Raw genomic sequence first — 54448 nt, 5'->3', positions numbered from 1 at the left:
CCGCAGGCCGGGCGGCTGGCCGCCCTCGCGCCGCGGCATCACAACCGTGTCGCCGGTATAGGCGTCGCCGGCCGGCGGCACGCGCCGGCGCTCCGGGGCTGGCGCTGCTGGCCGTGGCCGCTCGCCGGCGCCATACGCAGGCTCGCCTGGCCGGCGCGGCCGATTGGTATCGCTCATAGTCTGTTGCCCGTTCTGAGAGCTTCGCGTGAGCAGTATAGCACACTGCCCAGGCTGGCGAATGATGCCCGGCTCGTGGGCCGCTGAGGCGTGCCTGGCGGCGCGCGCCGCTGTGTATGCCGCCGCCGGGGCAAGCGGCGAACCATGGCACGTCGCTTGCATATGACTCTATCAAAAGCGATTGGAGCTGCGTAACGGCCCAACGCTACCATCGTGCGAACGTTTGGAATAGGCTTCATACCACGTATCAAGGAGAGGAACACCATGATCAACTTCATCCTGTGGCTGCTGTTTGGCGCGCTCGTCGGCTGGCTGGCAAGCATTGTGATGCGCACCGACGCGCAGCAGGGCGCCCTGCTGAACATCGTCGTCGGCATCGTCGGCGCGTTTCTTGGCGGCTTTCTGTTCAACCTGCTCGGCGGGGGCAGCTCGAATATCAACAACAGCGATTTCAGCCTGAGCGCGCTGATTGTGTCGTTTATCGGCGCGGTGGTGCTGCTAGGCATCGTCAACCTGGTGCGCCGCGGCTCGGTGCGTTAGCGCGCCGGCAGCTCTGCCGTAGGCAGAAACGCCGGCCACCTAATACTACACCGGCTAATCACTTGCTGTATGGTGGGGTTCGGGGCGGCAAAGCCGCCCCGAATTTCTTTTTGGTAAGCCCTGCGCGGCTTCACTGGGCAGGGCTTACCAAAAAGGCTCGAACGGAGTTCGTATACTATCTGCCCGACTCTCGCGCGTAGCGATGGGCCAACCGCCTGTCGTTACGCGCGAAAATGTTGGTTTGTTCGCGCTTGTATGCCATTTCGCTCATTTCTTTGTCATCTCGCTATACTATACTAGGTTCGGTTAGCCGCACCGCACTAGCCCGTTTCTGCTTGCGGCAAGGAGCCTGGGAAATGACATCGACACTCTCTTCGCAGCGCGTATCGCCGGCGCCCGATCTGATCAGCGCCGACGATTTTCCGGCCGGCGAGTTCGATCCGTCTGGCATGCTGGCTGGCCTGATTTCTCTGCCGACCCACCGCCCGAAGCGTAACCCGCTCGATCCGGCCCGCCTGATCAATACGCCTGGCTGGTATGGCGCCGGTGCGCTGGCAGCGGGCCTGGGCCTGCTTGGCTTGCGCGCGCTTGGCTGGCCCGGCGCTGCTGCCCTGGGGGCGCTGGGCGGCGCTGGGCTGGCCTATGCGTCGCGCTACGAGCCCTCGCACCCGCTGCTTGAGCGCCGCGAGCTGCGCTTCCCGCAGCTGCCGGCCGCGCTCGACGGCTTGCGGATCGGCCAGATCGCCGATACGCACCTGGGGCTGCGCTATACCGAGCGCAATTTGGCCTGGGCGGTCGAGCAGATGCGCCGCGAGCAGCCCGACCTGATCGCGCTGACCGGCGACCTTGCCGGGCACAAGGCCGCCATCCCGAGCATCACGCCGCTGCTGCGTCCGCTGCGCGCGCCGCTGGGCGTGTACGCCGTGCCTGGCAACCACGATTACTGGGAGGGCCTTGCCGACGTCCGTGCGGCGCTGGCGCTGGCCGGCATCCCGCTGCTGATCAACCAGGGGCTGCGCATGTCCTGGCGCGGCGCCGAGTTCTGGCTGGCGGGCGTCGACGATGCGTTCGACGGGCGGCCGGATTTTGCGGCGGCGCGCGCCGGTATGCCCGAGGGCGCGTTCGGCGTGCTGCTCGCCCACGCTCCCGATCTGGCCGACGACGCGGCCGATCACGGGTTTGCATTCCAGCTTTCGGGCCACTCGCACGGCGGTCACCTGCGCCTGCCGGGCCTGGGCGCCTACACCCACCCGCGCTTCGGCGTGCGCTATGTGATCGGCCACCACCACGTCGGCGCGCTGCAGCTGTATGTGTCGCGCGGGCTCGGTGGCGCGCCGCTGCGGCTGCTGTGCCAGCCCGAAGCGACGATCTTCACCCTCCGGCGCGGCTAGGCTTACACATGCCCATGTGGATAAGCAGGAATCATGGCAGCCACAAGCCATGATTCCTACTTGCCATTGCATGAGTTTTTCGGTATGATACGTGCATCGCGATTACAACAAGGGAATCGTCATGCACGAGTTACTTGCGCGCGCGGCGCTGGCCGACGACGAAGCGTTTGTAGGCCAGCCCGAACCGATTTCGCTCGACCGCGCCCGGCTGCTCGATGCGCTGCGTGCCGTCGCCAGCCTCGCGGCCCTGCCCGAGATCCGGCGCGGCGTGGCCGAGCTGAAACGCCAGATCGCCGATGGCGACGCGTACCTGCACGCCGGCGCTGGCGCCGACAGCGTATGCTTCGCGCCCGAGTTCTTGGCTGGCGAGCTCGACCAGATTCGCGCGGCCTACACCGCCGAGCGCGCACGCTACTATGTTGGCCGGCTGATCAAGAGCATCAGCGAGGTGCGCACCGGCGCGATCAACGACATCAACCTCAATCGCTGGAAAGAGTACGAAGATATCTACACCGATAGCCTGTGGCTGGTGAACCGCCGCGATGGATCGGGCGCTCACAACGCCGGCTACTGGGGCAATTTCATCCCGCAGATTCCCCACCAGATGATGCGGCGCTACACTCGCCCCGGCGACTGGGTGATCGACCCGTTCGCCGGCTCGGGCACCACGCTGATCGAGGCGCGCCGGCTCGGCCGCAATTGCCTGGGCGTCGAGCTGCAGCCCGCCGTGGCCGAGCGCGCCCGCGCCCTGCTCGACACCGAGCCGAACGAGCACCAGGTGGTCGGCGCGGTTGCTACTGGCGATAGCCTCGCAACCGATTACCGCGCGCTGCTGCGCCAGCAGGGCCGGGAATCGGCTCAGCTGGTGATCCTCCACCCCCCCTACTACGATATCATCAGGTTCAGCGACGACCCGCGCGACCTATCCAATGCCGACTCTGTCGAGGCGTTTCAGGCCATGCTCGGCGCGCTGGTCGATCGGGTTGGCGCGGTGCTCGACTCTGGCCGCTATCTGGCGCTGGTGATCGGCGACAAATACGCTCGCTGTGAGTGGATCCCGCTGGGATTCCAGGCCATGAATGAGGTGCTCAAGCGCGATTTCTCGCTTAAGAGCATTATCGTGAAGAACTTCGAGCAGACGGCTGGCAAGCGCAGCCAGCGCGAGCTGTGGAAGTATCGCGCGCTGGTTGGCGGCTTCTACATCTTCAAGCACGAGTACATTTTTGTGTTCCGAAAGCGCTAATGCCGTGCCTCACTCGGTCTCTGTCGCCTTTCAGACGAACCACCCGATCGGCGCGTATGGCCCAATGGCCGCCGCAGCCGAGCGCTACGGCTTCGACGGCGTGAGCGTCTACAACGACATGCTCTACCAGCCGGCGTGGCTGCCGCTGCTGGAGATCGCGCGCGCCACCCGGCGGGTGCGGCTCGGGCCGGCTGCGGTGAACCCGTTCACCTGCCACCCGATCAATATCGCCGGCAATATCGCGCTGCTCGACGAGGCCTCGGCTGGCCGGGCCTACTTGGGGCTGGCGCGCGGCGCCTGGCTCGGCTTTGTCGGCCTCGCGCCCGAGCGGCCGGTGGCGGCGCTGCGCGAGGCTTTCGCGTGTGTGCGCCACCTGCTGGCCCGCTCGAAAGAGCCGTTTCACGGCGAGGTGTTCCAGCTGGCTGGCGGCGACGCGCTGCGCTGGGATGTGCCGCGCGCCGACATTCCGCTGTTGCTGGGCAGCTGGGGTGGCGCGGCCATTCGAGCCTGCGCGGGCATGGTTTCCGAGGTGAAGATAGGCGGCACCGCCAACCCGGCGCTGATCGCGCATATGCTCCCGGCGATCGCCGACGCGGCGCTCGCGGCCGGGCGCCCGGCGCATGCGATCAGCCTGTGCGCGGGGGCGGTCACTGTGGTCGATCGCGATGGCGCTGCGGCGCGCGCGCAGGCACGCCGCGAGGTAGCGCTGTACCTGCCGGTGGTCGCGCCGCTCGACCCGACGCTGGCTCTCGATCCCGAGCTGCTGGCGCGGGTCGCCCACGCGGCCGCCGAGTACGACTTCGAGCGCGCTGCGCGCGATATCTCCGACGCTCTGCTGGCGCGGATGGCGTTTGCTGGCACGCCCGCGCAGGTGGCCGAGCAGGCGCTGGCGCTGTTCCAGGCCGGCTGCGGACGCGTGGAGTTTGGCACGCCACACGGGCTCAGCGCCGAGGCGGGGCTGCGCCTGCTGGGTGAGGAAGTGCTGCCGATGCTGCGGGCCGCGCTAGGAGGCTAGCCGTAGCCGGGGCTGGAGAGCACACGTGAGACGCGACGACGAGTTTGAGCTATACGATCTTCAGGTGGTGGTCGAGGCGATCGAAGGCCACTGCACCTGCGCAATGAGCGTGGGCGATAGCTTCTTCGTGCGCGGCGGCAAGCTTTCGCTGCCGGAAGGCCGTGAATTCTGCCTCTACGCGCTGCAGGCCGCCATCCCGCTGCTGCCCGCCAAGCAGCGCCGCAACCACCCCGCCGACTGGATGGAGACCGACGCGCGCGTGACCTGCCCCGACCCGGCCTGCCGCCTGATCATGCGCGTTGACCGTGTAGGCAGCCGCACCCTGCGCCACGACGACGTCAGCCCGATCGCCTGGGAAGGTGGCTCGTAGGCTTGTAGAAACGTACAGGGGTGTGGCTCGAAGAGCCCCCCCCCCCCCACCCCTGTACTTATGGAGCGGGAGACGGGATGATGTCCCGCCTCCCATCCCGTCTACGCCCCTTCTACTGCCCAATAAACGAATCCGGCAGCAGTGCAATCGCCTTTTGCTTGTCGCGTAAATCCAGCGCGAGATACATTTGCGTGGTTGCCAATGAGGCATGGCCGAGCAGGAGCTGAATACTGCGCAGATCGGCCCCATTGCGCAGCAGTGTGACCGCAAAGGTGTGGCGCAGCATATGCGCCGAGATCGTCAGTCCACCCTCGCGCACCCATCCGCCAGCCTCAAACATTTTTGCCAGCGTTTTCCCGGCCACGCGCCGCCCCTGGCTGCCGCCGGCCACGCGCCCGACGCGCGCGGCCTCGGGCACCAGCTCCAGCGCCGCGCGGACCCGCGCGTGCAACGGCACCAGGCGCGACTTCCCGCCCTTGCCTTTGTGCACGGCCAGCGTGCCAGCTCCAAAATCCACGTCCCCCCACAGCAGCGCCGCTGCCTCGCTGAGTCGCAGGCCGGCGTAGAGCATCAGCAGCACCGCCCGCCGGTCGCGCTGTAGCATCCAGCGGGCTTTCTTGTCGAGCACAGGCAAGGGCCGCGCGAGCAGCGCCTCCAGCTCGCGCAGCTCCCCGCTGGACAGGTGGCGCGGCAGGGGCTGCTGCCGCTTGGGCCACACCAGATCCAGGCTGGGATCGTCGGCGCGCAGCTTGGCGCGCACGCACCAGCGGCAATACGCGCGGATGGCCGACAACGCCTTGCTAATCGTTGCCGCCTCACAGTGGCGCAGGCCGGCCTGGTACCCCAGGATGCTCAGGTGTGTGATCTGATCGAGCGTTGACTCGCTGCCGAGATGCGCGGCGAACGCCACCATGCAGCGCCGGTAGGTGTCGATGGTGTTCGCGCTGTACTTGCGGCCCGCCAACGCGGCTACGAATGAGTCGAGCGTGCTGGCGATGGTGGGGGCGGTTGCCAACGTCGTGGGGGCCGTTGGGGTGTGGGTTTGCGGTCGGGTCTCCATAATCGCTGTCCTTCTCCAGTGGGTACATCCTTCGTGTGTACCCCGCTGGTGAACGGAGCTGGTACACGAATTCGTACACAACGCGACACGGCGCGCATCTGCGGCGATCTGACAGGGATCGCACTAGATGCGCGGAGTGCCGGTCACACTGCGAGAAAGTGAGGGATACCGGGAGAATGTTCGACATTGACGCCCGGCTCAGTCGTTCGCGCGGCTGAGCCAGTCACCGAGGAGACGCGCCATGTATTGTATCACCGATCCGATTGAAGCGCACCGCGAATTACAGCGCCAGCTGCAATCCGGCGCCATCACGCCGGCGGAATACCGCGCGGCGTTCCGCACCACCGATGCCGCGCACAGCGACCCCTGGTGCTGCGAGTCGCCCAGCTGTCGGCAGCCTGCGACCGCGCGCCAGAACGGCTTGGCCTACTGTGCCACACACTGGATGGAGGCCCGCAATGCCCCCCGACCTTGATGTGCATCAACTGCTCCTCGAGCACGACGCGCTCGGCAGCTTCGACGGCGCCGACTATGTGCGCCTGGATGCCGTGTGGCGCGTACCGCACGACGGCAGCGCGCCGCGCCTGCTCGGCCCGTGGCGGGCGTGGGCCACATCGACCCTGGCCCGCGTGATTGCGGCCGAGCGGCAACTCCTGGAGCAAGCGCAGATGATCAGCGACCGCGATGCGCTGATTGTGCACTTGCAGCAGCAGCTGGCCGACGCAACCCGCGTGCCGCCCGCCGTGGCCGCATCGGCCACGGGGATGGACACAGATCGGGCGGTGGGGCGCATCCCACCGCCCGTACCCGCGCCCGATCTGCTGCCCTGCTCGATATGCGGAGCCAGCTACCCCGGCCGGCGGTCGCTCAGCATGTGTGGCGCCGGCATCACATCACGCTCCGCGACTATGAGACGCAGCCGCCGCCCGTGCTGGCCGCGCGCGTGGCCGAGCCGGTGGCGCCCTTCGACCTCGCTGTCGCCATGCACGCCAGCCCCAACGACAAGCGGCGGCGGGCCCACCAGGGGCCAGCTGCGCCGCCGCTGGAGCTCCCCCCGGGCACTGCGCACGAATACGAGCACGAGCCGGCGCGCTGGCGGTGCCCGAAGTGCGGCCGCGATGCGTTCACCAAACACCCCTCGCGCGACTGGTGTCTCGACTGCGCGGCCAAGCTGCCGCGGGCGGCCTAGCATGCCCCCCGAGCTTGTGGCCCTCTGGCTCGAAACGCTCTACACCCAGCTGCGCCAGGCGGAAGACCGCGCGGCTGATACCGCCCTGCCGCCGCCCGCGCGCCGTGCGGCGATTGCGACGGCGCAGTATATCGCCCGCCAAATTATGACCCAGCAGGCCGCCCTGGCGCGGCCGTAACACCGAACGCACGAAACCCGACCGCGCTCCCTGCCGAGCATATGCGATCGGGTTCCGTGCCCCTGTATCCCTAGAGGTGAGCACAGTGTACACGACATCTCCAAAAACGCAAGCGACGATTCCCGCGCCATTTGCGGTGGATCGGTTGCGTGACACGCTCCGACAGCTCGCGCACGAGCACGCACGCACACGGATCAGCATCGGGCATCGCGCACTGGCACAGCTCGTGGGCGTCGCCGCCAGTCGCATCTGCCAGCTCATGCAGCGCCTGGAGGCGGCTGGCGAGATCACCCGTGTCGCCTACAAAAACCGCTACCAGATTGATGTCTCACCCCTGATCGATCAGCCCTCTTCCTCTGATCGATCAGGGCTGATCGATCAGCCCCCTTCCCCTGATCGATCAGGGCTGATCGATCAGCCCCACGAAACGAGCGCACCGCATTCCACTGCGCTCGAAGCCGCAGCGATTCGAAAGCGTGTAAAAAACGACTGCATGGTAGATCATGATCTAGATCAGGAGTCAGATCAGGAGGAGGAGGCGCGCGGGTCGCAATTGCTTGCACGGCTGCTGGCTGAACCGGGAATGAATGCCGCGCTTGCGCGCCGGATCGTCGCGCAGAATCTTGGCACGTTGGCGGAATTTGAGCAGGATGTACAGCGTGCCACCACACTGCCCAGTGTTCGCCTGCCCTTCTATCTGACTGCGAAGCGCTGGGCGAACGGCCAGCGCGTAACCGTGCCTGAGGAGACGCCCCATGCAGCCCGACAAGTCGCTGTTTCGACGCATCACGCCCGACGATCTGCCGCCCGCCCTCCAGCCCGCCGGCAGCTCCCCGTCTACGACCCCGCTGCCATTGCCGCCCGCATCACCCCCGCGCGGCGCGATTGGTAAACCGCCGATGCCGCGCCCGACCGGTCCGGATGAGCAGACCGAGTGCCCGTGCTGCGGGGAGGTTTTGGATGTGGTGACGATCCCCGACGGACGCAAGGGCGAGCCGTACTACGTGTGGCGCTTGTGCGAGAAGTTGCGCATGGCATGGTTTGCGCGTGATGCGGCAACGGCGCGCCGGGATGCGGAGACGCGCCAGGCCGACGCCGAGCGGGCGCTGGGCGATCCGGGGCTGGCGCGCATCGCACATCTGAAATTGGAGACCTACAACCCCGATTTGTTGCGTGTGCGGTTCGGGCACGAAAACCCGCATGGGCTCGTGTGCGACTGGCTGGAGAAGATTCGCGCCAGTGCCGAGGGCGACTATCACCGCGGGCCGCCCGTCGCGCTGTACCTGTATTTCCCTGGCAAAGGCACCGGCAAAACACACCTCGCAGCCGGCGCGGTGAACCGGGCGCGCGGCTGGGGGCGGCTTTCGGTGTTTGTCGAAGAAGCCAGCTATATCTCGCATGCCTGGTCAGCCCCGCTGAAAGACCGCGAGCAGCTGGCCGCGCTGCCGGGTGATCTGGCCTGGCTGACTGCGTTCGACGATATGGGGCAACTGCCGCCGCGCGCGGGCGACGACACCAACGGCATCGAAAAGCTGTGGTACGACGTGATCAACCGCCGCTGGCTGCGCCGCCGCTGGACGATCCTCACGAGCAATCGCACGCCCGAGGAGCTGTACGAGCAGGCCACGATCAACGATGCCACGCTGTCGCGCCTGCTGCAAATGACGCGCGGCGAGGTGGTACTGGTCGAGGGCGATGATCAGCGCCGACGGAGGCCGCAATGACCTTCAACACGAGCACACCGCGTGTGTATCTCGACGTGGGGCCGGGGCTGACGGGCGGCTACCGCGTCGCGCGGGTGCGCGGCGCGTTGTGTGACGGACAGCTGCTGTTCGACACCGCGCGCGACGTGGCCGCCGCCGCGCGCTTGTGCGGCCTGGCGGTGCTGACGACCGATACTGATGTGCTCGCCGCGTGTGCCGCGCTGGGCGTGGCCTGCCCCCCCCCCCGATGCACCGGCAAGAATATCTACCTCTCTGAGGAGACGCAATGAGCATTGCCGAACCACCCTATGCCGCGCTGCACACCGCCATCGTGGCCGAGCGGCTCGCCACTATTCCGATCGATGATGCTGCGCACGAGGACTATGCGGTCGCACGTACGCTGTACCGCCAGAACGCCAATCACTCCTTGCACCTGGACCAGGTTGTGGCACTTTGCGAGCGCCGCGCCGTGCTGGCCGATCTGCCGCTCGACCTGGTTGCCGCCTATATCACGCTGGCCGCGCTCGCCCGCTGGCGCATCCGGCAATTACAGGCCGGCCCGCTGGTGCAGTCGTGATTGTCACGCTGAGCCCGCCGCTGCGCTGCTCGCAGCGCGTCGCTGCGCTGCGTCGCTGTACGAATGTGGCGACGATCGGGCGCGTGGCCGAGCAGACCGACGGCTGCTACCAGCTCCAAACGTTCTGCCCGGCCTGCGCAGCGGCCCAGGGCATTGTCAAGAAAGAGACCGCCCATGAGTAATCACACCCCGCCGATTGTGCCGCACGTGCTCTACGTGGCCGATCAGAGCCACCCCTGGAAGCTCGCGCCGATCGAGCGGCTCCAAACCAAGTATCACACCCCGACGACGGTGGCACTGGAGTTCGGCACGATCGGCGACGTAAAGCCAATTAAAGGGAAATCCGGCGTCACGAAGCAGCAGTATCACGTCTGGTGTGTGCCGGACGAGGCGGCCTGGCAGCGCATCGAGCGCGCCCGCGCGGATCTCCAGCTGGCGATCGATCGCTTCGCCGGCGAGCTGCGCCGGCTTGGCAGCTACGCCACGCGGCTGGCCGAGGCCGGCGGCGTCAAGACCGCGCCGAACCCACTCAGCCCGACGGTGATCAGCGTCGACGATCCCGACAGCACGGATACGCATTACTTTATCGGCAACCCCGTGCCGCGTATCTCCCGCAGTGAGATCAGTGCGCACACGCCCAAAATGCTCAATACGGTGCGCGACGGTAAGCCCTGGTCGACCACGCACCAGCGCGATCACTTCGTCTGCCCAAGCGATGATCACTGGCGGATGATCGAGACGCGCCAGCAGGACGCACAAACCGCCTACGAAGCCTGGCAGAAGCTACTGCGCGAGCTGGGCACCTACCAGGCCGCGCTTGGCGATGGGCGCTACGCGGCCCTGCAGGCGCCCCAGCCGGCCGCACCGGCGAAGTTCCCCGAGCTGGTTGGCCCCTGGTTTTACGGTTTCCACCGCAACAATACCTCGAAGACGCTGGCCCACACGTGGCGCTCAGATCCCAGCAGAAGCGCCAAGATTCGCTTTGTGAGCGCCTGTGGAATGGCGATGCAGCACGAAGAGCCGCAGCGGATCGAGGATCTCAGCACGCCAGGCCTTGCGTTGTGCGCGCAATGTCATCAATTCCGCACGGTCACACGTGCCAAGCCAGCAGCGCTCTCGCCGGCCGCGATCAAGCGCGGCCTGGTTGTCACGCGCGATCGGCAGGCCACCGACCTCGACGACGCGCTGCACGCGCAGCTCGTCGCGGCGCGCTACACCTGGCAGACGGCCACCTTCACGCCCGACGGCCGCTGGCATCACCTGATCGGCTGGCACGATGCGGCGCTCGCGCGCGTCGAGCAGATCCGGCTACGCCGCGAGCGGATCGTGGCGCTGCTCGCGACAGCCGCGCTCGCGCCGGCCGCGCCGGTGGCGGTTGGCGTGGCGATGATGGATGCGGCCGAGGCGCGCGAGACGCTCGACGCCATGCGCCAGGATCTCGGCCAGGCCGAGATCTCACTCGGCAGCTTTCGCCAGCGCGCGCTCGAATTTGCCGAGCTGGGCGAGCAGTACAGCAAGAGCTATGTCTCGCGCTTGCTCAACGCGGCGAAGATCGAGCGGCTCTTGGAGTTGCCCGTGGGCAACTCGGAGGTGCCCGAGCGCACGCTGCGGCCGCTGGGCCAGCTCGACACCCCCGAGCAGCAGCGGCAGGCCTGGCAGGTCGCAAGCACGGCCGCAGGTGGCGCGACGCCGACCGCTGGCCAGGTGCAGGCCGCCGTCGATGCGCGCAAGGCTGAGCAGCTCGCGCAGGCCGACGCGCAGCATCTGCAGGCGATCGAGAAGATCATCGCCACGCTCGACCAGTGGGCCGACAGCGCACGGCCGGCGCAGATCCAAGAGGCGTACAGCCACGCCCGCGAGATCCGCGATACGGCGCTGCACGCGCGGGCATTTGCCACAATCGATCGGGCGCTCGATAACACGGCCGCCCCCGCGCCTGAGCAGCGTGGCCAGCCGAAGGCGCCAGTGCCTGAGCAGCTGCCCTGGCCACTACCCAAAGAGTTAGCCGATCGCGCGACGCGGACGGGCCTGCTGGTCTACAAGGAGACGAGGAGCTATCGCACGATGAATGCGAAGGGTGCGGCCAACTACGCCTATCACAAGTCGGTCGGCGAACTGGAAGGCTATATTAGATCTCAGGAGATCCGTAGCTATGCAGACCAGCAGGCCAAGCGCGAGCCGCCAGCGGCGGCGCCGGTCGTGTCGCTGCCGGCCGACTTCGCCGACGCGCAGCGCCGCGCGCGGGCGATTGGCCTCAATCTCGCTATGAACATGTATGGCAAGTTTAGCTGCAAGAACGAGCGTGGCAGCGGTGTTGATCAGTACGATTGGCCGGATATGCTGCAACATCTGGTCTATGCGGAGCGGTCGCACGCCGAGCGAGAGGCAGAGCGCGCGCGGCGCCAGCAGCCGGCCGCCGCGCTCACCGCTGTACCAGATATGGTACAGCCCGCGATCGGCGTGCGCCGGCCGCAGCGGCCCGCCTCGGCCGATGTGAGCGCCACGCTGCGCTACCTCGACCAGATCGAGTCGTACGCCGACCAGCAAGAGCAGCGCGTCGCCGAGCTGGAGCGCCGGCTGGCCGCGCCGATCCGGTGGATTCGCGTGCAGCTGGCCACCTGCCGGCTGCGGATCGCCGACGGTACCGCCGACGACATCACGGCAGCCGAGCTGGAAACGCTCGCTGACGAGCTTGAGCAGCTCGTCAGCGACGGCAGCGTGGCGGTGGACATAGCCGAGTCGCTCGCGCGCCAGATCGGCGAGGCCCAGCAGGATCTGCGCGGGAAAGTGAAGTCGGCATGAGCGAAGAAATCGCGCTGGCCATTGCCGATCGGCCGCTGATCGCGCAGCAGGCCGACGAGATCGATCAGCTGCGAGAACGGTTGGCGCAAGCCGAAGCTGACCGCGCATGGCTGGCCAAAGAGCGCGCGACCGCCGAGGCGCTGATGGAGGGCTGGCAGCAGCGCAACCACGAGGCGTGGGTGCTTGTGGGGGAGCTGTCGTATCGCCTCGAGTATCAGATCGGCCAGGCTAAGACGCTACCAGCTGCCAAGAAGTTCGCAACAGCTCTGCGCAAACGGATCGATGCGCGAATCGGCAAGGAGGGCCGATGATCACCGAAACCTACCCGCTGAAATGGCTGCTCGAGCAGCTGCCCGACTATATTCCGCCAGCAGCGCTGGCCGAGCTGCTGACACGTTTCGAGGCGCAAAAGCAGCGCTACAGCCACAATGTGAAGGTCAACGACCTCGAGCGGCGCATCCGCTACGCGAAAGGCCGGCCATGGCCGGCGGATACTGAGCAGCTCGCGCGGCTGGAGGCCAAGCTCGCCAAGCTAAAAGAGAGCGACCAAGTGGCCAACGGCGCGAAGACGCTGCCGCCGCCGCCATTCGACGAGGAGGAGGCCCGGACGCAGGAGCGCGACAGCCCTGAGTATCGGCAGGCAATGGGCATCGAGGACGATCTGCTGTAGACACACGGCGGGGTGCGGACGTGCTGAAACCACGCCGCACCCCAGTGGCCCGCATTGAGGTAGCAACGCGGGCTGTGCGCGAGTATAGCACAGCCTGCCCCATCGAAAGGATGTGCTATGTCCCCCAAACAGATCGGCATCAGCATCGCCGTTGGCGCGGGACTGCTGGTGGTTGGCAGCGTCGCGTGGGCGATCAGCCAGGCCGTGGCCGCGCTGATCGCGGACCACACCACGATCTTTGGCATGCTGGCCCTGAGCACCACTGTGGTGCTACTCATCGGCGGCGCGCGGATCGTCTTCGCCTTCGGCGCGCAGCAGCGCGCACGCGCCTGGCAGGCCGAGCTGACCCACCTGCAAAACGGCATGCCCATCCACGTGCGCGATGTGCCCGAGCTGGCCGAGCAGCTGGCCCATACCACGCTCGATCAGCACTACGCGGTCGAATACATGCGCGCCGGCGTCAGCCCGACCCTCACCCACTACCACAATGAGACGCACCCGATCGCATCGCCCGAGCTGCTGGGCAACCTGCTGAGCATCAGCCCGCCGCCCGCGCCGGCGCTGCCGGCGATCACCAGCGGCAGCGGCCCCCAGCTGGCGCAGCTCCAGCAGATCGGGCACGTCTGCCGATCGGGGAACTCGCTGCTGGTGGGATATGCGGACGGCCAGCCGCAGTACATCGAGCTGGCCGAGTGCGGCTTCATCGGCATCGGCGGCCAGCCGCGCGTCGGCAAGAGCGTGACTGCAAGCCTGCTGATTGATCAGGCCGTGCTGAGCGGCTGGCATGTGCTGATTGGCGATCCGCATATTCAGAAGACGGATGGCCTGCTCAATCGCCTGCGGCCGCTCTCGGGGCGGCTCGCACGGCAGGCCGTGACGCCCGAGGAGATCGCGCAGATGGTGCGCCTGGCCGACAAGATCGGCAAGCGGCGCGTCGCGGGCGACCCCGACCGCACGCCGGTGATTTTGGTGATTGACGAATTTAGTAACCTGGTGTGGCGCGAGCTGCTGCCGGACGATGTGCTGGCGATCCTGCCGAGCATGGCAGCTGAGTACGCCGGCGTCGGCGTACACGGGGTGCTGATCGCGCACGACTGGAGCAAGGCCAGTCTGGGCGGCGATTTGGGGGCAGCGCTGCGCCGCGCGTTCACGCACCGCATTATCCACCGGATGGATCCGGGCAACGTTGAGTTTCTGCTCCCGCGCGGATCGAGCGCACAGGCGCGGGCGGTGCAGGGCCTGGACAAAGGCCGCGCGCTCTACGCCGGCCCCGACGGGACGGTGACAGTGACGGTGCCACTGGTCGGTGACGACGATGCGGCGTACGCGGCGCAGGACGCGCCCCCCGCCCCACATGCCGCGGCGCGCCCAGATTGCCGGCGCGCCAGCCGCGCCGCCCTCCGCGCCGATCGCCCCCACCGAGCGCGTGGCCGCGCCGCCGGCCCGCGTCGTGCCGCCCACCGCGCAGCTGCCTGAGCCGACCGTCAAAGATCAGATCGTGATGCTGCTCGAGGCGCGGGCCGGCCAGTGGCTCACGCATTCCGAGATGGCGGCCGCGCTCGGCATCGATGGGAAGGTGATCGGCACCGAGGCCAAGGATCTCTACGACAACGGCGTGATCACGCGGCGGCCCACGCGCCGCAACAATGAGCGGGTGGAGTATGCAACCAACCCACCAACCAACCCGCTCGGCCCGCCTCGCACGGTGCTAAGCGCCTAGGAATGCCACGCGGCGGGGTTGGTTGGCTGGCTGGCTGGCTTTCACACACAGATAAAGGAGCAGAACGAATGATGATCCATCCCTCGGCGGCGATCGGCAAGACGACCCGCCTGATCATGACCACCCGCCAGCGCGCGGCGCTCTGGCTGCGGCAGTTCGACCCGATGATGGTGCTGGCGGTTGCCCTGCTCATCGGCGGCGCGCTCGGCGGCCTGCTGCTCGAGCGCGCCGGCCGCGCGGTGCACGAGCGCCAGATCCTTATTCTGGTGGCGACGACGACGCCCGCCCCCGCCCCCACCGCCGCGCTGCCCACCGTGCGGCCCACCGCGGCGCCCGTGCCCACGGCCGCGCCAATTGCGGCGCCCGCGGCGCCCACCGCACCGCCCGAGGGCTACACCGCGCACACGACCGAAGGCGATATCGTCATTCCGGCCGACGCCACGCCGGTGCCCGCCGGCGCGACGTACACCGGGCCGTTCCTAGCCCCGGCCGCCACGGAGGCGCCGCCGGCGAACGCGCCGCGCCTGTGCACCGGATTTGGCGACTGGCGCGACTATGATGCGATGTACGCGGCGTCGCCGCAGTGCCATGAGGTGCAACCATGACCCACTGGCGTGGCGTGCTCGCACGCCTCCCGCTGCCGATGCTGGCGCTGGCTGCCAGCTACGGCGTGTACAGCTTCGCGGCGCTGTTTGTGCCAGGCCCGTGGCAATCGCGCAGGCAGCCGCCTTCGAGCTGACCTATATTGGCCTGGCGGTTACGCGCGATCTGGCGGCGCCGCAGCGCCGGCGCGCGACGGCGATCAGTATTGGTGCGGTTATCGCGAGCATTGTCTATAACACGCTGGCGGGCTGGTTCCATCGCCAGCCCGGCCTTTTGATGCCGCGAGCCCGCTGGCGTGGCTGATGTTCGCGATCTTGCACGGCGCGCCACTGGCCTGGGTGGCCTACCTGGTGGCGGATCTGCTGCTCCACAGCGACCATGCCGCGCCGAGCCGCCACCCCGCGCAGCGCCGCGCACTCATCCGCCGGCTCGCGCGCGCGCTGCTGCGCCACCCGCGCGGAACTCGCGCCGCTGGGGGCGATGCTCGCGCAGGCCCGCGCAGAACTCGCGCAGTCTCGCGCGGAGCTGACCGAGGCACTGCGCGACGCGGCGCGGGGTGGCGCGGAACTCGCGCAGGCGCGCGCGGATCTCGCGCAGGCCCGCGCGGATCAGACCGAGGCGCAGCACGCGACCGCGCAGCACCACGCACGCCTCGCGCAGTGCGAGCGCGAGGCCGAGCAGGGGGCGCGCGAACATCGCGCGGCGGTGCGCGAGCTGGAGCAGGTGGTCGCGCAGCTACGCGCGGAGCGGGATGAGGCGCGCGCGAGCGCCACGCTGGATCTGCGCGCGCTCGCGCGGCGCCTCGGGGATGCGGGGGTTAGCTCGCGCGAGATCGCGGCGCTGCTGGTGGTGCCTGAGTCGACGCTGCGCGGCTGGCGCAAGGCGGCGACTAACGGCCACGCGCTCGAGGGGGCCTAGATGCTCCCCCTGATCGTCGCCGGCCTGCTGCTCGCCACGCTCGCGGGCCTGGCCGCGCTGGCCTGGCGCGATCTGCGGCGGCCGGCGTGCCACTGGTGCGGCTATCCGTGCGCGCCCCAGGCGCGGCAGTGCCCGAGCTGCGGCGCGCGGTTCGGGTGAGCGTTCAAGAAAGGACATGATAATTGTCACGTATGAACCTGGACGACGCGCGCGAGTTGATTGAGCGTCACGAGGTGTACGGGTGGATCGCCGTTGGCATCGTGGATGACTACTGCAACGGCGCGCCGCTTGATGTGGCGCGTGTTGAGGACTATGAAGCCGAGGTAAATGCGCGTATTGTCGTTGATGGGCAAAACGCCGTCGAGGGGTTGCCGGGTGACGACGGCATGCTATTTATACTACTGCACAGCAGCGCGAGGCCGTGATGTTTTCGCCCCAGGCGCCGCGCACCACGCCCCGCGCTGCGCCGGCCTCCCCCTGGCTGCCCCACGAGCACACAAACGCCCCGATCTGTGAAGATCGGGGCGTTCGTGCGTTTTCGCCTTTGAGGAAGCTTCACTCTAATAAACGCAGCTCGATGCGTTTTTCGTGCATGCTGCCCTACGAGCCCCGCGACACCCACCCCTGGCACCGTCCGCGCCAGGATCGGCGCACTCTCACCTGGCGCACGGAACACCACCGCCACCAGGCGGCCGTCGGGCTGGGGGCAAAGATTGCCCTGCCCGCCGACGTGCTGCCAGGCGATCGTCGGGATCGTCGCACCGGGCGCCTGGCGGTAGACGACGTACTGGTACACGGTGCCATTGTTTATTTTGGTTTGCACGCCCCAGAATTGTGCGCCAGTCGCATCCACGTAATAGCTCGGTTGGATGCCGCCCTGGTTCACCCCGCCGATTGATTGCCCAGGAAACTCGGCCATTGTATCCTCCAAACCGGGCGTTGCCGCCCGCTCTCATAAAACGTACAGCGCAGGCGCCAGCCCGAGCGCGCCCGGCGCGCCCGTTTTCGCGATGGTGAGGTATGCGAGCGAGATCGCGCTCGCGAGCCAGCGCGCAGTCGCAAACGTCGTCAGGCCGAGCGGGAGCCACAGGTTCGGCCCCAGCGCGGCTGTTGTCACACTCCCCTGCGCGACGATCGCCCCGGCCGGGCTGATCGTCGAGAGCGTGATCGTCCAGTAGTTACTGCCGTTGTTGGTTGTGAGCACCGACACCCCGAGCGCGAGGCGCGCAGGCGTGCAGTCGCGCCAGATGGGCGTGATGTACGGGTTCGCGTTCGTGGTGTAGGGCGAGATCACGCCCTCGTGCGGCACGAGCGCAGCAGGTGTCAGCGGCCGCTCGCGCGTCGCCAACCGCCCGACTGCTCTTGACGCGCGCCAGTTCGCGCAGCATATCCCCGCTCATAGGCTCCTCAGCGCGGCCTGCGAGCGCCGCTGCCCGCCGCCGACCGACACGCGCACGACATCCAGTCGCGCGTCGAACTGTTGCTGCGTGCGCGCGTGCTCGACCGTGAGCACGTCCCCCAGATCGTAGTGCAGCCCACGCGTTGCGCCGTCGGTCTCGCGCAGATCGGCGGTCAGCACGCGCGTCTCGCGCGCCTGCCGCAGCGCCGCATCGGCGACACCTTGCAGCACCGCTGGGGTATCGGTGTCGCTGCTCTCGACAAAGCGCTCGACGCGCCCGAACGGGCTGGCAGCCGCACGCACCGCATCAAAGGCAGTCGCTATCAGGCGGTCACTGCTTTCGCCGGCGCCGCCGGCAATCACGAACGTGGCCGCCTGGCGCCACGCGCGGATGACCTTCACGTTTTCGACTGTGCCGGTGGCCTCAGACAGCACGATCGGCCGCACCGCCACGCCCGCGCGCCGATCGAGACCGCGCTGCCCGGCGTAGGTGCGCAGCTCGAGCAGCGCCGGCGTGATCGCCTCCACCATCGCCGTCAGGTAGGTGCCGGCCGTGGCCGACTGCGCGCACAGATCGCGGATGACCTCGCCGAGCGTGCGCTGCGCGATGTCCGCGACGGGCACACTGGCGCCCTGCGCGAGATCTGGCGCAATCTGGAGATAGGCCGACAGGTCGGCCTGGGTTTCGACGCCGTAGCGCAGGCCAGTATTGATCAGGCTGCCGAGATTTTCACGCGCAAGCGCCTTGATCTGGTCATCGGCCGGCGCGGCCGCGCGCTGCACATACGCGCTATCGGCGGGGTAGTTGATAGTCCGCGTGTGCAGCAGGCAGTTGGTGTGCGCGGCGCGGACAATCGTACTCGTCGCCGAGTCCTCGATCTCCTTGATCAAGAAAATCGCCTGCATATCGATCACCGGCGCGCGGCCGTTGATGCTGCGGCCGATCGCAATCCGGCCATCCTGAACAAACAGCGACGGGTCGGTGCCGAGCGGCGGGGTCAGCACACACTCGCCGACCGCGCCCGGCACGCACGACACCGTATAGTCTAGCGCGGCGCCATCGGCATCGATAAACTGGCTGATGGTGGTGCGATAGCGGCCGAAGGGATCGAATAGGTAGGCAACATAGTCGATCATCGGAAGCTCAGCTGATTCAGGCTCTGAAAGGTCGGTCGCCAACGGATGGTCGCCGACGCCGAGGGGTCGAAGGTCATCAGGCTGAAGACATTCGGCCCTGGTTGCACAAAGAAGTCGCCCTCCTGGCTGCCCGCCACCAGGTAGCTCAGCACATCCCCACGAAAATCACTCACCGCCGAGAGATGCAGCGGGTCGAAATTGATCGTGACGGTCTCGCGCGCGTTCAGGTTCAGGTTGAAGTACACGGTACGCCCGGTGGTGAGGTTGGCGAGCGCATAGACCGGATACGCTCCACTCGGCCCGCCGAACAGCGTGACGATGGGATAGGCCCGGCCCGCTCCCGTGTTCGTGAGGGTCGTGATCTGCCCCGCCAGCGCCGTGCCGCCGGCGTCGTAGCCGAGGTAGATCGCCCCCGACGGCGCGACGGTGATCGCGTTCACCGCATTGGTGCCGGCCGTGCCGGGAATGTCGACCTCCAGCGCCACAAACGTGCTGCCATTCCACAGCGCCAGCTCGGGCAGGATCGGCGGCGGGTTCGTGCCGGCCAGCGCGCCAAAGGTGCCGCCGACGAGGATGGCCCCATCCGCACGCTGCGCCAGCGCGGTCACCGCCGTGCTCGGCCCGGCCACGCCATTGCCCAGCCCGGCCCACGCCACGCCATTCCAGACCGCGATCCGGCTGATGCCCGTGCCCGTAAAATCCCCGCCCGCCAGCAGCCGACCGTCGCGCATCACCAGCAGTGCGTACACCGCCTTGCCCGCCGCGTACGGGTCGCTGCTCGCGCTCGTGCCTACGGTCGTCCAGGCGGCGCCCGTCCAGGCCGCAATCGCGTTCGTGGCCGTGCCGCCGATCGTGGTGAACACCCCACCGGCATACACCCGCCCGTCGCTGCCGGTCACGATCGCGTAGACCGTGTTGTTTGCGCCGGTGCCGAGCGCGCTCCAGGCGCTGCCATTCCATTTGGCCACGCGCGTGGTGTTCGCCACGCCGCCTGCCAGGGTGAACGCGCCGCCGGCATAGACGGTGCCGTCGGGCGCGACATGCAGCGCGTAGACGGAGCCATTCATGCCGGTGCCAAGCGCGCCCCAGCTGCTGCCATCCCAGGTGGCAAGCGCGTCCGCATTCGCGTTCCCGCCGGCGTTGGTGAAATCGCCGCCGACGTACAGCTTCCCCGTGCTATCAAACGCCAGCGTTCGCACCGGGGCGTTGAGCGCCGTGGCGCTGCCCACCACCGACCAGGTGCTGCCGTCCCAGCGCGCCAGGTAGTCGGCGCCACTCGTGCCGGCGTTGGTGAAATCACCGCCGACGTACACCGATCCATCTGGCCCGATCGCAATCGCATTGACGTTGTTGCCCGTGATACCGACGCCGAGCGCCTGCCACTGCCCGCCCGCCGTGCGCATGAGGATGCGGTTGGCATTCGCGATCGACTGCTGCACCGCCAGCGGCCCGCCCTCCTCGCGCACGGCGGTCACATACGGCGCGAACAGTGTAAACTGGAGCGGCACGGCGGCGCCGCTGCGGCTGTCGATCGCGCCCTCGAGGCCTGCGGTGTACAGCGCATCGATTTGCGCGATCTCGCTCGTCGGCGTCAGGCCGTCGTACCGCTCATAGCGCAGGCGCAGCGGCTGCTGGGTGGCGACGCGGTCGCGCGACAGCCAGTCCTCGAGCATGGCCAGCGCGCGGCTCCGCGCGCCGTCGGTGGCCGCGTCGATCCGGCCGACGAGCGAAAACGTGCGCTCGGTCAGCCGCGTGCGCTCATAGTGCGCGCCGTCCAGCTGGGCGTAGGGGCTGGCCACGTGCGCGACGGGGGCGAGCCCCAGGCCGATCACGGCGGTCAGCACGAGCTGGGCAAGGTCAAAGTTCATCAGCATGCCTCCGGCGCGAGTCTGCGCGCTGCGATAGCTGGTGCTGGCGTGCGGCGCGCCATTCCAGCCGTAGGCCGGCGTGGCCGGCTGCGCAATCAGGCCCAGCTGGTCACCGTCGATGTAGGTGGAGCCGGTCTCGCCCGGCTGTATGATCTCGGATTGCACCGCGTCCAGATAGAGCACATCGGCGCCGGCGGCCAGGGCGCCGACAAACAGATAGTAGGTCGCGGTCGCCTGACACGACGCATACCACCGCACCTCCTGCCAGCGCCCGGTTGCGGTGATCGTCGCGCGCGCGAGCGTGCCGCCGCCGCCGTCCTCGAGCTGGCAGCGATAGCGCCGCCCGGCCGTCCCGCGCACGAAGCAGGAAAAGGCGCGCAGCTCGCCCACCACCATGGGGAGGCCCACGTGGCGCACGCCGTCGTTTGCGCCACTCATCGTGATCTGCAGGCTCGCAATGCCCACGGCCTGCTGCGTGGTGACCCGCGCGATGCTCCCGCCCACCGCCGTCCAGCTGGTGGTGCCGGTCTCGAAGCTCGGGTTCGTGATCTCATTGGTGCGCGCGATCGGGATAAGCACACTCACCCAGCCACGCGCGGCGTTGAGCGCCAGGCCGCTCGTGGGGGTGGGTGGGGTGGCGTAGGTCGGCATCATAGGATCTGCGCTCGCATCGTGTAGTAGCCCTGCTGGAGCACGCCGGGGCTGTTATTCGTGTACACCGGCATGGTGTACTGCCGGTTATCCTGGTAGGTCGTCGTGACCGGCCCACCCATCGCCGGCGTTGTCCAGGGCATCGCGTAGCCTGGCCCGCCACCAAACCGCGCGGGCATCCCCAGCATCGTGGCAGCGCTCATGGCGTGGCCCTGGACGGCGCCGCCGTCGGCGCGCACGCCCCGCAGCTGGTGGTTGGGGATGATGTAGCCATTGGAGTTGGGAACAAAGACCTCGGGGCCTTTTTCGCCAACCAGGTACGCTTTGGCGAGTGCGACCGGCCCGCCCGAGGCGCGCGTACCGGAGATGCCGCCGCCCTCGACATGGTCGCCCGCGCCGCTGGTGTAGCGCTTCTCGGTGATGATCACCTCCGAGTACACACGGGCGGGAATATCGGCCAGCTTTTTGCGGATGGCGTCGATGTTCGCGCCGGGCTTGTCCATATCCGCGACAAGCTCCATCGTGTACTTTGCGATCAACGCATCGGCTTTTTGCTTGAGCGAGACGGCCTTATCTTCAGCGTTGCCCCACGCATTCGCCACTTCGCCAACAGAACCAATTGCTCCACTGCCGAAATCCCGTACTGACCGTGCCATATCGCTGAACAGCACCGCCGTGCTATCGCGCGCAACGCCAAAGTGCTGAATGGTCGTTTCTGTGAGTGCCGACGCCTGCTCGTCCGTAATGGCGTGCATCTGGCGCTGGTTTTCGATATAGGCAATGAGTTGCTCCCCGAGCGCCTGGCGTTGTGCAGCAGCTTGCATGGCGTAGGCTTGTGCGGCGGCCTGTTGTTGTTGGTTATAGCCTTCCTGCTCAGCCGTGATGCGCTCTTGGATACCTTGTCGCTGCGCTTCGGTACGCGCCCCTTCTAGCTCCTGCTGCAATGCCTGCATGCGTTGGTTGTGTGTTTGCTGGTTCGCTTCGGTAGTGGCCATGAAGGTCGTTGCGCTGGCAACGAACGCGCTCAGTGCTTCGACGCCTTTTTGGAATACCTTGCCAGCCTCATCCGCCAGGCGGATTTGATCTTCCGTAGAGACGGCTGCTGCTTGGCCAAGTTGGCTGACCCCATCGCGCAGCAGACGCGCATCCTCGATCGCATCCGTCGAACGGAGATGCACCTCATCGTAGCTGGTAATCGCCGCGTCCAGCTTGTTGGCCTGGTCGGTAATCGCGCCGCCCAGCCGGGCAATCTCGGCCTGCTCCACGCGCACCGCTTCCGCGTGCTGCTGGCGGAGTGCCAGTGTGTTCCGGCTGGAGCCCTGGTAATTGATTTCCTTGGCCTGCAACTCCGCCAGCTTCTGGATATGCCCCTGCTGTTCATCGCGCAGCTTCTGGAGCGCATCGACCTGCCCCTGTGTGGCCTGTTTTGCGTAGCCTTGCGCCTGGTTGTACCGCTCCAGCACGGTCTGGGTATTTTGGTACTCCTGCCGCTGCACCGTGATTTGCTCGGCAATTTGGCTGATCTGCTGCTGGAGTGCACGGTAGTTGGCCACCATCGCGCCGACGGCGATCCCAAGCAGGGCAAACGGTCCGAGTGCGGCGGCGACGGCGGCGGCTTGCGCGAGAAAGGCCGTGGTAGCAGCAACGACTTGGGCAATCAGGCCGGGAATGGCGGCAATCGCGGCGGGGATCGAGGTGGCTGCATAGGCGAGCAGGGCCGTCGACAGTCCACTGACCGCCGGAACGCCGACATCGACAAAGATGCGCGCCATGGCCGTCGCGCCCGAAATAACCCCGCGCATCGCCGGCCCGGCCAAATCCGACAGTTGCCCGGCCAGATCGGCGGCGCTCTGCACTACGCCCGTCATCAGGGGGGAGAGTGGCTCCAGCGCGTTCAAGCCCAGCGTTTCGAGCTGGGAGCCTAAGCCCTTGACTGCCCCGCCCAGCCCGGCCATTTGTGCCGATGCCTGGTTGGCGGCCGCGCCCTGCTTCGTGACGGCGGCCAGCATCTTGTCGTAGGCGTCCACGCCGCCGGCCAGCACGATATTGGCGGCGCGTTGCGCATCGCTACCGAAAATCGTATTAATGGCGTTGGCGCGATTAAGCTGGCTCAGACCCGAAAGTGCCTGCGAGAATTGGCCGATAATATCCCGCATCGGCCGCATCGCGCCCTGGCTGTCGTAGATTTCAATGCCCAGCTGCTGCATGGTTGCGGCCGCGTCACTGGTCGGCGACTGGAGCCGCGTGAGCATCGTTTTGAGCGACGTGCCGGCATCGCTGCCTTTGATGCCCGCCTTGGCCATGAGGTCGATCGAGGTGATCAGGACTTCAATCGGGATGTGCGCCGCCGCAAACGACGCACCCGCCTGCTGCACGGCCTGGCCAGTCTGCTGCACTTTGGAGCCGGCCGCGCCGACGCTGGCCGCCATGAGGTCGGCCACGCGCACGGCCTGATCGCCCGAGAGCTTGAACTGATTGAGCGCAGCGGCGGTGTACTCGGCCGCCTCTGCGTCCGCAATCTGGCCAGCGGCGGCAAGCTGAAGCGCGCCCTTGGCCCCGGCCATGGCATCTTCGACGTTGAGGCCCGCTTGCACCAGCGTGTTCATGGCCGCGGCGGCTGAGCCGGCGCTGGTGCTCGGGAGGGTCAGATCGCGGCCCAAGTCTTTCGCGGTCGACGCCACGCGCGCCATTTGGTCAGCCGACGCGCCGCTGTTGGCTTGCAGCACCGCCATGGCCGTCTCATAATCGGCCAGGCCATGCAGGCTTTCACTCACGAACTGCTTGGCCGCGTTCAGTAGCTTGCCGAAGGCCTCCACGCCCAGCGCCCCGATCTTATGCAGCGCGCCGGTGGCGATGCGCTGCAAGGCACTCTCCGCCTGGCCGGCGCCTGCCTCGACATCACCCAGGCTCTGCCCAAGCTGGTGATTGGTGCGCGTGCCCTCGCCGGCGGCGTCCGCCTCGGCGGCCATCTGCTGGGCCAGCAGCGCGATCTTCTGCTCGGTGATGCTGACTTGCCCGCCGAGCCGAGCGACGGCCGCGGCTTTGGCCTGGGCCTGGGTGGAGGCCTCGCCATACTTGGCGGCCGTCTCGGCCAGCTGCTGCTTGAGGATGCCCAGCCGGGTCTGCTGGTCGCGCAGCTGGTTGTTCAGGGTGTCGAGCTTGATCTGCTGGGTGGCACGCGCAAAGGCCGCAGCATCGGCGGATGCCCGGCCCGTGGCCTGCGCAAACGACGCCATCGCGGCATCGCCCCGGCGCATCGTGGCGAAAAATTCTGCGGCGTTTTCGGCGACGAGCCGGACGCCAGAAAGCTCGAGCGTCATACGTCTTTAGGTGTGCGTGATGTGCGCCCCACGGCGCCAGGCGGCGCGCTTCGTTTGTGCCTGAGCGTCGGCCAGCACGGCGGCCATCTGGCGGTCGGTCAGGTAGGCCGCGACGATCAGCGCCTGGTCGTCATCCGGCAGTGCGCGAAAGCTCGTCAGCGTCTCGTTCGCCCACACGGCCGCCAGCATCCAGGTCAGCTCCGGCGTCTCGATCCGCAGCCCCGACTGCGGCGGGTGCAGCGTCCAGATGTTGGTTCCGTGGAAGGTCACCCGAAAACATCTCGGCGGCATCGGCCACCGCCTCCGCGCTCACCCCGCCACCGTACAGCGCGAACATCCACTCGGTCAGCGCCATGGTGTCGCCGCCGGCCGCGACGAGCAGCAGCCAGCGCACCGGATCGCTCGCGCCGTCCAGAAACCGATCGAGCTCGGTCGGCTCGGGCGCCGCATCCTCGGGCGGCAGCTCGGCCAGAAACGCGGCCAGCGCGTCGGCGTCGGCAGCGTGCGCAGCCAGCCCATCGGCGACGGTAGCCGGCTCGACGACGAGCGCCAGCTGCGCGGCCCACTGGAAGGTGCGGATCGCGATGCGCGCCTGGTGGTCGGCGAGCGCGGCCAGGTAGGCCGGGTCGCTCGGGTTGGGCGTGGGCGGCCCGCCAAAGTCGTCCTGAAACGTCGGCGGCTGGGGCTGCGCGTGGCGCAGGCTGCGCGTGGCGCGCTGCGCGAGCTGGATGCGCTGCCAGCTCGAGATCGGGCGATAGGTGATCCCAATGCCCGTGCCAAACCGGTGCTGCCTGGTGGCGGGCGGCGGCGGCGTGCGTGCCATCGATGTGGCTCCTGTGTTCGAGCCGGGCAGGATGGGCCTGCCCAGCTCGTGCGAATCTTAGGCGACGGGCGCGCGGCCGAGCTGCACGCTGCCGAGCGTGCCGCCGGCGGCCGTGCCGACGATGGCCAGCGTGTTGGCGCGCACCCCGCGCGAGCCATTGCGCGGCACTGCGGCGCGGGTCATGCCGCCGTTGGTGACAAAGTTGTTGACGCGGTTGGTGGTGTTGGTCGATTTGGCGAAGCCGTGCCAGGTGCTCACCACGCGCCCGACGCTGCTGGCGGTCACCACCAGGTGGATCACCTCAGGGGTCACCACGGCGATATCGTTCACGGCATCGCCCGAGGCGGTGCCGAGGTAGGCGACGGTCGACCAGGTCTTGCCGCCGTTGTCGGTGTACTTCAGCACGCCCGACGCTGCGCCGACGTAGAACCGGCGCGCATCGACGACGCCGATCGCGAGCGGCGAGGCCACGCTGATGGTGGCCCCCGCGCCCCAGGTCGCGCCGTCGTCGAGCGAGATCAGCAGCGTGCCATCGGCCATGACCGCGCCCAGCACGCCGTTGCGGCCGCGAATGCGGGTGATGTTCGAACTGCCGGCCGAGCCGGTGCGCATCGTGGTAACGCCGGTCAGCGGGGTCTGGGTCTTGTAGATCCAGCCCTTCTGGGCCACGAGATACAGCGCGTTGCCCTCAACCCAGGCATCGGTGAGCAGGTCGGTGGCGGCGATACCTGCGGTCACTTTCGTCCAGCTTGCGCTAGGGATGCCGGTGTCCTGGTCGATATCGGTCACATAGTAGCCCGACTGGGTGGCGCTCCCGGCCTTGTCGGTGACGACGATCAGCTGCTGGCCGAGGGCGCACACCGCCAGGATAGCCTCGGTGTTCGTGATGCCCGTAATCGCCAGGTCGGCCCAGGAGCCGCCATCCACCGAGTAGCGCAGCTTGGGCACGGTCGCGCCGGCTGCCGCGATGCCGACATAGAGATCTTTGGTCTCCACGCCCGCCACGCCACAGAGGTTCGATACGCGGTTGCCGAAGGTCACCTGGCTGGCGACGGCTGAGGGCTGCTGCTCGCCAAACACGAGCGGGCCGACCGGGTACAGGCCATCGAGCGCCTTGACCGTCAGCTTGTCGATCAGCACGCCATCGTCGGCGCGCATCTTGCGGTCGCCGCCGTCGTTGCCGCTGATCAGGCAGTTGGCGGCGATCTCGACATAGGCGGTGAACGCCAGCGGGTTGGTGGGATCCACGCAGGTGCCGGCGTTCATATACACATTGAACGGCACATTGTCGCGGATGAGCGCGGCCGGCACCTTGCCCGACAGCTCGCCGGCCGAGATCTCGAACCCGTCGTAATCGCTGGGCGCGCTCGTAATCGCCGCGCGGGCCTCGTACTGGCCGGGCCGCAGCGGATCGTACCCGAAGTCCGGCTTGATGTCGGCGATGGCACGCGTCACCCCGCCGATCGCGATGTGCTGCCCGTCCATGCCGGCGAGCTTGAGCGCGTTCCCTGGCGCCGCGCCGCCGGGCTGGGTGAAGATGGAAATATCTTTGGATGTGAGATCTTGCCCAGGCATGGTGTGTCTCCTTACACGCGAAAGCCGCGCGGCTGGATGCGCTCGCGGATGGCCAGCCAGGCACGCACGTGCCCGCGCCGGGTGCCAAACGGATTGTTCATGGCCGCGTCTTTGAAGGCGAACTCTTCCTCGCCGCCCTTGACCCGGCTGATGTCAAATTGCCAATGATAGAGCCAGTGGTTGGCCGCCTGGCAGGCGCACGGCTGGCCGCTGATCTCGGCGGCCGCGAGCTGCGCCACGATCGGCTGCCAATCGCGGGCCAGATCGCCGTCGGCGCCGAGCGGCTCGCCCGCGATGCCCGCGACCGTCGCACGCGGGCGGACGGGCGCGCACCAGGGCAGGTACCCCGCGCACGGGTCAATGTGGATAATGCCCAACCGCGCGTCGATCGCGCTGGCGGTGTACTGCGTGTCGCCAATGGTGAGCGCTGCTGCGGCGTCCACCGTCTGCTGCCACATGGCGATGCTGCCGACATAGTTGGCGGCGTCCTGGCTGGCGAACGTGGCAAGGGTCGCGCCCATGTCGTATTGCGCCGGCTTGACCAGCATGGCGCTCGGCCCGCGCACGCTGATGTCGTAGGTGCCGCCGTTCAGCACGGTCGTGATGCGCACGGGCCAGATGCGCCAGTCGTCGCGCTGCCCGGTCACCTGGTCGCTCTCCGCGAACCGTACCACCAGGCTGCCGGCCGGGTCGGTGGTGAGCGCGCTGGCGAGCGTGGCGGTGAAGGTGTCATACAGCCCGTCGCCATTCGCGTCACTGAGCACAATCGCGGGCGTGCCCAGGAGCGTCTCACTGACCGCGCCCAGCGCCTGCAGCCGGCCCTCGGGCAGACGGATCGTCCCATCGGCGGCAATCGGCAGATCGGGCCAGGTGGCGGCCCGCGCGCCCACGGCGTAGCCCAGATAGTCGGCCAGCTTGGCCTCGGCCGCGTCGATCGCGCGCCGGATCTCGTCGCGGCCCACGGCGCCCAGCGACTGCCAGCTGTACTCGCGCACGATGCTCATGCAGCCGTCGGTCACCGGCGCCTTGGCCGGGTCGTGCAGCTGCCAGAAGTGCAGCGGGTGGTACGCCACGATGCGGCGCCAGGTTTCAAGACTGAGAACCATCACACCATCGCATCCACTCGCTGGCCAGCCCCGCCGCCGCCAGCCCCAGGCGCAGCCGCCGCGGCGCGAGCGCGAGCGCGAGCGCGAGCCAGAAGCTGACGCAGTGCGGGCAGCTGATGCCGGTAAATTGCCAGCTGCTGCCGCCGTAGCGGTCGTACACGGCCGTGCGCAGCCGCTCGGCCAGCCGGTACGGGCCGGTCTCGGCGGTGATCAGGCGCGCCAGGCGCAGGGCGGCCAGCGCGGTCAGCAGCAGGTCGATCACGGCTCCGCGTCCACGATGGGCGCATGCGCCGGCGCCGCATCGGGGGGCGCCGCGCCGTCCTCGGGCACGCCGTCGGCGGCGTCGCGCGGCTTGGTGGCCTTCTTGCCGCGCGCCGACGCGGGCTTCGCGGCCGGCGCGTCGCCCGCGTCGGTGGCCACCTCCAGCGGCGCGGCCTGGAACGCCTCGGGCTGGGCCTGCGCCCAGGCCAGATCCTCGGGCGCGATCCACACGAAGCGGTCGTCCATATTGAAGCCCACGCGGTAGTTGTTGCCGGTGTCGGGGTTGGTGCGCGTGATGCTGCCCAGGTTGCGGCCGAGCCACTCGTAACGCTCGGCGCCGGCGGGCGGATTCTGATCGGTCATCCATGCACTCCTTGCGGCGGTGCCGCTGCTGCAGTTGCAGGCCATTGCGCGATCCTCGGGCGGGGCAGATGCGCCTGCCCCGCCGCACAGCGGGCGCTGCCGCCCGCGCTAGATGGGGGTCTGGTAGGTCGGCGCCGCGTAGGTGCTGACGCCGCCGGCCGCGTAGTTCGCATCGCCTGGGATGCCCGAGCGCGCCGGCACGCCATCGGTGTAGCGGATGCCGGTGAACCGGGCGCCCAGAAACGGCGCCTTGCAGATCAGGCGGGGCTCGGTTACCGCGCCCCACTGCAGACAGATGCCGGTCTGCTCGATCTCGTACAGCAGGAAGCGGCCGTCGCCGATGATCATGAAGCGGCTGTTCGGGTAGCCCTCCAGCACGCTCTGCGCGGCCGTCCCGAGCGTCTGGTTGTAGTCGAGATACTCGTAGTAGGTGATCCACCCCTGCGTATCGACGAAGCGCGGGCTGCGCAGCGGCAGGAAGTAGATGTCGGAGGCGTACACGCCGGCCGCGGGGTTGGTTTCGCTCAAAAACTCGATGGTGAGCACCGGGTACTTTTTGCCGGCCACGAGCAGGTAGCGATTCTCCTGCATGTCGGCGCGCAGCGCGGTCAGCGCGGCGCCGTCGAGGCTGATTTCCGTGCCGCTCGGGCCGGTGCAGCCCATCGTGTAGACATTGCAGGGCCAGTAGTACGTCAGCTCGATAAACTGTGCGTACTGCATCACGAAGCCGAACTCGACGGGTGCCAGGCCGGTGCGCACCGCCAGATCCTCCTGCCGGCGCACCACGTCGTGGATGCGGCGCACGATCGCCGGGGCGTTCGACGACCAGGCGGTGCCGGAGAGCGTGGTGTCGACCCAGCTATCGGCGGCCGGGCAGAGCGCCTGCGGGCTGGTGAGCGCGTCCTGGTGGCCCACATTGATCTGGGTCTCCAGGCCGTAGTACTGCTTCATGCCCGCAGTGTTGAGATTCGCCGGCGTGCCGGTGATATCCCAGCCGCCGTAATCCCGATCCATCGCGAACAGCATCTCGCGGATGCGCGCCTTCTTCTCGTCGAGCAGCGTGTTGGTTTTCAGCTCGGCCGGCACAGGTACGACGGAGAGCGGGTCGCCGATCAGCCGATAGTCGGCCATTTCGGCGCGGTTGATGCGGCGGCCGATCTTGTTGAGCTGCAGTGCGCGCGTGGCCATACGGATTTCGCCAAACGGCAGTGCTTGTGTACACACCGACAGGCCGCCCGGCACTTTGCCGGTGGCGCAGGCCGTGGTGGCGTCGCTGCCGGAACTGGCCGCCTGCGCGGTCAGGATCTCAAACAGCGCGTAGTCGTAGCGCGCCTTGAACCAGGGCAGATACGAGCGCAGCGAATTGTCGGGCAGCACCATCGCGTTGACGATGGCGGGATCGACGCCAAACGGCGAGAAGGTGCCGCCAATACCGTGCAGGTACTGGCCGGAGGGGGTGGCGGCGGCCTGGAGGTTCGTGCCGCCCGCCCGCGCCTGCAAGGCGGCCAGCTGGCGCGCCTCCGCCGGGCTGAGTGCAGAGTGCAACATAGATACTCCTGTGATGGATGATGAACGACACGACACAGCCAGGCCCGACGCCTAGCCGCCGAGAAACGAATCCAGGGGATCGTCGTAGGGCGCGTTCGCGGCCAGCGCCGCAGGCGCCTGCGGCGCGTTCACGCTGGCGCGGTAGCCGCCCGCGACGGTTGGCGCCTCGCCTTCGAGTTGCGCAACGCGCGTCTCAAGCGCCTTGAAGGTCACAGCGTTCTCTGCCTGCTCGCCGGTGCGCTCACGCATCTCGGCGGTGAGGGTCGCGATCGTCTGCTGCTGGGCGTCGATCGTCTGCTGCTGGCTGGCGATCCGCGCCTCCAGCTCGTTGATGCGGGCGTTCAGCCGCGCTTCCATGCTGACATCCGCCGAGGCGTCCGCCGCGTGCACGCCCAAGGCGGCGGCCAAGAGCGCGGTATCCTGTTCGGTTGGCATTGGAGATTCCTCCGTAGCTAGGGGGATCGGAGCAGACAGCGCGAGCGCGCCGCCCGAGGTGGTACGCCCAGCCTGCTGGCAGGCAGTGAGCGCCGAGGCAAACGAGCCGAGCGCATCAGCAAACCCGGCATCGACCGCGCGCTGGCCCACGAGCACGCCGCCACGCACGCTTGTCACGGCCGCGCGGGTCATGCTGCGATACTCGGCCACCCGGTCGACAAACAGCCAGCCGAGATCGTCAACCAGCGTTTGCAGCGCGGCGCGGCCCTCCTCGGAGTGCGGATCGGGCCGCTTGAGATCGCTCATGCTGCTGACAATCTCGATCGTGCCGTCGTCGTTGAGCGCGTGCTGCGGGTCTTCGACGGTCAGCACCACGCCGACGCTGCCGATCAGCGCCGAGTCGTCCAGCGTGATCTGGTGTGCCGCTGCCGCGAGCCAGTACGCGCCGGAGCAGCAGTCGCCGTCGGTGTAGGCATGGATCGGCTTGCGGTCGCGCCCCGCAAAGATCTGCTGCGCCAGCTCGTGGATGCCCTTGGCCTCGCCGCCGGGGCTGTCGATCAGCAGCAGGATCGACCGCACCCGCTCGCTGTCGAGCGCTGCGCGGATGTCGTGGCTCAGATACTCGGTCGAGGTGCCGCCCGAGAAATCCATAAACATGTTCGCGCGCCGGAAGATGGGGCCGTCGATCGGGATGAGTGCACAGTCGCTGTGCATCGTCACGCTGAAGGTGCCGGGCAGCGTCTCAGGGCTGGCCACGCCGGCCGCCTGGCGCCGCTGCATCCGCGCCTCGCGTCGCGCTGTCGCCTCGGCGCTGCCGCCTGCTGGGCCGTGGCCGTCGCGGGCGATTGCGGCAATCGCGCGGAGATACGGGTCAGCAATCGCCCAGCGGGCCGCGCGGATAAGCGGAAGAAGGTTCATTGCAATTCCTGCTGGATGCGCGCGGCCAGCCGTCGCTGCATGCGCGCCGCGATCGTGATCGTCCACTGCTGCGCTCTCGTGCCGGGGTGGCGCACCCGCCGCGCCCAGACGGTGGCCCCGCCGGCCTGGAAGCGCAGGATCGTTTTCCGCCGGGGCATAATCGTGTGCGGCTTGGTGCCGTCGTTCTGGTAGGCGAACACGGCGTCATCCGTGGCGATGATCCGCTCATCCGGCCCACTGCCGCTGACCTCGAACCGCACGTGATGTTCCCAGGCCGAGACGACCATGCCGAGCTGGCCGCGCGTCTCATCGGCGGTCGCGTCGAGTGCGCGGATCGCGGCCCGCGCTCGCTCCTCGAGCGTGCGGCCCTTCGGCGCAATGGCGGTCAGCTTGATCACCTAGTCCTCGTTGCCCGCCACGAAGCCGTTGAGCGTGGCGGCGGTGGCGCGAGTCACGGTCAGCACGCGGTCGGCGGCGCCCGAGAACACGCCGATCCCGCCCAGATCGATCTGGAGCGGCGCATTGGCCGCCAACTCGAGCACCAGGATCGTCGTACCCGCCGTGTTGTCCTTGAAGGTCAGCACGGTCTGCGCGCTGGCGGTGAGCACGAGGCGCTGCAGGCGGAATCGCTTGCCGCTGGCAGGCGTCCAGATCGTGGTCTCCGCCTGCCCGGAGGCCAGCGCCACCGGCTTGAACACGTCCGGGGTGCGCGCAATCGCCATCACGCTACCGTTGTAGGCGGTCGGTTGCTGGCCCTCGGTCTGGATCGCGCCGTCGGCTTGGAGTGTGTAGGGCATGCGAGCCTCCTGTACAGGCAATAAAAATGGCGTGGTAACACTGCTGCCAGTGTCACCACGCCTTTGCAGGGGTAGCGCGTCTTCGGTTGTGGTGCCTACGACCTATCCGGCGCGGTCGCTGGGGCGTGCGGTCGGATAGGTGTTCGGCGTCGTACGAAACGGGCGCGGCAGCTCCGTTCACGCTGAAAGCAACGCTGGCAGGTATCCCAGTGCCAGAAGCCCTTATCTGCCGTGATGCCACCCTACGGGCATTGGTGGCCGTTCTCGGCCAGCGAGCCGCGTACAGATACGGCGCCGTCTTTCTGCGTGGTTGTGCTTCTCACACACAATAGGTTGCGATTCCACAACCCCGGCGGCTGCCTGGTACGACCGGGGCGGCCCGAGTTCGCAGAAACGGCCCGCCCAACCATCAGTCGCACATCCATTCTACTCGCCTGAGCGCCGTTTCGCAAGCCCCACGCCATACGAGGCCGAATCGTTGCGCCCCGCTCGCCGCTCCTGCCGGCTCGGGAACGTACGCGCCGCCCCGCTGCGCGCGTCGATCGCGCCGACAAGCTGCACAATCTCACGCCTGAGACTCGGATCGGCCTGGAGTGCCTGCAAGGCCAGTTGTTTGAGCTGCTCAAGCATCGCCTGGGTTATCCTCGCTGCTGAGCGTCGTTGTGGGCGTCGTATCGGGCGCGGGCACGAAGGCCTGCGGGATGTCGCCGGCGTCGGCCTTGAGCTGCGCGGCCTGGGGCGCGGTGATGATCTGTGCGGTGACCTGCTGCGCATAGTCCTCGGTGCGGGTCTTCGCCAGCTGCGCGCGGGCGAGCTGCTCGGCGAGGTCGTGCGAGCCCATGTGAAAGGTGGTGCCGGGGGCCAGCGCGGCCAGCTGCAGCGCCTGCGCCAGCGCGTCCTGGAAGCTGTCGAGCTGGTTGGCCTTGTCGTGCAGCTGCGCGCTCTGGGTCGCCGTGCCGATGCCGGCGCGAATGGGCATCAGGTCTTGGAGATCAAGCTCCAGATTTTTCGCATAGGCCAAGAGGCACTTATCCCAGCGGGATTGTTCGTCAAACCCGTCGGGCAATTCCGACAGCGGAATGGTCAGCAGTGCGGCCTTGTCGGCGGCGGGCATCGGCACAATCGCCGCGCCCATGTAGTGATAGGCCAGCAGCCGATCCGCATCATCCGCATCCGCGCCGGCCAACTTCGCCGCGCGCACGCCGTCCTCGATACTCTGCGTGCCGCCGCCGGCCACCAGGTAAATGGCCAGCGGGCGCTTACCGTTCACCTTCTCCAGCAAAAAGCGGTTGATCGCAGCCAACTCCACAATAAACGGGTACGCGCCCTCGGCCGCGCACTCGCCCAGGCCGTTGGCCTCGCGGTCGCTGCGCTCCATATGCACGAGGCGCACGACCTGGTGCCGCCGGAGGGCGCGCGGGATGCCGTCGCGGGCCGTGTAGATACAGGGCCACTCAGGATCGCCCGTCGCCTGGCAGTAGCGCGTGTCGAGATGATCGACCGCGACCACCCGCGAGCCGGCGGCGCTGGTCGCGTGAATGATTTCCAGCCAGGCCCCGTTGTTCGTCGTCCAGTAGTCGCGCAAGAGCTTGGGCAGGGTCGCGCGCAAGGGAATACGGCGCAGCATATCATAGCCGTTGCGAACGCGCAGGGGCACATCGCCGCGCAGTTCGTACCCCTGCGACACGATTTTATTGATTTTGATGCCCAGCGCGGCGTGCCACATGCCCTCATGCCTGCTGCACGCGCGCAGCACCCGGTCGCGCTCAATCCAGCGCTCGGGCAGATCGATCGGCAGCGCGGCGGGCAGCAGGCCGCGCCCGTCGGCAAACACGAATTGCAGCGCGTAGGTGTCAGTGCTGACAGCATCGAAGCGTTTGACAGATTGGCGCACGTCGGTCATACAGGCCTCACAGCGGGTACTTTAGGCAGCGGTGTGCGGCCATGCTGAGCGTCACGGCCGCATCAATCTTCAGGCTGTCGGCGCGCTTGACGAGGCGCAGCCGCTCGCCGGCGGCGTCCTTCTTCGCGTCGGCGTGGTCGAGGTGCTGGCGCAGAATCAGCAGATCTCCCGCCTCCACGGGATCGCGCGGCCAGCTGATCTGCTGCTGGATGGTCATCTGACGCAGGCTGTAGTCGGCAATCAGGCGCTCCTGGCCCTGGTGAAACGGCTCCACTTTGCACAGCCCGATCTGCCGAATATTCGTCATCATCTGATGGATGTGCAGCGGGTCGTAACAGAGTTCGACGACATTGTGCGCACGCAGGAAGGCAATCACATCCGCCTGAATCGCGTCGAAGTCGAGCGCTGCGCCAGGCCGTGGCACATACACGCGCGCCCAGCGCACGGCGACGTGCGCGTTGCGCTCGGGATGGCGTGAGACCGCCACGAGCGCAAAGGTGTCGCTGCTAATCCCGGCGTCCGCGCCGAGGAGCAGCGGCGTGCGCCGGGTCAGCGGCGGCAGCTCGGCGCGGCAGTTATCCCACAGCATGATGCTCGGCAGAAAGCGATCCACGTCGTCCGCATCTTCCCAGCCGGCCTCGAGCAGCACGCGCGCCTCGCTGGCACTCAGGCTCTGCCCGCGCACCGCCGTGTAGCCGGCCGCGAGATTGCCGGCCGCCTCGTTGTCGGCGGTGCGCAAGGTCAGCACGGCCGCGCCGGCCTTGAAGTCCGCGAACGGATCGGGCTCGTCGGCGCGCTCCCAGGGGCCGAAATACTCGTACAGCCAGTGCTTGCGCGGCGTGGTGGTCAGCCAGAGCTGCGGCGGCTCGCCCTGCGGCCCCTCCAGACGCACGCGGCCGTCGAGGACTTTCAGCATGCCCGGCGTCTTATGCCGGCGCGCCTCGTCGAAGTGCGCAAAGTGCGCGTTCGGCCCCTCCCAGGCCATCGGCTCGTCGAAGCCGCCGCACAGCAGGCTGGCCGTGCCGCCCGTGGGCACCTGAAACGTGAGCGTGAACGGGCGCGCCGGCTCCCACTCCGCGCTCAGGCGGCGACGGTGCGCGGGCACGAGCGCCTCGGGCGGGCACCAGCGCCGGAACTCGGGCCAGAGACTGCGCTTGAAGTGCTCGAAGTCGGGCGATCCCATAATGCCCGACATGCCCCGACGCAGGCGCTCCAGGTCTTTGATGACCCCCGCCACGCTTTTCCCGCTGCCCTCGCCGCCCTTGCAGAGGACGCGGCGCGGCCCATCGCCCTGCACAAACGCCGCCTCATCCGCGTGATGCGGGGCATAGGCGCGCCCGGTGTCGCGGTTGCGATACTCGCCCCGATCCGCATGCCACACCGACACGCGCGGCGCATCAGTCTGGACGCGGGTGCGGCGCTCCAGCTCGGCCCGGGCGCGCAGTTGCAGATTATTCGGCGCGGCGTAGGACATGCAGCGGATTCTCCCCGGCGGCGATGCGCTCGAGCTGCTCGGTCGTGAGCGTGCTCATGTCCAGATTGAGCTGCATTCCCTGCTCTTTGAACAGCCCGTGCTGCTTGCCGATGAGGGTGAGCGCGGGCACGGGGTCGTGCAGCTCGACCTCGTCGCCGTACTTGGTGGCCTTGAGCTTCTTGATCAGGTGGATCGCGCCAGTCTCACGCGCCTTCACAAGATCGAGTGCCCAGTCACTGCCCACGGTGTAGGTGGTGCCGTCCTCGCGGGTCGTGGGCGCGGGCAGGCGCAGCACGTCGGCGAGGCTACCGCGCGCAATCGCGGCCAGGCGGGCCAGCACCTCGGAGGCCGGCATCGCATAGCGCGCGGTGCCGGCTGCGACGGCGGCCTGGATGCTAGCATATGCTAGCAGGCGCGCGCCTTGCACGTTCGCCTTCGTCTTGTAGCCGGCCCGCCGCGCGGCCTCGCTCGCGTTGAGGCAGTCGAGGTAGGCCGCGACAAAGCGGCGCTGCTGGGCGGTCAGCGGCTGCAGCGCCGCCTGGTAGGCGGCGTCCACGTTGGCGGCCGGGTCGGTCGTCATGGGAAGGCAATCTCGGTAAACGAACAGGCGACGGTATTCGGGCCGCTCTCGCCCGGGTCGACGCCCACACAGAGCAGCTCCGGCTGATAGGTCTCAAGCGTGATGTGCACGGTGGCGCACGCCCCATCGACGCAGATCGTGGCCGCGCCCACGCCGTCGTACTCGACGCGCAGCTGGTGCGGCTGCGCGGGATCGGCGGGGCCGAAGATCTCACAGCACCGATCCGCGCCGTCGGCCAAGATCACCGCCGCCGGCCCCGACGGCGCGGCGTAGGGCGCGCGGTAGGGCAGGATGCGATGCGTGATTGCCGCCTGCGCATAACGATGATCGCCCACCACGTCCCCGTTCAGGGCCACGCCCGCCCAGAAGCGGCCATCCGCCGCCGGCGTGATCCGCACGGTGGCCGCGAGCGAGCCGGGGCCGCTGCGCGCCGGCGCCACCAGGCCGGCGCTGGTGCAGTGCATCGCCTCGGGCGGGCCGCACGCCTCCGTGATGGGCGTCCAGAGCGGCGGCGCCTCCGCCGCCGGCGCGCACGCCAGCCAGGGCACGAACAGCAGCAGCGTCAGCAGCACGGCGCGCATCAGGGCGACACCCGTAGGAACACAAACCACGGCGGCAAGCCGCTAAACCCGCCGGTCGATGTCCAGGCTACGCCTGACGCGGCAAATGCGCCATAGGCGCTGGCAACGGTCAGTTCTGATCGGTACCAGTTCGCCCCGAGCGTCGGGATAACGCCCATCTGCTGACTTCCGCCGCGCGCATACCGCACCTGAATCGCGCCGCTGTTGCAGTTCCAGCCGATCAGCGCGGGGCCGGCCGGCATCACGACATTGATCGTGTCTTCCTTCACGCCGGTGGTACTACAGTCCACCTCGCCGCCGTCTATGACTAGCGCGCCGGGCGTGAGATCATTGTTGCAGGCGTACAGCGCCATCCGCGCTTTGGCGCTTGCTGCTGCCGTCGCGATCTCGGCCGCGAGACCTGTCACCAGCGTGGCCGTTGGGAAGAATATCGGGAAGTAATAGATTATGTTTGCGCCAGGCGCGAGCGTGGCCGGGCCGCCGCTGAGCTCAACGCCGGGAAGCACGAGGCTTTCCGTGCCGTTCTTCGCCCGGCCGCGCGGCGGCATGGGTGCCGTGCCGATCTGCAACCCCATCACGCCCTCCCGAGATAATTCAGACTCGCCGTGCCGGTCACCGCTTTGGCGAAGATCTTGGCAAGATCGTTGATAGGAATCACGACTGGCTGGCCCGGCTTCAGGCGTGTTGACTGGCTGCTGCTGCTGCCGATCAGAATGTCCACCGTATTGGCCGGATCGGCCTGGATCCACGCCTCGCGGATCGCCTGGCTGGCAGCGATTGCCGCCGCCACGGTCGTCAGCGTTTTCGTGCCGTCGTACAGCGTGTCGCTGGTGTCGTTCGTCGCCACGCTCTGCGCCAGACCAGTCGCGCCCTGTGGCCCGAACAAGGGAACGTCGCTGCCGTCAATCCACACCGGCTGTGCAAGATCTCCGCGTTTTGGCATGCCTCACTCCTTACTCACCTGTAAGTGCACCACGGTCACCGGGCACGCGGTCGGCGGTGCCTGCATCGCCGCATCGCCGCAGAGACTCTGCGCCTCGGTGTACCCCAGCTCAATCACCCGCTTTGTCCGCTGGTGCCGTGCCACGTCGCGCGGGTGCGACACGTCCGCAACCCGGCAGTAGCGTAGGATGTGGCGATTGTGCGACCACACATACACCCACGTGCCGAGCGGATAATCCGCGCTCGAAATGTTGCACGCGGCCGGCGCGAGATCCCGGCGCCGAACCACGCGCTCCATCACGCCGGGGCTGTACCTTGGCGCGTAGCCGTCCATCGCCTCGCCGCCGAGCAAGGCGAGCGCGATCAAGATGTTAATGAGCGCCAAAACGGATGAGCGCCCACAATACGAGCGACACGCCCACAATGACAGCGATCACGATCAAGCCCTGCCACCAGCCGAGCAAGATGCTCATGGTGGCAAGTGTGACCAGCCCCGCACCAGCGGCGCCGGCGTAGATCGCCACCACGATGCAGCCAACATGATCGCCTTCGCTGTGCTCGATCTGCTGCTTTTTGTCGTCGTCCTCATACACAGGGCTACAGCCCCATCATCCGTTCGAGCAGGATATCGACATCCATGCCCGCCTTGAGTAGCGCGTTGGCCAGCGGCGTTACGCGCTGCTGAACCTCGAACGACGTGCCGCCGATCAGCTGGGGGCCGCTGAAGGCAACCAGGGCGCGCACGAGGCGCTCTTGCCAGGCCACAAGGGGCTTTCCGTTCACGTCAGTGGTTGTTGCAAACAGATCTGCATCCATGTCGTTACTCCCTATAACCCATGCGCGTGGAGCGTTGCCGCAATCCACACAATCAGCAACAGTGCTGCGAGCTGCACTAGCGCCAGGCCGCCGACAACGATGAGCGTCCGCCGCTGGCCGAGCCGGCGCGCCAGATCCTCAGTGCGGCGCCACGAGTCGATCGCCGCGCGCCAGGCTTCCTGCGTTTCGCGCCAGATCGCAGACTCGGCCCGTTGCGCTGCGATGTCCTCGATCAGGCCGCCGAGCAGCTGCCGCATATCGCGCTCGAGCTGGCGCATCCGTAGCTCGAGTGTGAGCGCCGGGCCCTCAGGGACGGCCTCCTGTACCTCCAAGCCGATCGGCGGCAGGCGCAGCTTGGCTTCCACCATCTCGAGCTCGCGCACCGTACTGGCCAGCCCTAGGCGCACATCATGCGGCACGTTCGGTTCCAATTTCGCGATCTGCTGCTCGTAGAGCCGTCGGCGGTGCTCGAGGATATTGTGCAGCTCGAGCAAGTGCCGTGTCTCGTCGTCCATCGCGAGTGGATCGTACGGCACACCTAGCGCGTCCCATCCGCGAGCGCGCGCACGTCAGCCTGGAGCGTCTCCAGCATCTCCAGGATCGTGCGCTGGCGCTCGGCCGCGTGCTCCTGGTCGGTGCGCAGCGTTGCGATCTCCTGGCGCAGCTCTTTGAGCTGGTTATCGATCCCTAGCTCCACATTCCCCAGCACGCCCTGGAATTCATTGTTTTGGCGGTTGTGCTGGAGTTCCAATTCGCCAGCCATTTGCTCGGCCAGCACGCGGATTGCAGGGTTATTCGTCAGCGCAGCGATCTCGCGCAAGGTTTTGGCTGGGTTAGGCATGCCGAACATCCTCCGCAATCTGGACAATCGTTAATCCGTAGCCCACGCCCGGCACGGCCCAGCGACCGTCCAACCCCGCGAGCGTGGGCGCGGCGCCATGCAGCGCGTTTGCCAGCGGCCGCGCGGTCATCGCCCGGCGCACCAGGTCACGCTGTGCGGGCGTGCGATCGGCCGGCGCGGTCGCATAGGCCAGCAGCCGGCCGACGTGCGCGGGCACGCTGCCATTCGCCCAGTCGGCGAACGACACGCCCTCCCGCCAGATCGGCCCGTCCTGGGCCCAGCTCCCCCCGATCGGGCGGATTGCGCTGGTCACGCTGGTGACGCCGATCCCGGCCGGGTTCCGGCGCGGCCGCTGCGCCCACCAGCTCGTGAGGTTTCCAGTTTCGAGAATCATCTGCGCTACGGCCAGGCACGGGTCGATGCCGACGGTGGCGCAGGTGCTCCAATACGCCGGCAGGATGGAGAGCGCCAGGTCAGCCCTGGTGTACTCACCCGTCGCGCGCTGGGTGAGATACGCCAGGGCCTGAGCCTGGGTGCAACGCGGCGCCGACAGGAGCGCCGCGTCGCGGGTCAGTGATGCGGTAGATGAGGTCAGCCGCTGGGCCAGTGCCGCGCGCACGGCGGGCAGCTGGATGGCGCGGCCGGGGCACGATTTATTATTCAGGCACTCGCGGTGCCCTGTGACGGTTGTCTCATTCACGGGCAACCCGCGCCAGCGCAGCAGCGCCGCGCCCGCGCCGAGCGCTAACTCGGCCAGACTCTGCGGCCAGGGCGCGGCGTCGTAGTTCCCGCAGACCTCAATGCCCCAATGATCGGCATTACACCGCCCGGCGTGAATGCCCGGCACATTGAGCGGCGTGAGCTGCCAGATGCCGTCTGGCGCGATGAACAAATGCGGCCCGGCGCTCCAGCCCTTGCTCGCGTAGAATGTCTCCAGCCCCTGCATGGTGCTGTAGCCGCGCCACTGCGCCGCCGTCGGCACAATCGTATGGTGATAGGTGAGTCCGCGCGCCCAACCACAGATCGCCGGGTCGTACTGCGCGAGATGCGCAGCCAACGCGGCGGCGGTGGGCCAGTGGCGGATGTCGGAACGGAAGTCGGGCATACAGGGTCGCTGCTGGGGCGGTGCGCTGCCGCGCAGGCGTGGGGCGGCAGAGAGTGGCAACGCCGGGGCGGTATGGGGCACAGGCGAGGCGGCAGGGCGAACACCTGTGCGACAGCGTGGGGATATGCTAGCACGATCTATAAGAGTTCGCAATAGTGTTGTACAACGTGGTGCGCTATTTGTAATAGTTGCAGGGCGGCAACGCCCGGTTTGGTGGGGTAGGGCCAGATGGGGGAGGCAGGGGCGAGGCGGGCAGTGCACCGCGCCACGTCATGAGGGTGCCGCGGCCAGGGGAGGCGTAAGGCGCAGTTGCCCATGGGCAACTTTTGTGTTCCGGCAAAAGTATAGCACCGGCGTCGCACATACCACAACGCCGGCGGAATACTCCGCCGGCGTTGTTATGATGGTTTGGGGATCTCGAGATCCTTACAGATCTTTGCGACCAAAACCTCGTTAATTTCGTTGTGTCTTGGTATCGTTGACTTGGTGCCGATTTTCGTATTGCGAAAGAGACTGTGGCTTCCCCCCTCCCGGACAAACTCGCAACCGTGCTCTCTGAGATGTCGGATCAAGTCAACACGCTTCACACGGCGACCGTGAGCGTCTCGCGACGCACATCGTTCCCAGAGGCGGCGCGCCGTGAGTCGTCACGATTCGACTCAATGATCAGCAGTGCGGCATCGCGCAGATTCGCGCGCAGCTCATCGAGCGATTGGGCCTGAGTGTTCGCCCCAGGCAGTTCCTCAATCCACCCGATAAACCAATCACCATCTTGCTGGATGACGGCGTGAAACGGCATCTTATGCTGTGATTGCGGTTGGAGTCGCTGCAACCACGAAGCGAACCGCAGAAGCAGCCAACGAACAGCGGCACGAATCATCAGTGCCTCGCTTTCCAGTGTTGGGATTTTGATGGTATTGTATCACACCTGACAAGTCAGACAGATGTGCGCATGACCGCCCTCGGGCTCATCCACTGCAAGAATGATACCGCTCGTGACGTGTCAGCGATGCGTCAGCCCGGAACATTCGCATCATATACTACAACGTTCGAGCCCAGGGTTTTGGTTGCATGGTAGCCGCAGACTGTTATCAGATTCTCATTTGCGGGTGCAATCGTGGCGGGCACAAAAAAACACACGCGGTACACCAGGCCATGTACCGCGTGTGCCGGCGCGTCGGACGATTCACCACGAATCCGCGCGCACCTGCTATTCTAGCACAGCCGGGCGATCTCGGCCCGCAGGCGTGGCTGCGGGCTGGGGTGTTCAGCCGTGCTCACGCTGCCACCCGACGCGCACGCGGCCGATCGCCTGGCACCACCCAGCCCACCAGGTCACTTTCGCGCACATAGTGGTTTCCGTAGCGCGTCGCCGGCAGCTGGCCACGCATAATCCAGGCATACACGGCGCGTGTGGTCACGTGGCAGCGCCGCGCCACCTCGCCGACGGTGAGCCAGGCCGGCTGCCCCGCTCGGAGCGCCAGCAGCTCAGCTCGGAGCGCCGGGTCAGGCACGCGCTCGGGCTGCCACGCCATCCACGTCGCGTCATTGGCGAGCATCGCGCGCAGGGCATCGTACTGGATGGCCCAGTAGGTGTGCGACCCAGACCGGCGGCGGCGCGCCGGCAGCCACCCGCGCGCAATCCAGGTGACGATCGCGTATTCGCTTGCGCCCAGCAGCCGCGCGGCCTCGCTGGCGGTGAGCACCGTCGGGTGCTGCTGCATCGTCCAGCCGAGCCGCTTGCAGCGCACGCGCACCGCCGTTGGCGTGCGGCCGAGCCGGCGCGCGATCTCGTCGTAGCTCAGGCCGTTTGCCAGCAAGGTCGCCAGCGTATCGGTCTGCTCGTGGGTCCAGGCGCGCGGGTTCGCGCGCTCGCGGCGTGCGGGCCAGCGCGATGCCTCAAACGGCGGCACCTTCCGTATCGTGCCAAATGGCGCCAGGCGCGGCCGGAACGGCTCCGGCAGGGCGGTGCGTGTCATTGGTGACTCCTATACGCGGCCAGGCCGCATGCCCCACACAGCGGCGTGCGCTCATCTGGCCCATACACCAGCGCCCCCACATGCGGGTGGTGCGCACATCGGATCTGCGGCGCGTCTGCCAGGGCCTGGCGCTCGCGCAGATAGCGCCAGTAGGGCACCATCCCCGCGAGCAGCAGCTGATCGAGCAGCTGCCGCTGGGAGGTCAATGTCTGTTCAGCATTCATCGGGGATCATCCTGGTGGTTCGCCGCGCGGCGCCGAGGGCATACTCGGGGTAATGGTGTACGACCGCCGCACGGCGCGACAAAAATCCGCTAGTCCACGCTAGTGCTCCACCTGCGCGCGCAGCGCGGCGAACTCTCGCACGATTACCGCCAGCGCCTGCTCGGGGCTAACATACTCCCAGTCGGGGAAGTTGGCCATATAGGCCGTGATCAGCTTCGTGACCAGATCGCGCGTGCGCGCGTCGGCATCCAGCGCCCGGCCCTGCGCCGCCACCAGCTGCTGCTCAAGCGCGGACGCGCGCTCCACTGCCAATGCCAGCTTGGCTTCCCATTCGACATGCGGGCGAAGCATCTCGAGGGCGTCAGTCATCGCACGCGCGGCAGCTTCGCGGATTGCTGCATTCTCGCTGCGCCAGTAATCCGCCTCATTGGCGGCGGCGGCCAGCTGGCGCCGCAGCTCGGCGATCTCGGCGGCCTGCGCCGCGATCGTCGGCCCATCGGCGGCGGCCTGCGCGGCCTCTTCGCTCGCGGGCGTGGGCGGGCGGTCGCTGCCAGCCATGCGCTCAGGGCGGAGCGCAATACCACGTCGGCGACCGCCCGCCACGGCGGCACCGGGCCACTATCGAGGCCGGCGGGCGCCCGCCCGCCGCAGTCGGGGCACGTTTGCGCGTACCCGCCGCTCTGATCACCCGACCCGCCAGCCTCGATGTACCCTTTGTCCTCGCACGTCTCACACATTGGATCCTCCTCTGGCTGTCATTTTCTCCCGGCTGGCGCGCGGCGGCAATCACCGCGCGCGCCTCGGGGGTCAGGGTCAGGCGCGGCTACACATCGGCGGCGAACGCTAAAACGGACTCCAAAATCCGGTTGATCACTTGCGCATCGCTTTCGCCTGGCTGTCGCGCCGTATCAATTGTCTGCCGTGCTTCCGCCGTCAGACCAAGCCGTACAATATGAGCGGCGGCGGCGCGTGGCGGCGGGGGTGGCGGGGGCATGGTGCGCGGATAAGAAGGCGCTTGCCGCAGATCGTCCAAGTTTGCCGAAAACGGCAGATAGATTGTCCGAGGTGCGCCGCGCGCAGGCGGATCGCTGATGTAGCCGGCCGCCACAAGCTGACGCAGCGCGGATGACACGTCGCCATAGCTATAGCCCGTCGCGAGTGTTGCCGCGATCTGCCGGGCGCTGGCCTCGGGCTGCGCGGTGATCGCAGCCCACACCATGCGGAGGAATCGTATGCTTTGCCCTGCCATATGGCGCTCCTAGATGGGAGTGGTGTGGCGGGAAGCGCCCCGCCACACGATTCAACAAGGTCTGGTTTTGCGAGTACTGGTTTTGCGATTTCTGCGAGTAAGAGCAGCGCGGATGCACAGCGTGCATGTGCTCGGCATCATTGTGCCTCTCGGCATCAATCAGGGGTTCCCCGTGCGCTGGTGGGGTTCCTCCCCTGCCCATGCTGGTGTCGTCTTAAGCCGCCACCCGCTGCGCCCGCGCCGCCGTGATGCGCCGCACCAGCTGCTGCCGCGCGGCCGCCGTGATCGGCTCGGGCAGATCGTCACACCAAAACGGCTCGGGGTCGAGATCAGGCACAGGCGCGTACGTATCGAACGCCGCCTGCGCATCCGTCTCGGGGGCGGTGGTGGTGGCGGGCTGCGCATCGGCCGCGTAATCGCTCGCACGATCCATCGCGCGCTCGATCACCTGCATCATCGCCTGGTGCACGTGGAAATAGCCGCGCGCCGCCGCCTTGCAGTCACACACCCAGCGGTTATGCTCCCGCCAGATGTGGTGCTGCGTGCCGCGCTCGCTCAGGCTGGCGACTTCCCAGATACCGTCGATTGCGCGGGGGTACACGCCCGCCGCCCAATAGTCCGCCACGCGGGCGTAGGCTTTCAGGTCGCGCTGGAGGGCGGCAATCGCGGCGCGCTCGTCGGGCGTGCGCTGGCGGGCCGGGGTGGCCTGGTAGAGTGCCAGGGCACGCTCGGCTTCGCTTGCAAGATCCTCGATCGCCGCGTGAATGAGCTCGGGCTGAATGAAGAAGTTCATAGGTGCCTCACTCGGGTTTGTGGTTGATGCTCGGGTTTGCGGGCGGCGGGCGGGCCTAGTCATCGGGCACAAATTCTTCCGGCTCAGCTGGTACGGCGGCCTGCACTTCGTCGCGCCACGCATCCGCCACCTCGATCGTGCGGCGCAGCGCGGCCTCGCGCGTCGGATGCAACTCAACCGACCGGCGATCGGCTGGCGTCCAGCTACGTCCAAAGAAGCACTTGTGATCTATGACAAGCGCGCCAGTGCGCTTGTCATAGAACGTGCGCGTCTTAATCAAGCCGCGCTGCCTCGTCAGATTAAACTCAAAGTTGTAGTGGTGCACCAGCTCATCAAACTCAACTGCCTGGGTTTCCTCGAAAATGACTTTCATCGGGATTCCTTTCTTACCGTAGCGGCTCGACCGTTGACCACCAATACGACCGCGCCTCGCTGAACCGGCCCTGCTCGAACAGGTACTGCCAGTTCGATAGCGCTACGTCCAGCGTGATGCGAATATGCGCCACCGACAAGCGGCGGATCTCGTCGCGGACGGCGGCGTGGATGTTCTCGCGGGCGGATTGCAGTGCGGTCATGGGTCGGCTCCGTGTGTGCGTTGCTGTGTTTGTTTGACTAAGGGAAGTATACACTGATAACTAGTCTTTGTCAACTAGTTTCTTTCAAAGATTTACAGCAATGTAGTTGTTGACAACTGCAAAAACCTAGTGTATAGTGTTCGCACGCAAGCGAGGAGGTCTTAAAAATGAAACGGGTGTATCTGGTCAAGGAGCTGGCGGAGGCGCGCGGCATTACTCAACTGGAGCTGTACCGCAAGGTGCAGGAACAGGGGGTAAACGTTAGCCTGGGGCCAATTCAGCGCATCTGGCAGAATCACCGACTCGTCGGTGATCCGCGCAGTTCTACGCTGATAGCTATTGCTCGGGCTTTGGGAGTAAAAGTCGAAGACTTGTATAACGATGAGGGTTCGTCGTATACTGAAAGTGGCACAATAAGCCCCGGCCATGCGCCCGCCTTTCAGCTTGCATGACCGGGGCTTATTGTTGGTGGTAGCTGCCGCGCCTGAGAAACATGACAGCTAGCCACCTGCCAGGCCTCTCGCTGCTAACGATTAGGCATGGTCTTACGCAAAAAGGAAGAGTAAGGGCGGTGATATACTGCGAAACTCAGTGATTACCGCCCGCTCAACCGAGAAGTTTACGTTTTTGGTCTTGGAACTCAGCATCGCTTAAAATACCCTTCTCACGAAGGGCGGCAAGCCGTTCGAGCTGGCTGGCAAGATCGGCAGGGGCCGTCTCCGATACGGGCGGCGACACGTCTCCACCGTTGATACGATGGCGTAGGTGCGCAGCGAACGGGCCTATCACTGCCTTTTCAATGCCGTCAATGGTGAGCTTCAAGCTATCAATAGTCAAAAAGAGCTGAGACCACACGAATCCATTTGCAATCTGAACAGAGCTAATGCGTTCATACTGGAAACTCTCTGATTGCATTCGTATCAAGCCATGATTAACGAAAACGAGGCGTCGATCTGTTGCTAAGAGTATGCCCTTTGTTCCGTTGATTTTGCCACGAACGGCCTGCTCAATTTCTTCGCTGGCATCAAGTGTTTTTGTTACGCCAAGAATATCCAGACTCGCCATTTCCGTTTGCTGGGATGTCCACCCGAGAAATTGAAGACGGCGTTTAATGGTATTGATTTGCTCTTTCTCAGTTGTCACAACCTTTTCCTTTGCTCTGATGAATAGTCGAATGCGGGCGGGATAGGTTGCTAAAGACGAATGCATAATAGAGGAGCACATCGGATGGGCCGCGTATCGTTCGGTCGTTCCGGTGATTCGCGGCCCTTCCTGCACGCCGAAACACTCACAACGTAATCACTCCGCAATCTTTCTCGGGAAGTCTCGCCGGCCTTGACGCGCCGCGTTAGGGCTGGGCTTCCCATTGTCAACAAACGGGCGTCACACCCTGATCACGCGGGAACTCTAAGCATCGCTTAGGGTAGAGGGAGCGCCCGATCGCACGTTACCAAGTGAATTTCGAAAGATGGACTCGCGCGCCTGGTGCGATCGGGCGCGCGGGGATTACTTAACACACTGCTGCCTGCAACCGGGTGTCGAGCTTTTGCGCGTAGGCTTTTGCCATTTGCTCAACATCACCCGTTGTTCGCAGTCGAATGTACCCGACTGCGTGGCAGCGCTGAAACGCAATATCGACCATCGTATAGGTCTTGCCTGAGAGCTTTTCCGTTGCGCTTAGTGCGCCGGTGAGCACGGTGATCATCGCTGCTTCACCGACAGTTCCGAGTGAGCGCGCCTTCGTTAGCCCTTCCAACACCATCAGGTACGCGCGCTGCCGATCTTCGGGCTTGGCGTAGAGGTACACCACTGAACCGCCGATGACATCCCCGCCGAGCTGGAAGCTTGTACTGCCGTCGCGCTGCGCGGGTGTGATGTCAGAATAGACGCCCGCAACATTCAGCAGCGGCGGAATATTCGTTTTTGCATCTACCGCACGAATGCCGGCCGGGAAATCGCCATCCTGTAATAACAGCGCTTCGAGATTTACCTGATCAAGCGGCACATCGGATATCCGCGCTGTGCAGTCCAGAGCGCCCACGGCAGCGATGCCGTGGAAGGCCGACGCGACGAGGAGTCGCGCTGTGATCAGGCTCTCTTCACACAGTATTCACCGCCACTGCGCGCACTACGACGCGCAGCCCGGCGTGAGATAGGGCAACGCCGCTGCGCTGCATAGGCCAGCGTTGCCGCTGTTCACCCGCTGCGCCTGGTGCGATCGGGCGCGCGGGCTGTTCGCTCCGTCCTATCCAGCACAAATGAAAGGACGAACGATGAATCAACCACCTATCAGCGTGAATGTGACTATGTCGGTTCCAGCGCCTGATGAACAGCCGCTCACGATCACCATCATCTGGCGCGATCGCCGGAAGCCGGCCCGCTTTCAAGTCGATCTGGATACGCGTGATGAACTTGTGAAGGCGTGGCAAGCAACGCACTCCCATGCCCGCGCTGGCATCGGAAGCTCGCTCCAAACAGGCAACTTCGCGCCACCCGATGCGGTTGCCTTTACGGCCTATGCGACCTACCCGACCGCGCAGCAGCCCGACCGTATGGTGATGGTGCGTTTGTACGACGTGCTGATGATCGCCTAGCCGATAGAGAGTACCTCGCTCGCGCGAATAACAAACTCGCGCATCGGCTGCCCTTCACTATCGGCGGCGGTGAACACCACAAAAAACCCGTTCTGGTTATTGATGTCTTTGGCAAGTTGCTTCAACGCGGCAGGCTCCATCAAGACATCCAGGGTCGTCTCTGACGTTTGCGCTGGGCCGGGCTTGAACATAATTCGAACGGAAAGCATCGTTCGCACCTCATTGCTACACAACGAATATCCATGGAGGTTGCGAAAGAATATGCGCCGGAATCATAACCGCGCGGCGGGCAGGCGCGGCGGGCATTGGGACGGGACAGCAAACGGGCGAGAATGCCACTTCTCACCCGAAACGCAGGCCCCATCAAAATGGAGCGGGAGACGGGATTCGAACCCGCAGCCCTCTGCTTGGGAAGCAGATGCGCTACCATTGCGCCACTCCCGCGCGCCCCTACTCTAGCAGTTTTGCTAGGGGTTGTCAAGTGGCAGGGCGCGGCGTGCAAGGCTCGTGCAACGTCTTTCGACCCCTCCTCCTACCTCCTCTCCTGTCAGAGGAGGAGGTGACACATCTGGCTGTGTGGTGCGGTCGCCGCCGCGGCCGCACCACACAGCCAACAATAATCCCTCCTCTCCCGCACGCGGGAGGGAGGGGTAAGGGGGTGAGGGCCGACTTTGCACCAGCCCTGGCGCGGCGTGCCGCGCCCCGCCACCGCTCCTAATAATCGCGCCGTCGCGGCCGATCGCGGTCGCCATTGCGGCCAGGGCCGCCACGACCGCCGCCAGGGCCGCCGCGCCCGCCACCGGGGCCGCCGCGGCTTGCGCCGCCGCCGCCGGCCGCCCGGCGATCCTCGGCCGACTCGCCGGTGAGCACCGCGCGCCGCGAGAGGCTGACCTTGCCAGTGCCCTGCTCGACGCCGATCACCATGACGTTGATCTCGTCGCCCATGCCTACCACGTCCTCGACATTCTCGACGCGGTTAACGTCCAACTCCGACACGTGCACCATGCCGTCTTTGCCGGGCAGCAGGTTCACGAACGCGCCGAAGGGCATGATCCGCACCACTTTGCCGAGGAACATATCGCCGACCTTGATCTCGCGCGTGAGCGCCTCGATCATCGACACCGCCTTCTTGGCAGCCTCGCCGTCGGCGGTCGACACAAACACGCGGCCGTCGTCCTCGACGTCGATCTGCGCGCCGGTGCTCTCGGTGATGCCGCGGATGGTCTTGCCGCCTGGGCCGATCAGCGCGCCGATCTTCTCGGGGTTGATCTGCAGCGTGATGATCCGTGGCGCGAACTCCGACAGCTCCTCGCGCGGCGTGTCGAGCACCGCGTTCATCTTGTCGAGGATGAACAGCCGGCCATCGCGCGCCTGGGCGAAGGCCTGGCGCATGATATCGTAGGTAATCCCGGTGGTCTTGATGTCCATCTGCAGGCCGGTGACGCCCTCGCTGGTGCCGGCAACCTTGAAGTCCATGTCGCCCAACGCGTCTTCCAGGCCCTGGATGTCGGTCAGCACCTTCCACTGGTTGTTAGGCCCGGTGATCAGGCCCATCGCCACGCCCGCGACGTGCCGCTTGATCGGTACGCCCGCGTCCATCAGCGAAAGGCTCGAGCCGCACACCGAGGCCATCGACGACGAGCCATTCGACGAGAGCACCTCGGAGACCAGACGCATGGTGTAGGGGAACTCTTCTTTGCTCGGCAGCACCGCCAGCAGCGAGCGCTCGGCCAGCGCGCCGTGGCCGATATCGCGGCGGCGCGGCGAGCCTATGCGCTTGGCCTCGCCGGTGCTGAACGGCGGGAAGTTGTAGTGGTGAATGTAGCGCTTTGTCGTCTCAATGCCCAGGTCGTCGAGCCGCTGCTCGTCGCCCGGCGAGCCGAGCGTCGTGATCGTGAGCACCTGCGTCTGGCCGCGGGTGAACAGGCCAGTGCCGTGTACGCGCGGCACCACGCCCACGTCGATCGCGATCGGGCGGATCTCGGTGGTGCTGCGGCCGTCGACGCGCAGGCCGTTGTTGAGGATCGCCGAGCGAACTTCTTCTTTCAGCAGTGCGTCGAAGGCTTTTTCTACCGCCTTGGTGCGCGCCGGCAGCTCTTCCTCGGGCTCGTCGGCCGTGAACTGCGCCAGCACATCGGCGCGCAGGGCGTCGGTGGCATCCTGGCGCGCGGTTTTGTCGGGGTTGTTGATCGCTTCTTTCAGCCGGCCGCCCATGTACGTGGTGAGCGCGTCTTCAAGCGACGTGTCGGGCGCCGGGGCCACAAACTCGCGCTTCGGCCGCCCGGCCAGCGCCACCAGCTGCTCTTGCAGGTCGCAGACCTGCTTGCACACCGCGTGGCCCTGGATCACCGCATCGAGCATCTCGTCCTCGGTCAGCTCGTGCGCGCCGGCCTCGACCATCAGCACGGCGCCTTTGGTGCCGGCCACCACCAGGTCGAGCCGGCTGTTGGCCATATCGGGCATCTCGGGGTTCAGCACCAGATTGCCGTCGAGGTGGCCCACCAGCGCGGCGCCGACCGGGCCGGCGAACGGGATGTCGGAGAGCGCCAGCGCCGCCGAGGCGCCGATGATCGCCAGCGGGCCGGGGTCGTTGATCATATCGATCGAGAACGTGGTGATGATCACCTGCACTTCGTTCTTGTAGCCTTTGGGGAACAGCGGCCGGAGCGGCCGGTCGGTCAGGCGCGCGGTGAGCACCGCCGTGGTGGTGGGCTTGCCCTCGCGCTTGAAGAAGCTGCCGGGGATCTTGCCGGCCGAGTACATGCGCTCTTCGTAGTCGACGGTCAGCGGGAAGAAGTCGATGCCCTCGCGCGGCTCTTTTGCGCCAACCACCGTGGCCAGCAGCACCGTGTCGCCGTAGCGTACCGTCACCGCGCCGTCGGCCTGCTCGGCCAGCCTGCCCGTCTCGAGTGTGAGCGTCCGCCCAGCGATCTCAGCGCTGACGGAGTGGATTTGCCTATCTGACATACACCTTTCCTTGGTACGAGCCGCGTCCAACGGCTCAACGCGGGGTGTTAGGCACTGGAGGCTGCTGCCGATCGGCAGAACCGCGAGCCCGGGAACAAGAACCAGCTCCGATATGTGGCTCTTGGCCTTCGGCTCAGTGTTCTTGGGTCGGCCTCAATCTCCAATCCCTAACAGCCCCTACCGGTAACAATAGCTTACAACATACACAAGCCCAGGGTGATGCACCCTGAGCTTGTGGAAAACTTCCAATTTGGGCTGGTGCATGGATGAACGATGCCGCGGTGTGAAGCGTAGGTGGCTGAGCTATCGTCATCCTGATCGATCATCCCCTTGAAACGATTACCGGCGCAGGCCAAGCCGCTCGATCAGCTGGCGGTAGCGATCTTTGTCTTTGCTGCTCAGGTAGGCCAGCAGGCGGCGGCGCCGCCCGACGAGCTTCAGCAGGCCGCGGCGCGAGTGATGATCGTGCGCGTGCGTTTTGAGGTGCTCGATCAGCTGATTGATGCGCTCGGTCAGCAGCGCGACCTGCACTTCCGGCGAGCCAGTGTCGCCGCCATGCACCTGGTAATCGGTGATGATACCAGTCTTCTCTTCTTTTTCCAGCGCCACAGGGTGCTCCTTACTAATCGCGAACAGGCTTGGCGCAGCCCGTCGTTCAGTTGTAAGCCGGGCAGTATTATAGCATAGTTTGGCGCGAATTGCACATCTTTGCTATGGCGGCTAGAATCCAACCTTTACGATCGTCCGGCCGGTGCGATCCTGGAAGAAGCCGACGCCATCCTGGATCAGGCCAACATAGAAGCTCATTTTGGTTTCGGGCTGCTGCACGCGAATGCGCCCGATCACCTCCGCCTCTTCGCCGGGCAACAGCACGTCTTCCTGGTTGGGGATCTTCCACTGCTCGGGCGGGCGTGGCGTGATCGCCCAGCGGTAGGGGTAGCGCTTGGCCGCGCCGCCGCTGTTCGCATCCCAGTCGACGCCGACACGCCAGAAGCCGCCGGGCTTGGCGACATATTTGCCGCCCGCCACCGACGAGAATACGTCGTCGGTGCTGTACTCGTAGCCCGAGGGCGGGCCGTAGGTGCGGATCGGCACGTCGCCGGTGTTCTTCACGCGCATGGTCACGGTGATGACGTCGCCCTTCATGATCGCGTCGGGCGCGATGTTGGTGAAGCTGAGCTTGATCTCGGGCTGGCCGCCGCCGGCAATTGCGATCTTGCCCTGGCGCTCGACAAGGTTGCCGAAGAGATCCTGGGCGCGTATGGTATACGTGTACACGCCGTCGGGCAGCAGCGCGTTGTCGACGGTCTTGCCGTTCCATACCTGGCGCTGCGGCGTAGGCCCTTCTTTGTCGGCGGCAACAAATGGGTAGACGCTTTTGCCGTCGGGCGCGGTGAAGGTGATGTCGACAGTGGCCGACACCGGCAGCTGGTAGGTGATCTCGGCGATGTCGTCGATGCCGTCGGCATTCGGCGAGATCGTCTCGGGGAAGACTACCAGATCCTCGATCAGCGGTGGCTTGGCGTCGACGCCACCGATCGTGAGTGTGCCGTGCGCCTCGGCGTGCTCGCCGTCGTCGGCTTGGGCCTGCACGGTGTAGGTGTAGCTGCCGCTGGGCAGCGCTTTGCGCTTCAGCACCGGGTCGCCCGTGGGCGCGGTGCCGTCGAAAAACAGCGTGTAGGCGTCGGCCGAGGCCAGGCGCGGCTCGCTATCGCGCAGCGTGTAGCGCGTGCCAGCGGCATCTTGCAAGTATACCGATACGCGGGCCGGCTTGCCGATCGTGTAGCTGATCTGTACGTTCTCGCCATTGCCGGTTGGCCGCAGCTCGAGCGTGGCCGGGCCAACGTTCGAGAGCAGCGTGGTGCTGCCGCAGCTCGCCAGCAGGGAAGCGAGCAAGGCAAGGCAGGCCAGGGTTCGCAATAGTCGCATGGCTTTCACATTGTTTGAATTAAGAGCACGAGGCGCGATCGATCTGCCAGGCTCCCGCTCGCCCGCGCTTCCGGGCTCACCTGGCGATCGGCTCGCCGGCAGCGGGGTCGGCGGCCGGCTCGCGCTCGTCGCCGTAGCGCCGGCTGAAGAGCGCCAGCGCCACCGCGCCGAGTGTGACGCCAAACCAGAGCGTGCAGAAGCGTATGATGATCGTCGCGGTGGTAGCCGGGCCGGCCGGCAGCGGGATGAGCCGCTCGAGCATCAGCGTGCTCGATCCTTCGGAGACGCCCAGCCCGCCAGGCAGAAACGACACCAGGCCGAACAGCGTCGAGGCTGCGAATACGAAGGTGGCCTGTTGGAGCAGCAGAAACGAGGCCGGCACGCCCAGCCCGCGCAGCACATAGTACATGGCCACGCACTCGCCAAACCACGACACCAGGCTGATCAGCGTGGAGATGAGCAGAATGCGCCACGACAGCAGCTCGCGCATGCTCAGGTAGGCCGTAAGCAGCCGCGGCGCCACGCGCGCGCCCAGCGGGAGCTTGCGCACCAGCGCCAGCACGCGATCCACGAGCGCGCGCGATTGGGCTATGAGCAGACCGACCACGGTCAGCGCCAGCAGCAGGTAGAACAGCGGCCGAGCCGGAGCGTAGAGCGTCAGCCCGAAGCCCATCAGCAGCAGCATGGCCAGCCCGTCGGTCACGCGCTCGGCCAGCACAATCGGCGCCGAGGCGCTGATCGGCGTGCCGTTCAGGCGCTTGAGCAGGTACGACTTCAGCACCTCGCCGACCTTGCCAGGCGTTACGGCCATGACCATGCCGCTCGTGAACAGCAGCGCACTGTCGCCGTAGCTCACGCCCTGGCCCATGCCCATGCGCCGCAGATAGAAATCCCACTTCAGCCAGCGCAGCAGGTAGTTCAGCGCGGTGAAGCCCAGGATCGCCGGCAGGGTGGCCCAGGAGAAGCTGCCGAAGCTCTGGCCGACCTGGCCAATGTCGCTGGCCAGGCCCAGCACCACCACGACGCCAAGGCCCAGCAGTGCGGAAAGAATTATTTTGCCGCGAAGTTGTGCGAGCACACTGTACCAGTCTGAGTGTTAAGAGGCTGTTTGAAACATGTGGCTGCGGCCCGCCAGAAAAGGGATGCGCGAGGGGCACAGCCCTCGCACTCCCGCTTTTCAAACCGGCTCTCAGTTTTGCGCTTCGAGCTCAGAACCCACACACTACTGGTGCTGCACCAATTCGATCAGCACGCCCTGGCAGCTTTTCGGGTGCAGAAAGGCCACCAGCGTATTGTGCAGGCCCGGCCGCGGCGTCTCGTCGATCAGCTGCACGCCGCGCGCTTTCACCTCGGCCAGCGCCGCGACGATGTCGTCGACGCGGTAGGCCACGTGGTGCATGCCCGGCCCGCGCTCGCGCAGGTACTTGGCAAACGCGGCATCTTCGGAAGTTGGCGCGATCAGCTCGAGCAGCATCCCGCCGACGCGCGTGGCCGCCACGGCCATATATCGCTCGGGCATGGCGATGCGCTCCCACTCCG

69 protein-coding genes and 1 tRNA gene (1 of these 70 cut by a window edge) are annotated in these 54448 nt (G+C 66.7%); 23 read left to right on the top strand and 47 right to left on the bottom strand.

Features of this window, described 5'->3' with window-relative positions; translation table 11 throughout:
• On the bottom strand, positions 1-177 hold the 5' end (the start) of the coding sequence (locus U0177_RS21530; protein ID WP_409572726.1) for an LCP family protein. The gene continues 1302 nt to the left of window position 1, outside the view; only the first 177 of its 1479 coding nucleotides appear in the window; it begins with the start codon at positions 175-177; its stop codon lies beyond the left edge, outside the window.
• A 267-nt stretch (positions 178-444) separates the two neighbouring features.
• On the opposite strand from U0177_RS21530, the gene U0177_RS21525 reads away from it, so the two are divergent.
• From U0177_RS21525 to U0177_RS21505, 5 genes are all read left to right on the top strand, one after another.
• Positions 445-717: a GlsB/YeaQ/YmgE family stress response membrane protein gene (locus U0177_RS21525; protein ID WP_409572766.1), complete on the top strand. Its 273-nt coding sequence runs from the start codon at positions 445-447 to the stop codon at positions 715-717.
• A gap of 356 nt (positions 718-1073) precedes the next feature.
• On the top strand, positions 1074-2108 hold the full coding sequence (locus U0177_RS21520; RefSeq protein ID WP_409572725.1) for a metallophosphoesterase: 1035 nt from the start codon (positions 1074-1076) through the stop codon (positions 2106-2108).
• Between the two features lie 121 nt (positions 2109-2229).
• Positions 2230-3351, top strand: coding sequence for a DNA methyltransferase (locus U0177_RS21515; RefSeq protein ID WP_409572724.1), 1122 nt, complete (start codon positions 2230-2232; stop codon positions 3349-3351).
• Positions 3352-3355: 4 nt separating this feature from the next.
• Positions 3356-4366: an LLM class flavin-dependent oxidoreductase gene (locus U0177_RS21510; RefSeq protein WP_409572723.1), complete on the top strand. Its 1011-nt coding sequence runs from the start codon at positions 3356-3358 to the stop codon at positions 4364-4366.
• A 25-nt stretch (positions 4367-4391) separates the two neighbouring features.
• Positions 4392-4736 (top strand): TIGR04076 family protein, encoded by a 345-nt coding sequence (locus U0177_RS21505; protein WP_409572722.1) that lies wholly within the window; start codon positions 4392-4394, stop codon positions 4734-4736.
• Between the two features lie 112 nt (positions 4737-4848).
• On the opposite strand, the gene U0177_RS21500 is transcribed toward U0177_RS21505, so the two are convergent.
• Positions 4849-5796: a tyrosine-type recombinase/integrase gene (locus U0177_RS21500; protein ID WP_409572721.1), complete on the bottom strand. Its 948-nt coding sequence runs from the start codon at positions 5794-5796 to the stop codon at positions 4849-4851.
• Positions 5797-6037: 241 nt separating this feature from the next.
• Here U0177_RS21500 and U0177_RS21495 point away from each other — a divergent pair, with 241 nt between their 5' ends.
• The 16 genes from U0177_RS21495 to U0177_RS21420 all read left to right on the top strand — a co-directional run bounded on the left by U0177_RS21495 (position 6038) and on the right by U0177_RS21420 (position 16581).
• Positions 6038-6271 carry a hypothetical protein gene (locus U0177_RS21495; RefSeq protein ID WP_409572720.1) on the top strand — a complete coding sequence of 78 codons (234 nt, stop codon included), beginning with the start codon at positions 6038-6040 and terminating at the stop codon, positions 6269-6271.
• A 715-nt stretch (positions 6272-6986) separates the two neighbouring features.
• Positions 6987-7163, top strand: coding sequence for a hypothetical protein (locus U0177_RS21490; RefSeq protein ID WP_409572719.1), 177 nt, complete (start codon positions 6987-6989; stop codon positions 7161-7163).
• A gap of 755 nt (positions 7164-7918) precedes the next feature.
• A complete protein-coding gene (locus U0177_RS21485; RefSeq protein WP_409572718.1) occupies positions 7919-8887 on the top strand; it encodes a hypothetical protein in 969 nt (322 codons plus the stop codon).
• Positions 8884-9156 (top strand): hypothetical protein, encoded by a 273-nt coding sequence (locus tag U0177_RS21480; protein ID WP_409572717.1) that lies wholly within the window; start codon positions 8884-8886, stop codon positions 9154-9156. The genes U0177_RS21485 and U0177_RS21480 overlap by 4 nt, the downstream gene beginning before the upstream one ends.
• Positions 9153-9443, top strand: a complete 291-nt coding sequence (locus U0177_RS21475) for a hypothetical protein (protein WP_409572716.1) — start codon at positions 9153-9155, stop codon at positions 9441-9443. Before U0177_RS21480 ends, U0177_RS21475 begins: the two co-directional genes overlap by 4 nt.
• Positions 9440-9625 (top strand): hypothetical protein, encoded by a 186-nt coding sequence (locus tag U0177_RS21470; RefSeq protein ID WP_409572715.1) that lies wholly within the window; start codon positions 9440-9442, stop codon positions 9623-9625. The genes U0177_RS21475 and U0177_RS21470 overlap by 4 nt, the downstream gene beginning before the upstream one ends.
• Positions 9618-12245: a hypothetical protein gene (locus U0177_RS21465; protein WP_409572714.1), complete on the top strand. Its 2628-nt coding sequence runs from the start codon at positions 9618-9620 to the stop codon at positions 12243-12245. Before U0177_RS21470 ends, U0177_RS21465 begins: the two co-directional genes overlap by 8 nt.
• Entirely contained in the window at positions 12242-12556 is a 315-nt protein-coding gene (locus tag U0177_RS21460) for a hypothetical protein (RefSeq protein ID WP_409572713.1), read from the top strand. Before U0177_RS21465 ends, U0177_RS21460 begins: the two co-directional genes overlap by 4 nt.
• A complete protein-coding gene (locus U0177_RS21455) occupies positions 12553-12915 on the top strand; it encodes a hypothetical protein (protein ID WP_409572712.1) in 363 nt (120 codons plus the stop codon). Before U0177_RS21460 ends, U0177_RS21455 begins: the two co-directional genes overlap by 4 nt.
• Before the next feature lie 117 nt (positions 12916-13032).
• Positions 13033-14391 carry a hypothetical protein gene (locus U0177_RS21450; RefSeq protein ID WP_409572711.1) on the top strand — a complete coding sequence of 453 codons (1359 nt, stop codon included), beginning with the start codon at positions 13033-13035 and terminating at the stop codon, positions 14389-14391.
• Positions 14342-14635, top strand: coding sequence for a hypothetical protein (locus U0177_RS21445; RefSeq protein WP_409572710.1), 294 nt, complete (start codon positions 14342-14344; stop codon positions 14633-14635). Before U0177_RS21450 ends, U0177_RS21445 begins: the two co-directional genes overlap by 50 nt.
• Positions 14636-14703: 68 nt before the next feature.
• Positions 14704-15240 carry a hypothetical protein gene (locus tag U0177_RS21440; RefSeq protein WP_409572709.1) on the top strand — a complete coding sequence of 179 codons (537 nt, stop codon included), beginning with the start codon at positions 14704-14706 and terminating at the stop codon, positions 15238-15240.
• A complete protein-coding gene (locus U0177_RS21435; protein WP_409572708.1) occupies positions 15237-15374 on the top strand; it encodes a hypothetical protein in 138 nt (45 codons plus the stop codon). The genes U0177_RS21440 and U0177_RS21435 overlap by 4 nt, the downstream gene beginning before the upstream one ends.
• A 242-nt stretch (positions 15375-15616) precedes the next feature.
• Positions 15617-16156, top strand: a complete 540-nt coding sequence (locus U0177_RS21430) for a hypothetical protein (RefSeq protein ID WP_409572707.1) — start codon at positions 15617-15619, stop codon at positions 16154-16156.
• Positions 16157-16315: a hypothetical protein gene (locus U0177_RS21425; protein WP_409572706.1), complete on the top strand. Its 159-nt coding sequence runs from the start codon at positions 16157-16159 to the stop codon at positions 16313-16315.
• A 32-nt stretch (positions 16316-16347) separates the two neighbouring features.
• A complete protein-coding gene (locus U0177_RS21420) occupies positions 16348-16581 on the top strand; it encodes a hypothetical protein (protein ID WP_409572705.1) in 234 nt (77 codons plus the stop codon).
• Positions 16582-17108: 527 nt separating this feature from the next.
• On the opposite strand, the gene U0177_RS21415 is transcribed toward U0177_RS21420, so the two are convergent.
• The 36 genes from U0177_RS21415 to U0177_RS21240 form a co-directional block, all read right to left on the bottom strand.
• Complete coding sequence (locus tag U0177_RS21415; RefSeq protein WP_409572704.1) at positions 17109-17504, bottom strand: hypothetical protein; 396 nt, start codon at positions 17502-17504, stop codon at positions 17109-17111.
• A gap of 48 nt (positions 17505-17552) precedes the next feature.
• Complete coding sequence (locus U0177_RS21410; protein WP_409572703.1) at positions 17553-18692, bottom strand: Gp37-like protein; 1140 nt, start codon at positions 18690-18692, stop codon at positions 17553-17555.
• Positions 18689-21214 (bottom strand): hypothetical protein, encoded by a 2526-nt coding sequence (locus tag U0177_RS21405; protein WP_409572702.1) that lies wholly within the window; start codon positions 21212-21214, stop codon positions 18689-18691. Before U0177_RS21405 ends, U0177_RS21410 begins: the two co-directional genes overlap by 4 nt.
• Positions 21211-24531, bottom strand: a complete 3321-nt coding sequence (locus tag U0177_RS21400) for a phage tail tape measure protein (RefSeq protein WP_409572701.1) — start codon at positions 24529-24531, stop codon at positions 21211-21213. The genes U0177_RS21405 and U0177_RS21400 overlap by 4 nt, the downstream gene beginning before the upstream one ends.
• Positions 24532-24537: 6 nt before the next feature.
• Positions 24538-24708: a hypothetical protein gene (locus U0177_RS21395; protein ID WP_409572700.1), complete on the bottom strand. Its 171-nt coding sequence runs from the start codon at positions 24706-24708 to the stop codon at positions 24538-24540.
• Entirely contained in the window at positions 24662-25354 is a 693-nt protein-coding gene (locus U0177_RS21390; RefSeq protein WP_409572699.1) for a hypothetical protein, read from the bottom strand. Before U0177_RS21390 ends, U0177_RS21395 begins: the two co-directional genes overlap by 47 nt.
• Positions 25355-25411: 57 nt before the next feature.
• A complete protein-coding gene (locus U0177_RS21385; protein WP_409572698.1) occupies positions 25412-26929 on the bottom strand; it encodes a hypothetical protein in 1518 nt (505 codons plus the stop codon).
• Positions 26930-26940: 11 nt separating this feature from the next.
• Positions 26941-28038 carry a hypothetical protein gene (locus tag U0177_RS21380; RefSeq protein WP_409572697.1) on the bottom strand — a complete coding sequence of 366 codons (1098 nt, stop codon included), beginning with the start codon at positions 28036-28038 and terminating at the stop codon, positions 26941-26943.
• Positions 28019-28297 (bottom strand): hypothetical protein, encoded by a 279-nt coding sequence (locus U0177_RS21375; RefSeq protein ID WP_409572696.1) that lies wholly within the window; start codon positions 28295-28297, stop codon positions 28019-28021. Before U0177_RS21375 ends, U0177_RS21380 begins: the two co-directional genes overlap by 20 nt.
• A complete protein-coding gene (locus U0177_RS21370) occupies positions 28294-28659 on the bottom strand; it encodes a hypothetical protein (RefSeq protein ID WP_409572695.1) in 366 nt (121 codons plus the stop codon). The genes U0177_RS21375 and U0177_RS21370 overlap by 4 nt, the downstream gene beginning before the upstream one ends.
• Positions 28660-28767: 108 nt before the next feature.
• Complete coding sequence (locus tag U0177_RS21365) at positions 28768-30207, bottom strand: hypothetical protein (protein ID WP_409572694.1); 1440 nt, start codon at positions 30205-30207, stop codon at positions 28768-28770.
• Between the two features lie 51 nt (positions 30208-30258).
• Positions 30259-31560 (bottom strand): S49 family peptidase, encoded by a 1302-nt coding sequence (locus tag U0177_RS21360; protein ID WP_409572693.1) that lies wholly within the window; start codon positions 31558-31560, stop codon positions 30259-30261.
• Positions 31557-31958: a hypothetical protein gene (locus U0177_RS21355; protein WP_409572692.1), complete on the bottom strand. Its 402-nt coding sequence runs from the start codon at positions 31956-31958 to the stop codon at positions 31557-31559. Before U0177_RS21355 ends, U0177_RS21360 begins: the two co-directional genes overlap by 4 nt.
• Positions 31959-32357: a hypothetical protein gene (locus U0177_RS21350; RefSeq protein ID WP_409572691.1), complete on the bottom strand. Its 399-nt coding sequence runs from the start codon at positions 32355-32357 to the stop codon at positions 31959-31961.
• A gap of 426 nt (positions 32358-32783) precedes the next feature.
• The gene (locus U0177_RS21345) at positions 32784-32987 is read right to left on the bottom strand and encodes a hypothetical protein (protein ID WP_409572690.1); all 204 of its coding nucleotides are present in this window, start codon (positions 32985-32987) and stop codon (positions 32784-32786) included.
• Positions 32980-34260, bottom strand: coding sequence for a hypothetical protein (locus tag U0177_RS21340; protein WP_409572689.1), 1281 nt, complete (start codon positions 34258-34260; stop codon positions 32980-32982). Before U0177_RS21340 ends, U0177_RS21345 begins: the two co-directional genes overlap by 8 nt.
• Positions 34261-34267: 7 nt before the next feature.
• On the bottom strand, positions 34268-35734 hold the full coding sequence (locus U0177_RS21335) for a terminase TerL endonuclease subunit (RefSeq protein WP_409572688.1): 1467 nt from the start codon (positions 35732-35734) through the stop codon (positions 34268-34270).
• Positions 35712-36314 (bottom strand): terminase small subunit, encoded by a 603-nt coding sequence (locus U0177_RS21330; RefSeq protein ID WP_409572687.1) that lies wholly within the window; start codon positions 36312-36314, stop codon positions 35712-35714. Before U0177_RS21330 ends, U0177_RS21335 begins: the two co-directional genes overlap by 23 nt.
• A complete protein-coding gene (locus U0177_RS21325) occupies positions 36311-36925 on the bottom strand; it encodes a hypothetical protein (protein ID WP_409572686.1) in 615 nt (204 codons plus the stop codon). The genes U0177_RS21330 and U0177_RS21325 overlap by 4 nt, the downstream gene beginning before the upstream one ends.
• A complete protein-coding gene (locus tag U0177_RS21320) occupies positions 36895-37470 on the bottom strand; it encodes a hypothetical protein (protein ID WP_409572685.1) in 576 nt (191 codons plus the stop codon). The genes U0177_RS21325 and U0177_RS21320 overlap by 31 nt, the downstream gene beginning before the upstream one ends.
• A complete protein-coding gene (locus tag U0177_RS21315) occupies positions 37470-37838 on the bottom strand; it encodes a hypothetical protein (protein WP_409572684.1) in 369 nt (122 codons plus the stop codon). The genes U0177_RS21320 and U0177_RS21315 overlap by 1 nt, the downstream gene beginning before the upstream one ends.
• A gap of 3 nt (positions 37839-37841) precedes the next feature.
• A complete protein-coding gene (locus U0177_RS21310; protein WP_409572683.1) occupies positions 37842-38222 on the bottom strand; it encodes a hypothetical protein in 381 nt (126 codons plus the stop codon).
• Positions 38209-38430, bottom strand: a complete 222-nt coding sequence (locus U0177_RS21305) for a hypothetical protein (RefSeq protein WP_409572682.1) — start codon at positions 38428-38430, stop codon at positions 38209-38211. Before U0177_RS21305 ends, U0177_RS21310 begins: the two co-directional genes overlap by 14 nt.
• A gap of 4 nt (positions 38431-38434) precedes the next feature.
• A complete protein-coding gene (locus U0177_RS21300; RefSeq protein WP_409572681.1) occupies positions 38435-38653 on the bottom strand; it encodes a hypothetical protein in 219 nt (72 codons plus the stop codon).
• Positions 38654-38664: 11 nt separating this feature from the next.
• Positions 38665-39147 (bottom strand): hypothetical protein, encoded by a 483-nt coding sequence (locus U0177_RS21295; protein ID WP_409572680.1) that lies wholly within the window; start codon positions 39145-39147, stop codon positions 38665-38667.
• Between the two features lie 44 nt (positions 39148-39191).
• Positions 39192-39494, bottom strand: coding sequence for a hypothetical protein (locus tag U0177_RS21290; protein WP_409572679.1), 303 nt, complete (start codon positions 39492-39494; stop codon positions 39192-39194).
• Positions 39487-40599, bottom strand: a complete 1113-nt coding sequence (locus U0177_RS21285) for an N-acetylmuramoyl-L-alanine amidase (RefSeq protein ID WP_409572678.1) — start codon at positions 40597-40599, stop codon at positions 39487-39489. The genes U0177_RS21290 and U0177_RS21285 overlap by 8 nt, the downstream gene beginning before the upstream one ends.
• Before the next feature lie 398 nt (positions 40600-40997).
• Positions 40998-41186 (bottom strand): type II toxin-antitoxin system HicA family toxin, encoded by a 189-nt coding sequence (locus U0177_RS21280; RefSeq protein WP_409572677.1) that lies wholly within the window; start codon positions 41184-41186, stop codon positions 40998-41000.
• Positions 41183-41479, bottom strand: coding sequence for a type II toxin-antitoxin system HicB family antitoxin (locus U0177_RS21275; RefSeq protein ID WP_409572676.1), 297 nt, complete (start codon positions 41477-41479; stop codon positions 41183-41185). Before U0177_RS21275 ends, U0177_RS21280 begins: the two co-directional genes overlap by 4 nt.
• Positions 41480-41876: 397 nt before the next feature.
• Positions 41877-42578 carry a helix-turn-helix domain-containing protein gene (locus U0177_RS21270; RefSeq protein WP_409572675.1) on the bottom strand — a complete coding sequence of 234 codons (702 nt, stop codon included), beginning with the start codon at positions 42576-42578 and terminating at the stop codon, positions 41877-41879.
• Entirely contained in the window at positions 42575-42802 is a 228-nt protein-coding gene (locus tag U0177_RS21265; RefSeq protein ID WP_409572674.1) for a hypothetical protein, read from the bottom strand. Before U0177_RS21265 ends, U0177_RS21270 begins: the two co-directional genes overlap by 4 nt.
• A gap of 99 nt (positions 42803-42901) precedes the next feature.
• Positions 42902-43360, bottom strand: a complete 459-nt coding sequence (locus tag U0177_RS21260) for a hypothetical protein (RefSeq protein ID WP_409572673.1) — start codon at positions 43358-43360, stop codon at positions 42902-42904.
• Between the two features lie 265 nt (positions 43361-43625).
• Positions 43626-44051: a hypothetical protein gene (locus tag U0177_RS21255; RefSeq protein WP_409572672.1), complete on the bottom strand. Its 426-nt coding sequence runs from the start codon at positions 44049-44051 to the stop codon at positions 43626-43628.
• A 214-nt stretch (positions 44052-44265) separates the two neighbouring features.
• Complete coding sequence (locus tag U0177_RS21250; protein WP_409572671.1) at positions 44266-44844, bottom strand: hypothetical protein; 579 nt, start codon at positions 44842-44844, stop codon at positions 44266-44268.
• Positions 44845-44899: 55 nt separating this feature from the next.
• Positions 44900-45217: a hypothetical protein gene (locus tag U0177_RS21245; protein WP_409572670.1), complete on the bottom strand. Its 318-nt coding sequence runs from the start codon at positions 45215-45217 to the stop codon at positions 44900-44902.
• A gap of 13 nt (positions 45218-45230) precedes the next feature.
• Positions 45231-45419 carry a hypothetical protein gene (locus U0177_RS21240; protein WP_409572669.1) on the bottom strand — a complete coding sequence of 63 codons (189 nt, stop codon included), beginning with the start codon at positions 45417-45419 and terminating at the stop codon, positions 45231-45233.
• 167 nt (positions 45420-45586) lie between these two features.
• Here U0177_RS21240 and U0177_RS21235 point away from each other — a divergent pair, with 167 nt between their 5' ends.
• Positions 45587-45871 carry a helix-turn-helix transcriptional regulator gene (locus U0177_RS21235; protein WP_409572668.1) on the top strand — a complete coding sequence of 95 codons (285 nt, stop codon included), beginning with the start codon at positions 45587-45589 and terminating at the stop codon, positions 45869-45871.
• Positions 45872-46025: 154 nt separating this feature from the next.
• Here U0177_RS21235 and U0177_RS21230 read toward each other — a convergent pair whose 3' ends face one another.
• Both U0177_RS21230 and U0177_RS21225 read right to left on the bottom strand, forming a co-directional pair.
• On the bottom strand, positions 46026-46562 hold the full coding sequence (locus U0177_RS21230) for a PH domain-containing protein (protein WP_409572667.1): 537 nt from the start codon (positions 46560-46562) through the stop codon (positions 46026-46028).
• A 367-nt stretch (positions 46563-46929) separates the two neighbouring features.
• The gene (locus U0177_RS21225) at positions 46930-47424 is read right to left on the bottom strand and encodes a hypothetical protein (RefSeq protein ID WP_409572666.1); all 495 of its coding nucleotides are present in this window, start codon (positions 47422-47424) and stop codon (positions 46930-46932) included.
• A gap of 268 nt (positions 47425-47692) precedes the next feature.
• On the opposite strand from U0177_RS21225, the gene U0177_RS21220 reads away from it, so the two are divergent.
• Positions 47693-48013, top strand: coding sequence for a hypothetical protein (locus U0177_RS21220; RefSeq protein WP_409572665.1), 321 nt, complete (start codon positions 47693-47695; stop codon positions 48011-48013).
• Here the strand turns inward: U0177_RS21220 and U0177_RS21215 are convergent.
• From U0177_RS21215 to U0177_RS21185, 7 genes are all read right to left on the bottom strand, one after another.
• Positions 48010-48222 carry a hypothetical protein gene (locus U0177_RS21215; RefSeq protein WP_409572664.1) on the bottom strand — a complete coding sequence of 71 codons (213 nt, stop codon included), beginning with the start codon at positions 48220-48222 and terminating at the stop codon, positions 48010-48012. The two genes, U0177_RS21220 and U0177_RS21215, sit on opposite strands and share 4 nt — an antisense overlap.
• Before the next feature lie 160 nt (positions 48223-48382).
• Positions 48383-48457: transfer RNA gene (locus U0177_RS21210), tRNA-Gly, on the bottom strand.
• Positions 48458-48727: 270 nt separating this feature from the next.
• The gene (gene pnp, locus U0177_RS21205) at positions 48728-50980 is read right to left on the bottom strand and encodes a polyribonucleotide nucleotidyltransferase (protein WP_409572663.1); all 2253 of its coding nucleotides are present in this window, start codon (positions 50978-50980) and stop codon (positions 48728-48730) included.
• A gap of 339 nt (positions 50981-51319) precedes the next feature.
• Entirely contained in the window at positions 51320-51589 is a 270-nt protein-coding gene (gene rpsO, locus U0177_RS21200) for a 30S ribosomal protein S15 (RefSeq protein ID WP_409572662.1), read from the bottom strand.
• A gap of 111 nt (positions 51590-51700) precedes the next feature.
• Positions 51701-52909 (bottom strand): hypothetical protein, encoded by a 1209-nt coding sequence (locus U0177_RS21195; RefSeq protein WP_409572661.1) that lies wholly within the window; start codon positions 52907-52909, stop codon positions 51701-51703.
• Between the two features lie 76 nt (positions 52910-52985).
• Entirely contained in the window at positions 52986-53987 is a 1002-nt protein-coding gene (locus tag U0177_RS21190) for a YbhN family protein (protein ID WP_409572660.1), read from the bottom strand.
• A gap of 144 nt (positions 53988-54131) precedes the next feature.
• Positions 54132-54448, bottom strand: a 317-nt coding sequence (locus U0177_RS21185; RefSeq protein WP_409572659.1) for a VOC family protein, incomplete at its 5' end; no start/stop codon positions are given.

This window comes from Kouleothrix sp. (assembly GCF_046328425.1).
Classification (GTDB): Bacteria; Chloroflexota; Chloroflexia; order Chloroflexales; family Roseiflexaceae; genus Kouleothrix.
Note: the sequence above shows the minus strand (reverse complement) of the source record. Positions and strands in the feature narration are given on the sequence as shown.

Bases quoted from the DNA above. Each gene is read 5' to 3' on its own strand.
- U0177_RS21520 (WP_409572725.1), top strand. From the start codon at position 1,074: ATGACATCGACACTCTCTTCGCAGCGCGTATCGCCGGCGCCCGATCTG.
- U0177_RS21515 (WP_409572724.1), top strand. From the start codon at position 2,230: ATGCACGAGTTACTTGCGCGCGCGGCGCTGGCCGACGACGAAGCGTTT.
- U0177_RS21500 (WP_409572721.1), bottom strand. From the start codon at position 5,796: ATGGAGACCCGACCGCAAACCCACACCCCAACGGCCCCCACGACGTTG.
- U0177_RS21495 (WP_409572720.1), top strand. From the start codon at position 6,038: ATGTATTGTATCACCGATCCGATTGAAGCGCACCGCGAATTACAGCGC.
- U0177_RS21490 (WP_409572719.1), top strand. From the start codon at position 6,987: ATGCCCCCCGAGCTTGTGGCCCTCTGGCTCGAAACGCTCTACACCCAG.
- U0177_RS21485 (WP_409572718.1), top strand. From the start codon at position 7,919: ATGCAGCCCGACAAGTCGCTGTTTCGACGCATCACGCCCGACGATCTG.
- U0177_RS21480 (WP_409572717.1), top strand. From the start codon at position 8,884: ATGACCTTCAACACGAGCACACCGCGTGTGTATCTCGACGTGGGGCCG.
- U0177_RS21475 (WP_409572716.1), top strand. From the start codon at position 9,153: ATGAGCATTGCCGAACCACCCTATGCCGCGCTGCACACCGCCATCGTG.
- U0177_RS21465 (WP_409572714.1), top strand. From the start codon at position 9,618: ATGAGTAATCACACCCCGCCGATTGTGCCGCACGTGCTCTACGTGGCC.
- U0177_RS21460 (WP_409572713.1), top strand. From the start codon at position 12,242: ATGAGCGAAGAAATCGCGCTGGCCATTGCCGATCGGCCGCTGATCGCG.
- U0177_RS21455 (WP_409572712.1), top strand. From the start codon at position 12,553: ATGATCACCGAAACCTACCCGCTGAAATGGCTGCTCGAGCAGCTGCCC.
- U0177_RS21450 (WP_409572711.1), top strand. From the start codon at position 13,033: ATGTCCCCCAAACAGATCGGCATCAGCATCGCCGTTGGCGCGGGACTG.
- U0177_RS21440 (WP_409572709.1), top strand. From the start codon at position 14,704: ATGATGATCCATCCCTCGGCGGCGATCGGCAAGACGACCCGCCTGATC.
- U0177_RS21435 (WP_409572708.1), top strand. From the start codon at position 15,237: ATGACCCACTGGCGTGGCGTGCTCGCACGCCTCCCGCTGCCGATGCTG.
- U0177_RS21430 (WP_409572707.1), top strand. From the start codon at position 15,617: ATGCCGCGCCGAGCCGCCACCCCGCGCAGCGCCGCGCACTCATCCGCC.
- U0177_RS21425 (WP_409572706.1), top strand. From the start codon at position 16,157: ATGCTCCCCCTGATCGTCGCCGGCCTGCTGCTCGCCACGCTCGCGGGC.
- U0177_RS21420 (WP_409572705.1), top strand. From the start codon at position 16,348: ATGAACCTGGACGACGCGCGCGAGTTGATTGAGCGTCACGAGGTGTAC.
- U0177_RS21410 (WP_409572703.1), bottom strand. From the start codon at position 18,692: ATGATCGACTATGTTGCCTACCTATTCGATCCCTTCGGCCGCTATCGC.
- U0177_RS21405 (WP_409572702.1), bottom strand. From the start codon at position 21,214: ATGATGCCGACCTACGCCACCCCACCCACCCCCACGAGCGGCCTGGCG.
- U0177_RS21400 (WP_409572701.1), bottom strand. From the start codon at position 24,531: ATGACGCTCGAGCTTTCTGGCGTCCGGCTCGTCGCCGAAAACGCCGCA.
- U0177_RS21390 (WP_409572699.1), bottom strand. From the start codon at position 25,354: ATGGCACGCACGCCGCCGCCGCCCGCCACCAGGCAGCACCGGTTTGGC.
- U0177_RS21385 (WP_409572698.1), bottom strand. From the start codon at position 26,929: ATGCCTGGGCAAGATCTCACATCCAAAGATATTTCCATCTTCACCCAG.
- U0177_RS21370 (WP_409572695.1), bottom strand. From the start codon at position 28,659: ATGACCGATCAGAATCCGCCCGCCGGCGCCGAGCGTTACGAGTGGCTC.
- U0177_RS21365 (WP_409572694.1), bottom strand. From the start codon at position 30,207: ATGTTGCACTCTGCACTCAGCCCGGCGGAGGCGCGCCAGCTGGCCGCC.
- U0177_RS21360 (WP_409572693.1), bottom strand. From the start codon at position 31,560: ATGAACCTTCTTCCGCTTATCCGCGCGGCCCGCTGGGCGATTGCTGAC.
- U0177_RS21350 (WP_409572691.1), bottom strand. From the start codon at position 32,357: ATGCCCTACACACTCCAAGCCGACGGCGCGATCCAGACCGAGGGCCAG.
- U0177_RS21345 (WP_409572690.1), bottom strand. From the start codon at position 32,987: ATGCTTGAGCAGCTCAAACAACTGGCCTTGCAGGCACTCCAGGCCGAT.
- U0177_RS21340 (WP_409572689.1), bottom strand. From the start codon at position 34,260: ATGACCGACGTGCGCCAATCTGTCAAACGCTTCGATGCTGTCAGCACT.
- U0177_RS21335 (WP_409572688.1), bottom strand. From the start codon at position 35,734: ATGTCCTACGCCGCGCCGAATAATCTGCAACTGCGCGCCCGGGCCGAG.
- U0177_RS21330 (WP_409572687.1), bottom strand. From the start codon at position 36,314: ATGACGACCGACCCGGCCGCCAACGTGGACGCCGCCTACCAGGCGGCG.
- U0177_RS21320 (WP_409572685.1), bottom strand. From the start codon at position 37,470: ATGGGGTTGCAGATCGGCACGGCACCCATGCCGCCGCGCGGCCGGGCG.
- U0177_RS21315 (WP_409572684.1), bottom strand. From the start codon at position 37,838: ATGCCAAAACGCGGAGATCTTGCACAGCCGGTGTGGATTGACGGCAGC.
- U0177_RS21300 (WP_409572681.1), bottom strand. From the start codon at position 38,653: ATGGATGCAGATCTGTTTGCAACAACCACTGACGTGAACGGAAAGCCC.
- U0177_RS21290 (WP_409572679.1), bottom strand. From the start codon at position 39,494: ATGCCTAACCCAGCCAAAACCTTGCGCGAGATCGCTGCGCTGACGAAT.
- U0177_RS21285 (WP_409572678.1), bottom strand. From the start codon at position 40,599: ATGCCCGACTTCCGTTCCGACATCCGCCACTGGCCCACCGCCGCCGCG.
- U0177_RS21275 (WP_409572676.1), bottom strand. From the start codon at position 41,479: ATGATTCGTGCCGCTGTTCGTTGGCTGCTTCTGCGGTTCGCTTCGTGG.
- U0177_RS21270 (WP_409572675.1), bottom strand. From the start codon at position 42,578: ATGACACGCACCGCCCTGCCGGAGCCGTTCCGGCCGCGCCTGGCGCCA.
- U0177_RS21265 (WP_409572674.1), bottom strand. From the start codon at position 42,802: ATGAATGCTGAACAGACATTGACCTCCCAGCGGCAGCTGCTCGATCAG.
- U0177_RS21260 (WP_409572673.1), bottom strand. From the start codon at position 43,360: ATGGCTGGCAGCGACCGCCCGCCCACGCCCGCGAGCGAAGAGGCCGCG.
- U0177_RS21255 (WP_409572672.1), bottom strand. From the start codon at position 44,051: ATGGCAGGGCAAAGCATACGATTCCTCCGCATGGTGTGGGCTGCGATC.
- U0177_RS21250 (WP_409572671.1), bottom strand. From the start codon at position 44,844: ATGAACTTCTTCATTCAGCCCGAGCTCATTCACGCGGCGATCGAGGAT.
- U0177_RS21245 (WP_409572670.1), bottom strand. From the start codon at position 45,217: ATGAAAGTCATTTTCGAGGAAACCCAGGCAGTTGAGTTTGATGAGCTG.
- U0177_RS21240 (WP_409572669.1), bottom strand. From the start codon at position 45,419: ATGACCGCACTGCAATCCGCCCGCGAGAACATCCACGCCGCCGTCCGC.
- U0177_RS21235 (WP_409572668.1), top strand. From the start codon at position 45,587: ATGAAACGGGTGTATCTGGTCAAGGAGCTGGCGGAGGCGCGCGGCATT.
- U0177_RS21220 (WP_409572665.1), top strand. From the start codon at position 47,693: ATGAATCAACCACCTATCAGCGTGAATGTGACTATGTCGGTTCCAGCG.
- U0177_RS21215 (WP_409572664.1), bottom strand. From the start codon at position 48,222: ATGCTTTCCGTTCGAATTATGTTCAAGCCCGGCCCAGCGCAAACGTCA.
- pnp (WP_409572663.1), bottom strand. From the start codon at position 50,980: ATGTCAGATAGGCAAATCCACTCCGTCAGCGCTGAGATCGCTGGGCGG.
- U0177_RS21195 (WP_409572661.1), bottom strand. From the start codon at position 52,909: ATGCGACTATTGCGAACCCTGGCCTGCCTTGCCTTGCTCGCTTCCCTG.